52 protein-coding genes (1 of these 52 running past the window's edge) are annotated in these 57,671 nt (G+C 64.2%); 45 read left to right on the plus strand and 7 right to left on the minus strand.

Annotated features, from left to right (window positions below; translation table 11 throughout):
- Window positions 1-295: 295 nt before the first annotated feature.
- The 14 genes from flgB (at window position 296) to C6A77_RS09755 (ending at window position 18,414) form a co-directional block, all read left to right on the plus strand.
- On the plus strand, window positions 296-706 hold the full coding sequence (gene flgB / locus C6A77_RS09690) for a flagellar basal body rod protein FlgB (RefSeq protein WP_114169263.1): 411 nt from the start codon (window positions 296-298) through the stop codon (window positions 704-706).
- Window positions 707-708: 2 nt separating this feature from the next.
- Window positions 709-1,152 (plus strand): flagellar basal body rod protein FlgC, encoded by a 444-nt coding sequence (gene flgC, locus C6A77_RS09695; protein ID WP_041505704.1) that lies wholly within the window; start codon window positions 709-711, stop codon window positions 1,150-1,152.
- A gap of 15 nt (window positions 1,153-1,167) precedes the next feature.
- Window positions 1,168-1,872 carry a flagellar hook assembly protein FlgD gene (gene flgD / locus C6A77_RS09700; protein ID WP_114169264.1) on the plus strand — a complete coding sequence of 235 codons (705 nt, stop codon included), beginning with the start codon at window positions 1,168-1,170 and terminating at the stop codon, window positions 1,870-1,872.
- A gap of 31 nt (window positions 1,873-1,903) precedes the next feature.
- Window positions 1,904-3,259 (plus strand): flagellar hook protein FlgE, encoded by a 1,356-nt coding sequence (gene flgE, locus C6A77_RS09705; protein WP_114169265.1) that lies wholly within the window; start codon window positions 1,904-1,906, stop codon window positions 3,257-3,259.
- 72 nt (window positions 3,260-3,331) lie between these two features.
- A complete protein-coding gene (locus C6A77_RS09710; RefSeq protein ID WP_114169266.1) occupies window positions 3,332-3,517 on the plus strand; it encodes a hypothetical protein in 186 nt (61 codons plus the stop codon).
- Between the two features lie 231 nt (window positions 3,518-3,748).
- Entirely contained in the window at window positions 3,749-4,489 is a 741-nt protein-coding gene (locus C6A77_RS09715) for a flagellar basal body rod protein FlgF (protein ID WP_114169267.1), read from the plus strand.
- Window positions 4,490-4,536: 47 nt separating this feature from the next.
- Window positions 4,537-5,322, plus strand: coding sequence for a flagellar basal-body rod protein FlgG (flgG, locus tag C6A77_RS09720; protein WP_015271239.1), 786 nt, complete (start codon window positions 4,537-4,539; stop codon window positions 5,320-5,322).
- Window positions 5,323-5,373: 51 nt separating this feature from the next.
- Window positions 5,374-6,069, plus strand: a complete 696-nt coding sequence (flgH, locus tag C6A77_RS09725; RefSeq protein ID WP_085589051.1) for a flagellar basal body L-ring protein FlgH — start codon at window positions 5,374-5,376, stop codon at window positions 6,067-6,069.
- A gap of 6 nt (window positions 6,070-6,075) precedes the next feature.
- Window positions 6,076-7,191, plus strand: a complete 1,116-nt coding sequence (locus C6A77_RS09730; protein WP_161959659.1) for a flagellar basal body P-ring protein FlgI — start codon at window positions 6,076-6,078, stop codon at window positions 7,189-7,191.
- An 11-nt stretch (window positions 7,192-7,202) separates the two neighbouring features.
- Window positions 7,203-8,357, plus strand: coding sequence for a flagellar assembly peptidoglycan hydrolase FlgJ (flgJ, locus tag C6A77_RS09735; RefSeq protein ID WP_114169268.1), 1,155 nt, complete (start codon window positions 7,203-7,205; stop codon window positions 8,355-8,357).
- 12 nt (window positions 8,358-8,369) lie between these two features.
- Window positions 8,370-10,400: a flagellar hook-associated protein FlgK gene (flgK, locus tag C6A77_RS09740; protein ID WP_114169269.1), complete on the plus strand. Its 2,031-nt coding sequence runs from the start codon at window positions 8,370-8,372 to the stop codon at window positions 10,398-10,400.
- A 13-nt stretch (window positions 10,401-10,413) separates the two neighbouring features.
- A complete protein-coding gene (locus C6A77_RS09745; RefSeq protein ID WP_114169270.1) occupies window positions 10,414-11,997 on the plus strand; it encodes a flagellar hook-associated protein 3 in 1,584 nt (527 codons plus the stop codon).
- A gap of 76 nt (window positions 11,998-12,073) precedes the next feature.
- On the plus strand, window positions 12,074-15,643 hold the full coding sequence (locus tag C6A77_RS09750) for a glycosyltransferase (RefSeq protein ID WP_114169327.1): 3,570 nt from the start codon (window positions 12,074-12,076) through the stop codon (window positions 15,641-15,643).
- Between the two features lie 53 nt (window positions 15,644-15,696).
- Window positions 15,697-18,414 (plus strand): glycosyltransferase, encoded by a 2,718-nt coding sequence (locus tag C6A77_RS09755; protein ID WP_114169271.1) that lies wholly within the window; start codon window positions 15,697-15,699, stop codon window positions 18,412-18,414.
- Window positions 18,415-18,482: 68 nt separating this feature from the next.
- On the opposite strand, the gene C6A77_RS09760 is transcribed toward C6A77_RS09755, so the two are convergent.
- From C6A77_RS09760 to vioA, 7 genes are all read right to left on the minus strand, one after another.
- Entirely contained in the window at window positions 18,483-21,965 is a 3,483-nt protein-coding gene (locus C6A77_RS09760) for a glycosyltransferase (protein WP_114169272.1), read from the minus strand.
- A 68-nt stretch (window positions 21,966-22,033) separates the two neighbouring features.
- Window positions 22,034-23,014 carry a hypothetical protein gene (locus C6A77_RS09765; RefSeq protein WP_114169273.1) on the minus strand — a complete coding sequence of 327 codons (981 nt, stop codon included), beginning with the start codon at window positions 23,012-23,014 and terminating at the stop codon, window positions 22,034-22,036.
- A complete protein-coding gene (locus C6A77_RS09770; protein WP_178082383.1) occupies window positions 23,007-23,741 on the minus strand; it encodes a WbqC family protein in 735 nt (244 codons plus the stop codon). The genes C6A77_RS09765 and C6A77_RS09770 overlap by 8 nt, the downstream gene beginning before the upstream one ends.
- Window positions 23,741-24,445 (minus strand): class I SAM-dependent methyltransferase, encoded by a 705-nt coding sequence (locus C6A77_RS09775; protein ID WP_114169274.1) that lies wholly within the window; start codon window positions 24,443-24,445, stop codon window positions 23,741-23,743. Before C6A77_RS09775 ends, C6A77_RS09770 begins: the two co-directional genes overlap by 1 nt.
- Window positions 24,438-25,199: a TylF/MycF/NovP-related O-methyltransferase gene (locus C6A77_RS09780; RefSeq protein WP_114169275.1), complete on the minus strand. Its 762-nt coding sequence runs from the start codon at window positions 25,197-25,199 to the stop codon at window positions 24,438-24,440. The genes C6A77_RS09775 and C6A77_RS09780 overlap by 8 nt, the downstream gene beginning before the upstream one ends.
- The gene (locus C6A77_RS09785) at window positions 25,196-26,464 is read right to left on the minus strand and encodes an ATP-grasp domain-containing protein (RefSeq protein ID WP_114169276.1); all 1,269 of its coding nucleotides are present in this window, start codon (window positions 26,462-26,464) and stop codon (window positions 25,196-25,198) included. The genes C6A77_RS09780 and C6A77_RS09785 overlap by 4 nt, the downstream gene beginning before the upstream one ends.
- Window positions 26,465-26,467: 3 nt before the next feature.
- On the minus strand, window positions 26,468-27,586 hold the full coding sequence (gene vioA / locus C6A77_RS09790; RefSeq protein WP_114169277.1) for a dTDP-4-amino-4,6-dideoxy-D-glucose aminotransferase VioA: 1,119 nt from the start codon (window positions 27,584-27,586) through the stop codon (window positions 26,468-26,470).
- A gap of 307 nt (window positions 27,587-27,893) precedes the next feature.
- Here vioA and C6A77_RS09795 point away from each other — a divergent pair, with 307 nt between their 5' ends.
- From C6A77_RS09795 to fliA, 31 genes are all read left to right on the plus strand, one after another.
- On the plus strand, window positions 27,894-28,829 hold the full coding sequence (locus tag C6A77_RS09795; RefSeq protein WP_114169278.1) for a ketoacyl-ACP synthase III: 936 nt from the start codon (window positions 27,894-27,896) through the stop codon (window positions 28,827-28,829).
- A 246-nt stretch (window positions 28,830-29,075) separates the two neighbouring features.
- Window positions 29,076-29,924: a flagellin domain-containing protein gene (locus C6A77_RS09800; protein ID WP_114169279.1), complete on the plus strand. Its 849-nt coding sequence runs from the start codon at window positions 29,076-29,078 to the stop codon at window positions 29,922-29,924.
- Between the two features lie 69 nt (window positions 29,925-29,993).
- On the plus strand, window positions 29,994-30,353 hold the full coding sequence (locus C6A77_RS09805) for a flagellar protein FlaG (protein ID WP_114169280.1): 360 nt from the start codon (window positions 29,994-29,996) through the stop codon (window positions 30,351-30,353).
- A gap of 77 nt (window positions 30,354-30,430) precedes the next feature.
- A complete protein-coding gene (gene fliD / locus C6A77_RS09810; protein WP_114169281.1) occupies window positions 30,431-31,846 on the plus strand; it encodes a flagellar filament capping protein FliD in 1,416 nt (471 codons plus the stop codon).
- A gap of 135 nt (window positions 31,847-31,981) precedes the next feature.
- A complete protein-coding gene (gene fliS / locus C6A77_RS09815) occupies window positions 31,982-32,377 on the plus strand; it encodes a flagellar export chaperone FliS (protein WP_114169282.1) in 396 nt (131 codons plus the stop codon).
- Between the two features lie 14 nt (window positions 32,378-32,391).
- Window positions 32,392-32,688: a flagellar protein FliT gene (locus C6A77_RS09820; protein ID WP_114169283.1), complete on the plus strand. Its 297-nt coding sequence runs from the start codon at window positions 32,392-32,394 to the stop codon at window positions 32,686-32,688.
- A gap of 165 nt (window positions 32,689-32,853) precedes the next feature.
- Window positions 32,854-34,329, plus strand: coding sequence for a transcriptional regulator FleQ (fleQ, locus tag C6A77_RS09825; RefSeq protein ID WP_114169284.1), 1,476 nt, complete (start codon window positions 32,854-32,856; stop codon window positions 34,327-34,329).
- 374 nt (window positions 34,330-34,703) lie between these two features.
- On the plus strand, window positions 34,704-35,921 hold the full coding sequence (locus C6A77_RS09830) for an ATP-binding protein (protein WP_114169285.1): 1,218 nt from the start codon (window positions 34,704-34,706) through the stop codon (window positions 35,919-35,921).
- Window positions 35,921-37,276 carry a sigma-54 dependent transcriptional regulator gene (locus C6A77_RS09835; protein WP_114169286.1) on the plus strand — a complete coding sequence of 452 codons (1,356 nt, stop codon included), beginning with the start codon at window positions 35,921-35,923 and terminating at the stop codon, window positions 37,274-37,276. The genes C6A77_RS09830 and C6A77_RS09835 overlap by 1 nt, the downstream gene beginning before the upstream one ends.
- Window positions 37,277-37,496: 220 nt before the next feature.
- On the plus strand, window positions 37,497-37,829 hold the full coding sequence (gene fliE / locus C6A77_RS09845; RefSeq protein WP_013973606.1) for a flagellar hook-basal body complex protein FliE: 333 nt from the start codon (window positions 37,497-37,499) through the stop codon (window positions 37,827-37,829).
- 15 nt (window positions 37,830-37,844) lie between these two features.
- Window positions 37,845-39,623, plus strand: coding sequence for a flagellar basal-body MS-ring/collar protein FliF (gene fliF / locus C6A77_RS09850; protein WP_114169287.1), 1,779 nt, complete (start codon window positions 37,845-37,847; stop codon window positions 39,621-39,623).
- Window positions 39,616-40,635 carry a flagellar motor switch protein FliG gene (gene fliG / locus C6A77_RS09855; RefSeq protein WP_114169288.1) on the plus strand — a complete coding sequence of 340 codons (1,020 nt, stop codon included), beginning with the start codon at window positions 39,616-39,618 and terminating at the stop codon, window positions 40,633-40,635. Before fliF ends, fliG begins: the two co-directional genes overlap by 8 nt.
- Window positions 40,636-40,797: 162 nt before the next feature.
- Window positions 40,798-41,586 (plus strand): flagellar assembly protein FliH, encoded by a 789-nt coding sequence (gene fliH, locus C6A77_RS09860; RefSeq protein ID WP_114169289.1) that lies wholly within the window; start codon window positions 40,798-40,800, stop codon window positions 41,584-41,586.
- Entirely contained in the window at window positions 41,576-42,934 is a 1,359-nt protein-coding gene (gene fliI / locus C6A77_RS09865; RefSeq protein ID WP_114169290.1) for a flagellar protein export ATPase FliI, read from the plus strand. The genes fliH and fliI overlap by 11 nt, the downstream gene beginning before the upstream one ends.
- 6 nt (window positions 42,935-42,940) lie before the next feature.
- The gene (gene fliJ / locus C6A77_RS09870) at window positions 42,941-43,393 is read left to right on the plus strand and encodes a flagellar export protein FliJ (RefSeq protein ID WP_114169291.1); all 453 of its coding nucleotides are present in this window, start codon (window positions 42,941-42,943) and stop codon (window positions 43,391-43,393) included.
- Between the two features lie 225 nt (window positions 43,394-43,618).
- Window positions 43,619-43,924: an STAS domain-containing protein gene (locus C6A77_RS09875; protein ID WP_114169292.1), complete on the plus strand. Its 306-nt coding sequence runs from the start codon at window positions 43,619-43,621 to the stop codon at window positions 43,922-43,924.
- Window positions 43,925-43,932: 8 nt separating this feature from the next.
- Window positions 43,933-45,624: a fused response regulator/phosphatase gene (locus tag C6A77_RS09880; protein ID WP_114169293.1), complete on the plus strand. Its 1,692-nt coding sequence runs from the start codon at window positions 43,933-43,935 to the stop codon at window positions 45,622-45,624.
- A gap of 48 nt (window positions 45,625-45,672) precedes the next feature.
- Window positions 45,673-46,020, plus strand: a complete 348-nt coding sequence (locus tag C6A77_RS09885) for an Hpt domain-containing protein (protein WP_114169294.1) — start codon at window positions 45,673-45,675, stop codon at window positions 46,018-46,020.
- 71 nt (window positions 46,021-46,091) lie between these two features.
- Window positions 46,092-47,375 carry a flagellar hook-length control protein FliK gene (locus C6A77_RS09890; RefSeq protein ID WP_114169295.1) on the plus strand — a complete coding sequence of 428 codons (1,284 nt, stop codon included), beginning with the start codon at window positions 46,092-46,094 and terminating at the stop codon, window positions 47,373-47,375.
- Between the two features lie 218 nt (window positions 47,376-47,593).
- Window positions 47,594-48,091, plus strand: coding sequence for a flagellar basal body-associated protein FliL (gene fliL, locus C6A77_RS09895; RefSeq protein ID WP_114169296.1), 498 nt, complete (start codon window positions 47,594-47,596; stop codon window positions 48,089-48,091).
- A gap of 9 nt (window positions 48,092-48,100) precedes the next feature.
- Entirely contained in the window at window positions 48,101-49,069 is a 969-nt protein-coding gene (fliM, locus tag C6A77_RS09900; protein WP_114169297.1) for a flagellar motor switch protein FliM, read from the plus strand.
- Window positions 49,070-49,116: 47 nt separating this feature from the next.
- Window positions 49,117-49,587: a flagellar motor switch protein FliN gene (fliN, locus tag C6A77_RS09905; protein ID WP_114169329.1), complete on the plus strand. Its 471-nt coding sequence runs from the start codon at window positions 49,117-49,119 to the stop codon at window positions 49,585-49,587.
- A gap of 12 nt (window positions 49,588-49,599) precedes the next feature.
- On the plus strand, window positions 49,600-50,034 hold the full coding sequence (gene fliO / locus C6A77_RS09910) for a flagellar biosynthetic protein FliO (RefSeq protein WP_114169298.1): 435 nt from the start codon (window positions 49,600-49,602) through the stop codon (window positions 50,032-50,034).
- On the plus strand, window positions 50,034-50,792 hold the full coding sequence (fliP, locus tag C6A77_RS09915; protein WP_114169299.1) for a flagellar type III secretion system pore protein FliP: 759 nt from the start codon (window positions 50,034-50,036) through the stop codon (window positions 50,790-50,792). Before fliO ends, fliP begins: the two co-directional genes overlap by 1 nt.
- 21 nt (window positions 50,793-50,813) lie before the next feature.
- Complete coding sequence (fliQ, locus tag C6A77_RS09920) at window positions 50,814-51,083, plus strand: flagellar biosynthesis protein FliQ (protein WP_114169300.1); 270 nt, start codon at window positions 50,814-50,816, stop codon at window positions 51,081-51,083.
- Window positions 51,084-51,090: 7 nt separating this feature from the next.
- Window positions 51,091-51,867, plus strand: a complete 777-nt coding sequence (fliR, locus tag C6A77_RS09925) for a flagellar biosynthetic protein FliR (protein ID WP_114169301.1) — start codon at window positions 51,091-51,093, stop codon at window positions 51,865-51,867.
- A gap of 2 nt (window positions 51,868-51,869) precedes the next feature.
- The gene (flhB, locus tag C6A77_RS09930; protein ID WP_114169302.1) at window positions 51,870-53,012 is read left to right on the plus strand and encodes a flagellar biosynthesis protein FlhB; all 1,143 of its coding nucleotides are present in this window, start codon (window positions 51,870-51,872) and stop codon (window positions 53,010-53,012) included.
- A gap of 201 nt (window positions 53,013-53,213) precedes the next feature.
- Window positions 53,214-55,343, plus strand: coding sequence for a flagellar biosynthesis protein FlhA (gene flhA, locus C6A77_RS09935; protein WP_114169303.1), 2,130 nt, complete (start codon window positions 53,214-53,216; stop codon window positions 55,341-55,343).
- Between the two features lie 11 nt (window positions 55,344-55,354).
- Window positions 55,355-56,665, plus strand: coding sequence for a flagellar biosynthesis protein FlhF (gene flhF, locus C6A77_RS09940; protein ID WP_114169304.1), 1,311 nt, complete (start codon window positions 55,355-55,357; stop codon window positions 56,663-56,665).
- Window positions 56,666-56,758: 93 nt separating this feature from the next.
- Entirely contained in the window at window positions 56,759-57,592 is an 834-nt protein-coding gene (gene fleN, locus C6A77_RS09945) for a flagellar synthesis regulator FleN (protein WP_039612698.1), read from the plus strand.
- Window positions 57,589-57,671: the 5' portion of an RNA polymerase sigma factor FliA gene (gene fliA, locus C6A77_RS09950; protein ID WP_046614576.1), read on the plus strand. It continues 658 nt past the right edge of the window; the window shows 83 of its 741 coding nt (coding positions 1-83); it begins with the start codon at window positions 57,589-57,591; the stop codon falls past the right edge of the window. The genes fleN and fliA overlap by 4 nt, the downstream gene beginning before the upstream one ends.

The following is a 57,671-nucleotide window of genomic DNA, read 5'->3' on the forward strand; positions in this document are numbered from 1 at the left end:
GGGTGAACCCGCTCCCACAGTGAGGCTTGCATGGCCGCTGTGGGAGCGGGCGCGCCCGCGAAGAGGCCGGCACAGGCCAGGTAACCCTGACGTCAATTTTTTGTATTGCCGCTTTTGCCGCCTGGCAATTGCCGCTTTCGCCGCATCCGGCGGAAGGTCTTTGCCGCTTTTCTGGCATCACCCTGACAGCACCTGGCGTCGCAACCCCGTATTTCCGGGCTTGCAGTGGGTTGGCACAGCCCTTGCTATAGCTTGGCCAACGATATTCCGGTCAACCTCCGAAGGTTTCCCCGACATGAGCATCAGCTTCGACAAGGCGCTTGGTATCCACGAAAAGGCTCTGGGCTTCCGCGCCCAGCGCGCCGAAGTGCTGGCCAACAACATCGCCAACGCCGACACGCCCAACTACAAGGCGCGTGACATGGACTTCGCCTCGGTGCTCGCCGCTGAAAGCGACAAGCAGCAGAGCGGCGGCCGCTTCAGCCTCGACCGCACCAACAGCCGCCACATCGAGGCCGATGGCCTGGCCATGGCCGACGATACCCTCAAGTACCGTACGCCAGCGCAGCCGTCGATCGACCAGAACACCGTGGATGCGCAGATCGAGCAATCGAACTACACCGAAAACGCCGTCGGCTTCCAGGCCAGCTTCACCTTGCTCAACAGTAAATTCAAAGGGCTGGTTTCGGCCCTGCGGGGAGAATGACCATGTCCCTTTCCAGTGTCTTCAACATCGCCGGTAGCGGCATGAGTGCGCAGAACACGCGCCTGAACACCGTTGCTTCCAACATCGCCAACGCCGAGACCGTGTCCTCGAGCATCGACCAGACCTACCGCGCCCGCCACCCGGTGTTCGCCACCACCTTCCAGAATGCCCAGGCCGGTAGCAGCCAGTCGCTGTTCGAAGACCAGGGCGAGGCGGGGCAGGGCGTGCAGGTAAAAGGCATCGTCGAGGACCAGAGCAATCTGGAAGCCCGTTACGAGCCCAACCACCCGGCGGCGAACAAGGACGGCTACGTCTACTACCCGAACGTCAACGTGGTCGAGGAGATGGCTGACATGATCTCTGCCAGCCGTGCGTTCCAGACCAATGCCGAGCTGATGAACACGGCCAAGAGCATGATGCAGAAGGTCCTGACCCTCGGTCAGTGATAAGGAAACCAGACCATGGCAATCGATACTACCGGCGTGAACCTCAATGAAGTGCTCACGGCTTCCGGTGTGGGTACCCCCACGAAAAAGGCCGTTGACACTGCATCCAAGACCGGCAACGACTCGCTCGGCAAGGATGCCTTCCTGCAGTTGCTGGTGACCCAGATGCAGCACCAGAACCCGCTGGACCCACAGGACAACGGTGAATTCGTTGCCCAGTTGGCGCAGTTCAGCAGCCTGGAAGGCATTACCTCGCTGAACGAATCGGTCAACGCCATTACCGGCTCCATGGCCTCGTCCCAGGCCCTGCAGGCGTCGTCGCTGGTCGGCCGCTCGGTGGTGGTGCAGAACGACAAGGCGGTGGTCGACACCGCCGAAAGCTTCAACGCGCAGTTCGTGGTGCCGCAAGCCATCGGCGAAGCGAAGATCACCATCAAGGACAAGGACGGCAACACCGTCAAGACCATCGAACTGGGCGAACAGAAAGCCGGTTACGCCGATTTCATCTGGGACGGTACCAACAACAGCGGCGAGAAAGTCGACCCGGGTACCTACACCTTCACCGCCAGCACCACGGTGGATGGCAAGGCGGTGCAGATGAACACGCTGCTGCCAGCCAAGGTGACCAGCGTCAGCTTCAGCGCCGCCGGCGAAATGGTCCTCAACCTTGCCGGCGTTGGCAAAGTTTCCCTCTCCGACGTGCAAACCATCGGTATCTAAGGCCCGCTAGTGCGGCAAAAGGAGCGAATTCATGTCTTTCAACATCGGCCTTAGCGGTCTGTACGCAGCAAACAAACAGCTGGATGTCACCGGCAACAACATCGCCAACGTCAACACCAACGGCTTCAAGTCGTCGCGTGCCGAGTTCGCCGATGTCTACGCCGGCTCCAACCGCCTGGGCGTCGGCAAGAACCAGGTGGGCAACGGTGTGCGTCTGGCGGCCGTTTCCCAGCAGTTCACCCAGGGCGACGTCAATACCACCGGCAACGTGCTGGACATGGGTATCCAGGGCCAGGGCTTCTTCGTGCTGTCGGATAACGGCTCGCGTGTCTACACCCGTGCCGGTGCGTTCCAGGCCAGCAAGGACAACTTCGTGGTCACCTCGGACGGCCTGCGCCTGCAGGGCTATGCCGCTGACTCGACCGGCAAGATCCAGAAAGGCGTGCTGACCGACCTGCAGATCGACACCTCGTCGCTGCAGCCCAAGGCCACTTCGCTGATCGACCAGGGCATCAACCTGAACTCTTCGGCGGCCGACATCCCGCTGGAAGTCGACGATGGCACTGGCGCGATGGTGCCGAACCTGCCGTTCGATCCGTCCGATCAGACGACCTACACCAAGTCGTTCCCGACCAAGGTGTACGACAGCCAGGGCAACGAGCACACCATGGAGCAGTTCTATCGCAAGACTGGCACCAATGAGTGGACCATGTACACCCTGGTGGACGGGCGCAACCCGTTCGACCCGGCATCCACCGTGCCGCTGAGCGGTACCATCAGCTTCAACAGCGATGGTTCGGTGAGCAGCATGACCGCCGATAACACCGGGCACCCGGCAGGCTCTTCGTTCACCGTCACCAACAACACCTTCACCATGACTGGCTGGGTGCCGGCGGTGGAAGACTCTGCCGGTAACTGGGGTTCGAATGGCGCGGCCGGCAACGCCGATGGCATGCGCCTGGCGATGAACAGCACCACCTCCTACAACACCGAGACCGCGCGCATGTCGCAGTCCCAGGACGGTTACGCCACCGGTATCCTGTCGAGCCTGAGCATCGACTCGACCGGCGTGCTGTTCGCCAGCTTCAGCAACCAGCAGTCACGCGCCATCGGCCAGGTGGCACTGGCCAGCTTCGCCAACGAGCAGGGCCTGCAGCAGATCGGTGGTACCCGCTGGACGGAAACCTACTCCTCCGGCATTCCCGGCATCGATGAGCCGAAGACCGGCACTCTGGGCAGTGTCGAGTCCAACGCGCTGGAAGGCTCGAACGTGAACCTGACGCAGGAGCTGGTGGAGCTGATCAAGGCGCAGAGCAACTACCAGGCGAACGCCAAGACCATCTCGACCGAAAGCACCATCATGCAGACCGTCATCCAGATGACCTGATGCGCGCTGACTGAGCGTGTGTGGACGAACCCCTTTGTCGTGAAGGGGTTCGTCGTTTTTGCCGGAGTGCACATGAAAAGGCTGCTTGTCACGTTGATCGCGGCGTTGTGCCTGTACCAGGCCCAGGCCGGTACCGCGCCCTGGTGGCGCTGGGAAAGCCAGGTGGATGGGCGGCTGGTCTGTTCGCAGTGGCCGCCGGGGGAGGGCTGGAAGAAATTTGCCGGGCCCTACAGCAATGGTGCTTGTCGTGAGCCTTGATTAGGCCTGTACCGGCCCTTTCGCGGGTGAACCCGCGAAGAGGCCGGCCCAGGTTTGCCGCCATCGGCAAGCAGGCGCCGGATAACCGGCGTTCACCACCCCCGGCGGCCCCCTCGAAAGCCCGTATTCACGGGCTTTTTCACGATTTCGGAAAGTTGGTTCGGAACTTGCTTTAGAGCCAGTACAGCAACGGCGAGCGGCAAACGATCGCCAGTGCAGCGGAGGATGACTGTGGACAAGATGCTTTACGTGGCCATGACCGGCGCCAGCCAGAACGCGCTGGCGCAGAAGGCCCACGCCAACAACCTGGCGAACATTTCCACCAACGGTTTTCAGCGTGACCTGGAACAGGCGCGTTCGATGCCGGTGTTCGGCGACAGCTTTCCGGCGCGTGCCTTCGCCATGACCGAACGCCCGGCCACCGACTTCAGCGAAGGCCCGATGGTGGAAACCGGGCGCGACCTGGATGTGACGGTGACCGGCAAGGGCTTCATCGCCGTGCAGGCCCCCGATGGCAGCGAAGCCTATGTTCGCACCGGCAGCCTGAACATCGACGCCCTTGGCGTGCTGCGTGCCGGCAACGGCATGCCGGTGATGGGTAACGGTGGCCCGATCGCGATCCCGCCCGAGCAAAAAGTGGAAGTCGGTGCCGACGGCACCATCAGCATCCGCTCCATGGGCGAAGACCCGCGGGTCATGGCCGAGGTCGACCGCATCAAGCTGGTCAACCCCGATACCAAAGGCCTGACCAAGGGCCTGGATGGCCTGATCCATACCCGCGATGGCCAGCCGGCCGACGCCGACGTCAATGTGCGGGTGGTGTCGGGCTTTCTGGAAGGCAGCAATGTCAATGCCGTGGAAGAAATGACCTCGGTGCTGGCGCTGTCCCGTCAATTCGAACTGCACGTCAAGATGATGAACGCGGCCAAGGAAGGCGACGAAGCCATGGCGCGTGTTTTGCAAATCGGCTAATCACTTTTGAACGGGTGCCGTAAAACAGGCGCACGAGGAGAACTTACATGCTTCCGGCTCTTTGGGTCGCTAAAACCGGCCTGTCCGCTCAGGACACCAACCTGACGGTCATCTCCAACAACCTGGCCAACGTCTCGACCACCGGCTTCAAGCGTGATCGCGCCGAATTCCAGGACCTGCTGTACCAGATCAAGCGCCAGCCAGGCGCGCAGTCCACCCAGGACAGCGAGCTGCCGTCCGGCCTGCAGGTCGGTACCGGTGTGCGCATCGTCGGCACCCAGAAGAACTTCCAGACCGGCAGCCTGCAGACCACGGAAAACCCGCTGGACATGGCGGTCAACGGCCGTGGCTTCTTCCAGGTGCTGCAACCGGACGGCACCGTGTCGTACACCCGTGACGGCACCTTCCACCTGAACTCCGATGGCCAGATCGTCACGGCCAACGGCTTTGCCCTGGAGCCTGCCATCGTCGTGCCGAACGATGCCCAGACCTTCACCGTCGGCCAGGATGGCACCGTCTCGATCACCACCGCCGGCAACCCGGCAGCGCAGGTGATCGGCAACATCCAGACCGCCGACTTCATCAACCCGGCCGGCCTGCAGGCGATCGGCGACAACCTGTTCCTCGAAACCGCCGCCAGTGGCGCGCCGCAAGTCGGCACCCCGGGCCTGAACGGTTTCGGCACCACCCTGCAGCAGACCCTGGAAAACTCCAACGTCAGCACCGTGGAAGAGCTGGTGAACATGATCACCACCCAGCGTGCCTACGAAATGAACTCCAAGGTCATTTCCACCGCCGACCAGATGCTGTCGTTCGTTACCCAGCAGCTCTAAGGCCGATAGCACCCAGCCCAGTCACTCCGTTGCACCCGTGAGGTAAGCGTCATGAATCGTCTGTTGTCCGTTTTCGCCCTGGGGGGGGCGGTGTTGCTGGCAGGTTGCGTCGCGCCGACGCCCAAGCCCAACGACCCGTACTACGCGCCGGTACTGCCGCGCACCCCGTTGCCGGCAGCGGCCAACAACGGTTCGATCTACCAGGCCGGTTTCGAGCAGAACCTGTACAGCGACCGCAAGGCGTTCCGGGTGGGTGACATCATCACCATCACCCTCAACGAGCGCACGTCGGCGAGCAAGAACGCCGGTTCGCAGATCCAGAAGAACAGCAACGCCAACATCGGCCTGACCTCGTTGTTCGGCACCACGCCGAACACCAACAACCCGTTCGGCGGCGGTGACCTGTCGCTGGAGGCCGGCTACAGCGGCGAGCGCGCCACCAAGGGCGACAGCAAGGCCACCCAGGGCAACACCCTGACCGGTTCGATCACCGTGACCGTGGCCGAAGTGCTGCCCAACGGCATCATCGCCGTGCGCGGCGAGAAGTGGCTGACCCTGAACACCGGCGAAGAGCTGGTGCGCATTGCCGGCATGATCCGCGCCGACGACATCGCCACCGACAACACCGTGCCGTCCACCCGTGTGGCCGACGCGCGCATCACCTATTCCGGTACCGGCTCGTTCGCCGATGCCAGCCAGCCCGGGTGGCTGGACCGCTTCTTCATCAGCCCGCTTTGGCCTTTCTGAGTACGGATGACCATGTTCAACGTGAGGCAGCTGATTGCCGCAACCCTGCTCCTGTCCTGTGCCTTCGGCGCCCAGGCCGAGCGCCTGAAGGACATCGCCAGCATTTCTGGCGTGCGTTCCAACCAGCTGATCGGCTACGGCCTGGTGGTCGGCCTCAACGGCACGGGTGACCAGACCACGCAGACGCCGTTCACCCTGCAGACCTTCAACAACATGCTGTCGCAGTTCGGCATCAAGGTGCCGGCCGGCTCCGGTAACGTGCAGCTGAAGAACGTCGCGGCGGTGTCGGTGCATGCCGACCTGCCGGCTTTCGCCAAGCCGGGGCAGGTGGTGGACATTACCGTGTCGTCGATCGGTAACTCCAAGAGCCTGCGCGGCGGCAGCCTGTTGATGACCCCGCTCAAAGGTATCGACGGCAACGTCTATGCCGTGGCCCAGGGCAACCTGGTGGTGGGCGGTTTCGACGCCGAGGGCCGTGACGGCTCGAAGATCACCGTCAACGTTCCGTCGGCCGGTCGCATCCCCGGCGGTGCCAGCGTCGAGCGTGCGGTGCCGAGCGGCTTCAACCAGGGCAACAGCCTGACCCTCAACCTCAACCGCCCCGACTTCACCACCGCCAAGCGCATCGTCGACAAGGTCAACGACCTGCTCGGCCCGGGCGTGGCCCAGGCCGTGGATGGCGGCTCGGTGCGGGTCACTGCGCCGATGGACCCGAGCCAGCGCGTGGACTACCTGTCGATCCTCGAAAACCTCGAAATCGACCCGGGCCAGGCGGTGGCCAAGGTCATCATCAATTCGCGTACCGGCACCATCGTCATTGGCCAGAACGTCAAGGTGTCGCCGGCGGCGGTGACCCACGGCAGCCTGACCGTGACCATCACCGAAGACCCGATCGTCAGCCAGCCGGGGCCGTTCTCCAATGGCGAAACCGCCGTGGTCCCGCGTTCGCGGGTGAACGCCGAGCAGGAAGCCAAGCCGATGTTCAAGTTCGGCCCGGGCACCACGCTGGATGAGATCGTTCGCGCGGTCAACCAGGTGGGCGCAGCGCCCAGCGACCTGATGGCCATCCTCGAAGCCCTGAAACAGGCCGGCGCCTTGCAGGCCGACCTGATCGTGATCTGAGGACGGCGCGCATGAACAGCAAGAGCCTGGTTTCCGGCAGCGCCGACAGCGGTGCCTACACCGACCTCAACCGCCTGAGCTCGCTCAAGCACGGCGACCGCGACAGCGACGCCAATGTGCGCAAGGTGGCCCAGGAATTCGAATCGCTGTTCATCAGCGAAATGCTCAAGGCCTCGCGCAAGGCCAGCGATGTGCTGGCCGCCGACAACCCGATGAACACCGAAACGGTGAAGCAGTACCGCGACATGTACGACCAGCAGCTGGCCGTGAGCATGTCCCGCGAGGGCGGGGGTATCGGCCTGCAGGACGTGCTGGTGCGCCAGCTGTCGAAGAACAAGAGCGCGCCGGCCAACACCAGCCCGTTCCCGCGTATCGAGGGCAATGCCCCGACCCTGTGGGGCAACAAGGTGGCCGAGCCGCTGCACGCCAGCCAGGCAAATGCCACCCGCAACGACGTCGCCGCGCTCAACTCGCGGCGCCTGGCGCTGCCGAGCAAGCTCACTGATCGCCTGCTGGCCGGCATCGTGCCAGCGGCGGCCAGCAGCGACAGCGCTGCCGTGCCTGCCCGTGACGGCCAGGCGGTGGCCAAGACCTTTGCCGTGCCGGACAACGGCCTGCGCATCCTCGGGCGCGCCGTGGCGCAGCCGCCGCTGGCGCCGAAAAAGGCCTTCGCCGGCAGTGAAGAATTCGTCGCCACCATGCTGCCGATGGCCGAGCAGGCGGCCAAGCGCATCGGTATCGACCCACGCTACCTGGTGGCCCAGGCGGCGCTGGAAACCGGCTGGGGCAAGTCGGTCATGCGCAACAGCGACGGCAGCAGCAGCCACAACCTGTTCGGCATCAAGGCCAGCGGCAACTGGCAAGGCGATTCGGCGCGGGCGATCACCAGCGAATTCCGCGACGGCCAGTTCGTCAAGGAGACGGCGGCGTTCCGTTCCTACGAGTCCTACCAGGACAGCTTCCACGACCTGGTCAGCCTGTTACAGAACAATTCGCGCTATCAAGATGCGCTGAAGGCCGCCGATAAACCAGAACAGTTCGTGCAAGAGTTGCAAAAGGCCGGGTATGCCACCGACCCGAGTTACGCCAGCAAGATCTCGCAGATCGCAAGACAGATGAAGTCGTCCGAGCACTACGCGATGCTCGGTACCGCAACGAAAATTTAAGGGCATGGAACCATGGCGAGTTTGATCAACATTGGTATGTCGGGGCTTGGCGCCGCGCAATCGGGGATGTACACCCTCGGTAACAACATCGCCAACGCCGATGTCGAAAGCTACTCGCGCCAGCAGAACGTGCAGAAGACCAAGGGCGGGCAACAGGTCGGCCAGGTCTTCATCGGCAGCGGTACCACCCTGGCCGATGTGCGCCGGGTGTACAACGCGTTCCTCGAGAACCAGCTGCGCAGCACCACCTCGCTGAGCAGCGATGCCTCCTCGTACCTGGATCAGATCACGCCGCTGGACACCGCACTGTCGAGCAGCGATACCGGTATCACCGCCGCACTGAAGAGCTTCTTCACGGCCATGCAGGATGCCGCCGCCAAGCCGTCCGAGGACGCCTCGCGGCAGCTGCTGCTGACCAGCGCGCAGTCCCTGGCCAAGCGCTTCAATACGCTGTCCTCGCAGCTGAACCAGCAGAACAGCAACATCAACGCCAACATGGCGTCGATGGCCGACCAGGTGAACAACCTGACCAAGACCATCGCCGACCTCAACGACCAGATTTCCCGGGTCAGTTCGATCACCGGCCAGCCCAACGACCTGCTCGACCAGCGCGATGGCGCCGTGCGTGAGCTGAGCAAGCTGATCGGCACCGATGTCGTCGAGCGTGAAGGCAACTACGACATCTACCTGAAGAACGGCCAGGCCCTGGTGTTGGGCAAGACCACCCAGACCATCGGCGTGGAACCGAGCGCGACCGACCCGACCCGCATGAGCCTGATCCTCAACCGCGGCTCGACCAAGATGGACATCACCAGCAGCGCCAGCGGTGGCGAGCTCGGTGGCCTGATCCGCTACCGCAAGGAAACCCTCGACCCCGCGCTCAACGAGCTGGGCCGCGTGGCGCTGGTGGTGGCGGATGCGATCAACAGCCAGCTGGCCCAGGGCATCGACAAGAACGGTGACTTCGGTGCCACCCTGTTCGGTGACATCAACAGCGCCGCGGCCATCAGCCAGCGCAGTATCGCCAAGAGCGGCAACAGCGCCGGCTCCGGCAACCTCGATGTGACCATCAAGGACTCCGGCAAGCTGAGCACCAGCGACTACCAGGTGACCTTCACCAGCGCCACCGGCTACAACGTGCGCAAGCTGCCGGAAGGCACCGACATGGGCAGCTTCGACCTCAGCGACACGCCGCCACCGGTGATCGACGGCTTCAGCCTGTCGCTCAATGGCGGTGGCCTGAGCGCCGGTGACAGCTTCAAGATCACCCCGACGCGCAATGCCGCCGCCGGCATCGAGACCGTGCTGACCGACCCCAAGCGCCTGGCCCTGGCCTCGCCGCTGACCGCCAGCAGTGGCCTGGGCAACAAGGGTACCGGTGTGATCGGCCAGCCGACGCTGACCTCGCAGATGGATATCTACGATGCCGCCCAGCGTTCGCAGCTGCAGACTGGCCTCAAGTATTCGACCCCGGTCAAGCTGGTGTTCGGCGACGACACCAGTTCGCCGCAGGCCTACAAGATGTACGACGCCAAGGGCACCGAGATCGGCAGCGGCACGATTCTGCCGGGGCAGGAAAACAAGCTGCAGCTGTCGGTACCGATGGTCGATGGCAGCGGCAATCCGCTTGGTGGCAATTTCACCTTCGAGATGAGCGTTTCCGGTGCGCCGAAGAACGGCGACAGCTATACCGTCGCGCTGACCGGCGCCGGCTCGGCGGACAACCGCAACGCCCAGTCGGTGATCGACCTGCAGACCAAGTCCACGGTCGAGGTCGGCGCCAACGGCAAGGGCATCAGCTTCACCGACGCCTACGCCAAGCTGGTCTCCAACGTCGGCGGCAAGGCCGGGCAGGCACAGATGGACAGTGATGCCACCAGCGCGCTGCACACCTCGGCACTGGACAGCCGAAACGGCCTGTCGGGTGTGTCGGTCGACGAAGAGGTCGGCAACCTGGTCAAGTTCCAGCAGTACTACACCGCGTCGTCGCAGATCATCAAGGCGGCCCAGGAAACTTTCGCCACCCTGATCAACAGTCTTTAAGGAGCCGTAGATCGTGAGCGTACGCATCTCCACTTCGCAGTTCTACAACACCAACAGCGCCAATTATCAGCGCAACTTCGCCAATTCGGTGAAGACCCAGCAGGAGGCCAGCGATGGCATCCGCGTGCGTTCGGCCAAGGACGACCCGGTCGGCGCCGCGCGCCTGCTGCAGCTGGAGCAGCAGCAGAACATGCTCAAGCAGTACAGCGGCAACATCGTCAATGTGCGCAACGCCCTGGGCACTGCCGAGAGCACCCTGAACTCCATCGGCACCATTCTGCAGCGGGTCAACGAACTGGCGGTAAGCTCGGGCAACGGTACCTTCACCGACGCCGATCGCAAGGCCAATGCCGATGAACTGGCATCGCTGGAAGACCAGCTGTTCTCGTTGATGAACAGCAAGGACGAGAACGGCAAGTACATTTTCTCGGGCTCCAAGGGCGATACCCCGCCTTACGCGCGCAACGCCGATGGCACCTACAGCTACCAGGGCGACCAGAGCAAGCTCAACCTGCAGGTTGGTGACATGCTCAGCCTGGCCGCCAACGAGACCGGCTACGATGCCTTCGAGCAGGCGCTGAACACCAGCCGCAGCCAGACCAGCCTGACCGCGCCGACCACCGATGATGGCCGCGTCAGCCTGTCCAACGGCCAGGTCTCCGGTAACAGCCTGTACAACGATCGCTTCCGCAGCGGCGAGCCGTACAGCATCGAATTCCTCAGCAGCAGCGAATACAAGATCACCGATGCCGCCGGCAACGACGTCACCCTCGAGGCCAGCCAGGGCGGCAAGTTCGACCCCAACGGCGACAACACCAGCATCAGCTTCCGCGGTATCGATCTGCGCCTGGACATCACCTTCAAGGACGGTGACAAGGGCAATGAAGATGCGGCGATCGCAGGGCATACCTTCAGCCTCAGTTCCAAGGCCGACGAGGTGTCCGGCACCCGCAGCCCGGGCAACACCTCGTCCGAGCAGGTGACCGGCGCGACCATCACCGACCCGGCAGCCTACAAGGCCGCCTTCCCGGCCGGTGGTGCGGTGCTGAAGTTCACCGGCGCCAGCACCTTCGAGCTGTACGCCGCGCCGGTCACCGCCGACAGCCGCCCGGTGGCTTCGGGTGCGCTGGGCGGGCCGGGCGGTACCACCGCCACTGCGGCCGGGGTCAGTTTCGAGCTGTCCGGGGCGCCGAACGCCGGCGACACGTTCGCGGTCAAGGTCGATACCCACCAGACCCAGAACGTGCTCGACACCATCGGCAAGCTGCGCACCGCGCTGACCAGCCCGGTGGACAACGACCCGGTGGCCCGGCAGAACTTCCTCGCCGCGCTGGATTCGGCCATTGGCAACATCGCCAGCGCCACCAACCAGGTGTCGTCGTCGGTCAGCGCGATCGGCGGCCGCGGCCAGGCGCTGGATGTGCAGGCCGAAACCAACGAGGCGCTGAGCACCGAAAACACCAAGACGCAGAGTTCGATCCGCGAAAGCGACCCGGCCGAGGTGATGCTGCGCCTGCAGATGCAGACCAACATGCTGCAAGCGTCGCTGCAGGCCTATGCCAAGGTCGCCAGCTTGTCGTTGGTCAACTACATCTGATTGCACCCCGCTCGCGTCACCCTGCGTGTGCCAGCCCCTGCGCTGCTGGCCACGCACCTTCTTCAAGGTCTTCGCCGTGAATCAACAGACCCTCGTCAGCATCGCCATCCCCGCCTTCAACCCCGAGTTCTTCCGCGCCACCTTGCTCAGTGCGCTCAACCAGGATTACCCGGCGCTGGACGTGCTGGTCTGCGATGACAGCCGGGGGGCGGAGATCCAGCGCATCGTCGACGAGGTGAGCAGCGACACCGGCAAGCCGGTGCGCTATGTGCGCAACCCGCAAACCCTGGGGTTTGCCGGCAACCTGCTGGCGTGCCTGGAGCATGCCCAGGGGCCGTTGATCAAGTTTTTGTGTGACGACGACCGCCTGTTCCCCGAGTGTGTCAGCCTGCAGGCCGAGGTCATGCAGCAGCATGCCGACGTCAGCATGACCATCTGCCAGCGCATGCTGTGCGCCGCCGATGACGCCTTGTTGCCGCCGCGCATGCTCAATGCGGTGATGTGCCCGGAAGACGCGGTGGTCAAGGGCAGTGACCTGCTCGAGGCGTTGGAAACCAATGCGCCCAACCTGTTCGGCGGGCTGAGCCATGCCTTGCTGCGCCGTGAGTGGGTGGCGGAGTTTCTGCCGGCGCTGGTGCAGGAGGGCGGCTTTGTCGCGCGCCTGGACATGGCGCTGTACATCTGCCTGATGCGCCGCGGCAACCTTGGCCACCTGTCACGCTTTCTGAGCATGGAGCGCCTGCATCCCGGGCGCCTGAGCCACCAGGCGAGCATGACCATGGCGTTCCCCGTGGAAACCGACTGGATCAAGGCGATGCTCGCCGCGCGCAGCAGCGAACCGGCGCCGGCCAGTGGCTGGGTGCGCTACCTGCCGCTGGAGCGGTACCACGGCGAGCAGGATGCGCAGTGGGACGAGTATGAACTCAACCGGCTGTACGGCGCCCAGCAGGCGCGCCAGGCGCAGCAGGTCGGTACCGATTGCCTGTCGTTCGACGAGGTGTATGCCCAGTGGCTGGAGTGCCGGGACCTGTCGGCGGCGCAGCTCAAGGCATTGCCCAAGCGCTTCGAACGCTGGGGCCGGCAACCGCGCATCGTCCCGGTGATCTGGGCCGAAGCGGGGGAAGAGCTGGCCTTGCGCGCCACCCTCGACAGCCTTGCCGCGCAGTCCTATGGCGCTGCCAGCACCTGGCTGCTGGCCCCTGCGACGCTGGCGCTGGCCGACGCTGCCGGGGTCGAGCGCATGCTCGTGCAGGGCAATGGCCTGGCCCAGGTGCAGGCGCGCCTGGCGCGCGCCAGTGAGGACGACTGGGTCTTGCTGCTGCGCGCTGGCGACCGCCTGGTGCCCCATGCGCTGGCGATCATGGGCGAGCGCATGGCCCTGCGCGAACGGGCCTGTATCTATGTCGACGAAGGCAGCCATGACACCCTGCGCCCGACCACGCCGATCTTCAAGCCAGACTTCAACCTCGACCTGATGCGCAGCCTGCCCTATGTCGGGCGCGTACTGGCATTCAATTGTGCGGCGCTGCGCGAGGTCGGCGGCTTCGACCCGGACTTCGACATGCTCGCGCCCCACGACGCGCTCTGGCGCCTGGCCGAAAGCCGGGGCTTGCAGGCCATCGAACACATCGATGAACTGCTGGTGCATTGCCAGTGGGACTTCGGCCAGTGGCTGCACGACCCACGCTGTGTACAGCAGGCGCCGCGGGTGGTGCGGGCCCATCTGCAGCGCCTGGGGGTCGATGCCGAGGTGCTCGGTGCCGACAGCCTGTCGCTGTGCCGGGTGCTGTACCGGCACCCGCTGCAAGCCATGGTTTCGATCCTGGTCACGCTCGGTGACGACCTGGGCGCGGCCATGCGCTGCGTCGAGTCGCTGTTCGAACACACCCGCTACGGCCATTTCGAGGTGCTGCTGGTCGCCTCGCCAGATACCCCGAGCGACCTGCGTCAATGGCTGCAGGCCATGCAGGGCCTGGGCAGCGATCAGCTGCGCGTGGTCGAGGTTGCCAGCGGCAGCCAGGTGGCGCAGCTGAACCAGGCCAGCGAGGCGGCCCGCGGCGACTACCTGTTGCTGCTCGACAGCGCCTGCGTGGCCTTCGACAAGCCCTGGCTGGAGCAGTTGATGGCCCAGGCCCAGCGCCCCGAGGTCGGCGTGGTCGCGCCCAAGCTGTGTACCCACAGCGGCGAGATCTTTGCCGCCGGGATGGTGCTGGGGCTGCATGGCGGCGTCAACAGCCCGTTCGTCGGCATGCCGGCGGACAGCGGCGGCTACATGCTGCGGCTCAATGCTGTGCAGAACTGGAGTGCGCTGAGCCTGGATTGCCTGCTGGTGCGCCGCGATCTGTTCGCCACGCTGGGCGGTTTCGATGTGCAGGGGCTTCAAGGCGGGCTGCAGGACGCCGACCTGTGCCTGCGTATCCGCGAACAAGGCTACCTGGCGGTGTGGACACCGCATGCGGTACTGGTCCGCTTCGCCTCGACCCGCGATGTGCCGGCCGACGGCCAGCGCAAGCTGCTGGACAAGGACATCTTCCATGAACGCTGGTTGGCCAAGGTGGCCCGCGACCCGGCCTACAACCGCAACCTGAGCCTGAAAATGGCCAGTTTCAACCTCGATGCCGGGCAACGCCGTGGCTGGGACCCGTTCATCAGCCGGGTACTGCCGTCGGTGCTGGCGCTGCCGATCAACACCTCGGCGGTCGGGCACTACCGGGTGGCCCAGCCGTTTACCGAACTGGAGCGCGCTGGCTGGATCCAGGGGCGGCTGGATTTCAGCACCCCCGAGATGATCGAGATCGAGCGCGAGCAGCCCGATGTGATGATCTTGCAGTGCCGCTACACGATCAACTCGATCGAAGAAATGACGCGCTTCAAGCGCCTGTCGAACGCCCGGCGCATCTACGAGATCGACGACTACATCATCGATGTGCCGAAAAAGAACGCCCATGCGCGGAACATGCCGGCCAACATGCGCGAGCTGGTCACCCAGGGTATCGCCCTGTGTGACCGGGTGGTGGTGTCGACCCAGCCGCTGGCCGACGCCTTGTCGGGCATGCACCAGGATATCCGCGTGGTCCCCAACATGCTCGCCGCAACGCTGTGGGCCGGGCTTGCCAGCGAACGGCAGAGCAGTGCGCGGCCGCGCGTGGGCTGGGCGGGGGGCACCAGCCACCGGGGCGATCTGGAGCTGCTGCTGGAGGTCATCCGGGAACTGGCCGACGAAGTCGACTGGGTATTCTTCGGCATGTGCCCGGATGCCCTGCGGCCCTACGTGAAGGAATTCCACAAAGGCGTACCGCTGGCGTTGTACCCGCAGAAGCTGGCCAGCCTCAACCTCGACCTGGCCCTGGCACCGCTCGAACAGAACCTGTTCAACGACTGCAAGAGCAACCTGCGCCTGCTGGAGTACGGCGCCTGTGGCTTCCCGGTGATCTGCACCGATACCAAGGCCTATGACGGCTATCTGCCGTGCACGCGGGTGCGCGACAACACCGCTGAACAGTGGCTGGAGGCGATCCGCATGCACCTGGCCGACCCCGAGGCCAGCTACCGCCAGGGCGACGCCCTGCGCGAAGCGGTACTGCGTGATTACGTGCTGATGCCACACCACCTGCAACAGTGGGCCAACGCCTGGCTGGCGGACTGAAACCTGACGCCTGCCCTGGCGGGCGCCAGACCAACAACATGAACAGGTGCCCTATGGCCGAAACCGCAATCGGGTCGCACAACCCAGTGACCGTCGTCCTGCTTGGGCATGAACAGCCCGACCATCGTGCCCGTGCTGTCTATTACTACCGCGAGGCTGGCATTCCCTGCCTGGCCGTGGAACCGCTTCTGGCGGGCAGCTCGGGCGAGCAGTGCAGCGCGCGCCTGGCGGCAGCCTTGCAACAGGTTGCCACGCCGTTCGTGACCTTGGCCCTGGATGCCGATTTCGTGTTGCCCTCGGCCCTGCAGCAGGCCGCCGCCTGCCTGCATGCGCAGCCCGAGGTTCAGGGTGCCCAAGGCTATGCGCTGGCCTATGCGCCGGGTAACGCGCAGATGGCCTACCACAAGATCGGCTCGGCCTTCGAGGCCGCAGCCGATAGCAGTGCGCGGGCACGCCTGCGCCAGTACGCCATGGCCGGGCAGCCGGCCTGGCGCGCGGTGCTGCGGGTCGGGGCGCTGCAGGCGCTGCTCGACACTTTGCCGGGCGAGCTGGACTTCGCTGCCTGGCGCGTGGCCCTGTCTTATGCCCTGGTCGCCAGCGGCGACATCGCGCATTTGGCGCAGACCGATGTGGTCTGTGAATACGCGCCGAGCACGCTGAGCGCCGTGGCCCGCGATGAGCAGTTGACCCGTAGCGTGCGCTTGTTGCGTGAATGGGATGGCGAACTGGCTAATGACGATGCCGGTTTTGCCGTGCTCAACCGTTTCGTGCGCGCGACCTACGACCAGGGCGAAGCGCCGCTGCTGTTCACCTCGCCGTGGGGCACGGTGATCGGTGAGCCGGAGCGCATCTTCGAGCCGCGCCAGTATGTCGAACTACCGTACTACAACGGTGCGCTGTTCGAGTGCCTGACCGCACTGGAATTTCTTTGCCATGCCTGGCCAACCGGGCAAGCCCATCGCCAGGCGCTGGAGGGCACCTGGGTACGCCAGCGCGAGTTGCTGCAGGTGCACCCCAACGACACCGCCGCCACCTTGCAGCAGCGGTACTGGAAGGCGTTGGCATTGGGCCTGTTCAACCTGGAAGTCTGCCGGCGCCTGGTGCCGACCCTCACCGGCAAGGACGATGGCGAGCGCGCCCGCGAGCTGGGCGACTGGCTCGCGCGTCTGGAGGCGGTACCCGGTATCGATGGCGACGGCTGGTTGCGCGGCACGGTTTCCGGGCAGGTGCTCGAAGCGCTGGCCGCTGCCACACCGGACAAGGCCACGCAACAGCGCCTGCTGGCGCCGCTGAACAAGCGCCCGGGCGCGCCGGTCACCTTCGTGGTCACCGACCTGGCCGACGACGACCTGGCCTTGCAGGCGACCTTCGACAGCCTGCTGGCCAGCGGGCTGCGGCAGTTCAAGCTGGTCGTGCTCAAGGGCGGCAAGCCGCCGGCGATCACCACCGCACGCGATACCCTGCATTTCGTCCAGGTCAATGAAAGCAACTGGGTCACCCACCTCAACCAGCAAGTGCGCCAACTGAGCAGCGACTGGCTGATGTTGCTGGACGCGGGCGATACCCTGGTCAGCGGTGGCTTGCTGCGCCTGCAGCAGGAGCTGGCCGAGGCTTCCGGCTGCCAGGCGGTGTGTGCCAACGAGGTGCAGCGTGACAGCGAGGGCCGCCTGCACGGCGTGGTTCGCCCAGGCAGCAACCTCGACCTGCTGCGTGCGCAGCCAGGGCTGATGTCGCGCCACTGGTGCCTGCGCCGGCAGACCGTGGTGGAACTGGGCGGTTTCAGCGAAACCTGCCGCCATGCGCTGGAGTTCGACGTGCTGTTGCGTCTGGTGGAGCAGCATGGGCAGGGTGGCCTGGCGCACATGGACGAATACCTGGTGGTGGGCAACCAGGCGACGCCAGCGCTGCAGGCCGACGCTGTACAGACGCTCAAGCGGCACCTGACCCTGCTGGGTTACCGTGGTGAGGTGCACGATCAGGGCGAGGCTGGCCTGGTGGTGGACTTCCGCCATTCGGCCACCCCGCTGGTGAGCATCTTGGTGGCTGCCGAAGGTGACCTGCAGCGTTTGCAGGCCTGCCTGACCAGTGTCCTGCAGCGCACCCGCTACCCACGCTACGAGCTGCGGGTGGCCTGCAATGCCGAACAGGCCGAAGCCACTGCCGCCGCGTTGCAAGGGTTCGGCCAGCGGGTGGTGCTGCTGGCGGGCGCGGCGAGCGGGCGCGAGGCGCTGCTCAACCTGGCGGCGGAACAGGCCGCCGGTGAATACCTGCTGCTGCTCGCTGAGCACTGCGAAGTGATTTCACCGGCCTGGATCGAAGGCTTGCTCAACGAGGGCCTCAGGCCCGAAGTCGGGGTCGTCGGCGCCCGCCTGCTGGCGCGTGACGGCACGGTCGTGCATGCCGGCTTCGACCTGTTGCAGGGGCCGCTGCTGCACCAGCCGTGGCAGGGCCTGTCGCTGGCGGACTGCAGCAAGGCGCGCTGGCCAGCGTCGGTGCGCAACTGCGCAGCAGTCTCTGCCGATTGCATGTTGCTGCGCCGTGATCTGTTCGACCATTGCGGTGGCCTGCAGGCGTTGCCGACGTTCGACCTGGACGTCTGCCTGGCGGCAGCGGCGGCGGGGCTGTTGGTGGCCTGGACGCCCGTGGCGCAGCTGTTCGACGACGCGCCGCAGGTGGCCGACCAGGCGGCCTGCGAAGCACTGCAGGCGCGATGGCCGTCTGCTTTCAGTGGCCAGTGGGCGAGTGATGCCTTGAGCCCGTCGCGCGCTTAGGTGCGCGAGAATGGCAGCCACTCCCCGGCGTTACGCCGGGGATGGGCTGCGTTGCATGTGCACACGCCTCAAGCAGGTGTCCAGGCGGCGAGGCAAGTTTCGCGGTAGTCGGCATCGATGAAACCTGAGGCCTCTGCCTTGCTGCGCAGCGCTTGACCCTGCATGCGCACGCTATCGGCAGACGCGAGGCAGCTGTCCAGAGCCTGCAACCACTGGGCGGGCGTGTCGTCGACCAGCATCATCGGCCATTCTGCGAAGCGTGCCTGGCGGTCATTGCTGATGACGGCATAACCGCATGCGGCATAGCGCATTGGCGCAAGGCAGTCGCCGGTATTTCCCGCCATGCTTGCCGGATGCAGTGCAATGTTCAGGCCCAGGCCGGAAAGCACCTCGGGCGTTGAGCCGAGGTCACGGCAGTAGACTTCCGTGGCCAGCGCCGCAAGGTGTGCCGGCACCTCTCCCCACAACACCCAGTCAGCCTGATCGGCACGCGCGCGCAGCAGCGGATCGATGATCGGCAGGGTCTCGACACTCAGCTGGCAGCCGATGCGCGGCGTGGCGTTCGCCGTGACGGCTGGCGGCAGTGCCTGCCAGTTCGTGCCCAGTCGGGATTCCCTGACGCGGATGTCGCCATGCAGCCCGTCCAGCGCTGCGGCCAACTCTGCGCTGGCGACAACCACCCGGTCGACGCAGGCGATGGCCTCATGCAGCAGCCCCCAAGCCCGCTCGCCAACGGGCAGGCCAACCACCTCGAGTACCTTGAAGGCTTGGCTGAGCTGATAGTGCTGTGCCATGGCCTGAATGCGCAGCGGGTCGGCGATGTGCTGGAAAATGATCACATCGGGTTGCAAGCGATTGAGCTCCACCGGCGTGAGCATGGCGTTGCTCGTGTAACCATCCACCTGTGCGTGTTCCAGCAGTTGCTGGAAGGGCGCCGTGCAGCGCTCGGCGTGTTCCCGGTCAGGATGAACCAGCACCACCGGCAGCGGGCGCCAGTTCAACGGGCGCCAGGTCAGGCCATGCAGGGCTGGCAGTTCATGACCGCGGCCGCGCAGCGACAGGTTCTTGTTGTAGGCGGGGTCGCGGGTCAGGGCGTCGAGCCATTTGCTGTAGAGGTTCTGCTCATCCTGGCGGGCGCGTTGCTGCTGGGCCGCAGCACGCATTACCGTGCCCCAGCCTTTGCCTTGCTCGTTGGCCACCAGCGCGTGAGCGGCCCAGACGTTCAGCAGGCCCTCGGCAGACACCCGCAGGCACAGGTCGATGTCGGCGTGGCGCAACGCGAATGCCTCTTCGTCCAGCCCGCCCAGCCCCAGGTACAGCTCACGGCGGATCATCAGGCAGGCGCCGCTGATGGCGCTGACGTCACGGTCCACGCGCAAGCATTGCAGGTAACCGGCTTCGCTGTTTGGCAACCCGGCAGCCGGGCTCGCTGCTGTGCCACCGAGGCCCAGCACCCAGCCCGCATGGGCGATACTGCCGTTGATATCCAGTTGCTTTGCACCGACCACACCCACCTCAGGTCGCTGGGCGTGGTTGAGCAGGCGCTGGAGCCAATCCTCCTGGAAAATCACGGTGTCGTTGTCGAGCAGCACGAGGAAGTCGCCGACCGCTTGAGCGGCCGCCTGGTTATACAGGGCACTCAGGTTCAATGGGCGCTCGTCGCGCAGCACTTTGATCATGCCTTCACCGGCGACTACCAGTTGTTCCAGCCACTCCAGCAAGGCCGGGTCGCTGCTGGCGTGATCGACCAGCAGCAGCTCGAAGAACGTATAGCTGGTTTTGGCCAACACGCTTTCGACACAGCGCTGCACCAGTTCCAACTGATCGTGCACCGGGATCACGATGGATACCGAAGGCTGCTGCTGATGGCCGTAGTCGATCTGGTAATGCCGGGCCGGCTCCTCGCGTACCTGTGCGTGGGTATAGCCACGCACCGACAGGTGGCGTTCGATGACCGCCAGTTCGTCGGGGTTGCTGGCCATGTCCGGGCTGTTGCAGATCACCAGCGGTTCGTCCAGATGGCCGATGCCGTCCAGGCCATCGGCTTCGATCAGGCGCAGGATCATGCCCAGCTCGAGTGCCCCTTGGCATTGCGGGTCGAAACCGCCGGCAGCCAGCACCAGCTCGCGACGCAGCAACCAGTGACGCGCCATTATCACCGGCAGCGACAACAGGTAATCGAGGTTCATGTCGGGGCGGAAGATCGGGCTCGAGCCTTGTGTGGCGCGGTAATACTCGTCGCAATAGAGCATTCGGCAGGCGTTGGCGCCCGGGAGTTCGAGGTCGACCATCAGGCTGCCGCTGGGCAGGATTTCGTCACCGGCAGCAAGCAGCAGCAACCAGTCGCCGTCGTCCTGCTGGGTGATCTGGTTCAGTATCGCTGCGCCAGGCGTGGCGTTCAGCCAGTGCACGTTGTGCGGCAGATTGGCCTGCGGCGGCTGTTGGCTGACGACGTAGGTACGCAGCCCGAGCGGGCTGTTCGCCGCCCACAGCTGCAGGCTTTCAAGGGTGAAGGCCAAGGCCTGCGCATCGCCTTCGTGGTCGTTGACCACGATGCTCAGGCGGGTCTGGTTGCGCAGTGCCATGCGCCGCTCATCGGCCAAGGCCTGCTGCACCGGGGTCAACATGCGGTTCAACAGCCAGTCGCGCACACCGGGATGTCGATTGGCATCGGCATGGTCGGCGGCGCTGCGCTGAGTGCGTTCGATGAAATGCGCCAGCTGCGGCCAGAACTCATCTTCCATGTGCAGGATGCGTTGACGGGCCAGCCCTACCGATTGCCGCGCCCGTTCGAGGCCGCCCGGCTCTTCGAACATGGCGGAACCGGCATCGCCGATGTGCTCGGTAAACGGCAGGGTCTTCACGTGCCCGCCACTCAGGTAGACCACCGGGCAGCCGCACAGCATCGCCATGGTGCAGGTTGCCGAAATCTCGTAGGAGTACAGCGCTTCTGCGGTCTGGAACAGCTCGGCCAGTTGCGGCAGCGTGCGTGGATTGCTCAGGCTCAGTACCTGGATATCGGGCGGCAGCAGGCTGTAGTCCACCTGGTTGGCGTCGAAGCGATGGAGGTAAAGGTAATTGCCGCGTCGAACCACTGGCTCCGGGCGCGGGGCAAACAGCCTGGAATCGATCATTGGCAGCGTGAGCATGTCTTTCTGGCGCTTGCCTTCGCCGAAGTCGTGGGCGTAGTAGAAGAACAGGTCACTTGCTTGCGCTGCCAGCTGCAGGCCGCTGATGAAGCCGTCGCGGTTGAGCATGTAGCGGACCACGACCGGGCAGTTCAACGGGTTGCCGCTGAGCACTTCCGGGTACACCGCGATCGGCGCTGCCCCCGTGGTCTTGTGCAACTGGATGACGGCATCCGTCAGCACCGGGGTGCGCAGGTTCGGGTTGGTTACCTTGCAGCCGATGACATAGGCTTCCTGGCCGCTGATGTTGAGGGCGTGGCAGAGGTAGTGCATGACGCAGACACCTGACGAGGTGTCGCGGTAATCGGGCGCATAGAGGTAGTAAGGGTTGCTGGTCTTTCCATGCAGCGATGACATCTTCATGTGTATTTCCCGGGTGCGGCCCGCCTGCGTGTGGTGCTCGGCGCCGTGCAAGGTGGATGGTCAGGCCTTCAGGTTGTGGCCAGGAAAGTGCTCACCCGATCGGCGAGCCGTTCCATGTGCGTTGCGTCGTAGCGTTGGTCGATCGGCAGTGGCAGCAGGCAGCTCGCCAGGTGTCTTTCTACGTTCGGGCTGCGCGGCTCGCCGATCACTTCCTGCCAGTAGCAGGGGATGAAAATTCTCTCGGCCAGCAGGCGTTGGCGGATGGCCTGGGCCTGCTCGGGGGTACCCAGGAGCAAGGGGTAGCAGAGCGCTGCGGTCGGCGTGTCGGGCAGGATATGCAGCAGGTTGCGCGCGCCCAGCAACTTCCCCAGCACGCCCAGGTTGGCCATGCGGCGGGCGCTGATCGAGCGGTAATCCAGGCTGTCGAGCAGCCGCCGTGTGCTGTTCGACATGGCGGCGGCAGGGGCGCGATCCAGCTCAGTTTCAACCTTCTGGAACGCCGCGTAATGCTGTTCAGGCGCACCTTCGAGCCGCCCCAGCAGGGCAGCGAAATGCGTCATCGACTGGCTCTGCGGTAACTGCCAGTCGCCGGGCGGGGCGTTGGCCAGCCAACCGCCGTCGGGTACACCGACGAACTTGCGCGGTGAGTAAAGAGTCTTGATGCCGGGTAGCGGCGTGCTGAACAGCCCTTGCGAGTTGTCGACCACCAGCCGCTCACGGTAGTGCGGTGCCAGCACATCGCTGATGTAGCGGTCCTTCAGGCCGAAGTAGTTCACGTACAGCAACAGCTCGCCAGGTTGCAGTGTCGGCAGGTGTTCCAGTTCCAGCTGCAGGTCGATTGCATAGCGAGCCACGTCCACACCAACGGCGTGGGCGGCGTCAGGTACTGCATGGCAAACGTAATGAGGCAGGTGCAGGCGCCGCGTACCGATGTTGCCCAGCAGGGCCTTGAGCGCGGAACGTGCGGAGTTGAAGGCCAATGCCTGCGGATACAGGCTGCAGCCCTGGCGCAATTCCAGCTCGAAGTAGCCGCCAATAGCGTCAGGCATGTATCACCCTCCCGTGTCTGGCCCACTCGCCGACCACTTCGGGCGGGTTGAACATCAGCGCGTCGAGCAGTGACAGACCTGGTACGAAATCATGGCCTTGCTGAGGGTAGGGCGAGAGCTCGGCGTGCAGCAGTTCCAGCTCGATACCGGCCTTGGCGAATTCCCCGGCCTCGTACAGAAAAGCGCCTGCGGCCGGGTTCAGGTAGTGGGTCGCGCCGGTGGCAGCCATCAGCTCGAGCACTCTTGCCTGGCCACTGACGCCTGCCCCAGGGGCAAGGGCGCTGGCAGCGATGATCGGGGTGTCGAGGCCGATCAAGGCACAGCTTGCCCGCAGAACCCTGAGGTTGAGGTCGGCGATGCTGGAGGCCGGCTGCTCCAGCAATTGCGCCAGCCACGGCAGCACCTGCTGCACATACGGGGCTTTGCGGTAGGCGTGCTTGAGCTTTTCAAGCACCTGCGGGTAGTGAAAGCCCTGGCTGATCCGTTTGTCATGAATGGGCAGCGTGTGGCTGCTTTTCTCCAGGGCGATGCCGAACCACTTCGGCTCGCCATCGAGCAGGTAGCGGTTGCGCTCGATCCAGCCGTTCTTGATGAACTGGGCGGTGTCGTAGCTGATGAACAGGTCCGCCGCACCCAGCAGCTGGTAGTAGCCCAGATAAGGCAGGAAGTAGGGCTGCATGAGCACGACCCGCTTGCCTTGCGGCTGGCCCGTGCGAGAGGCGGTCATCAGCACGTGTGGTAAACCCCCAGCCAGGAACTGGTAGCCCCCAGTTGGCCATCGGAAAGCCGCCAGGCGAGGTCGAAGCCTTTGTTCAGCGCACGGGTGAACGGTGAGAGCGGGGTGTCCTGGATATAGAAGGAACGCCACAACCGTGTGCGCCAAGGGTCGCGGAAGAAGTGGATATCCTTGAGCACGATGCGCTCATGTGCGCCGAACGACAGCGGCGAACTGGACTGGCCGAACGCATGCCGGATGCTTTGCGGGTAATAGGGGCGCACGTGAGAAAAATCGTGGAAGAAGCGCTCGCCCAGGACCGGGCTGATCATCACCAGCCGGCCTTGCGGCGCGAGCAGGGCGATCAGGCGGTCGAGCAGGTGCAGCAGTTGGTTGGGGTCCAGGTGTTCGATCAGGTGGCTGAGGAAAATGACGTCGAAACGCTTGCCCAGCGCTTCCAGTTCGGCCTCGTGCAAGGCTTCGAAGCCGGCGGCTTTGGCTTGTTCGATGTACTGCGGGTTGATATCCACGCCGGTGGTTTGTAACCCCAGCTCACGGAACATGCGCAAGTACTTGCCATGGCCCATGCCGTAGTCCAGCACCGAAACAGGTGCTGCGCTGCCAGCTTTCCAGTGCTCGAACAGTTGTTTCACTTTGCGGGTTTCGAGGGTCTGGTAATGGGCCGGGAAGCGTTCGGCATCCAGCAACTCAAACATGGCTCGCCTCGGTCAGCTTGAGCATGACGGCGTGGCCATTGAGGTTGCGCAGCAGGAAGTACTCCGGGTGGTCAGCCAGGTCTTCCACCAGCCTGGCCACGCCTTCGCAGCCCCAGAACCCGTAGTCGTCGAAGACGATGACGCCGTGCCGGTTCAGGCGCGGTGTGACCCATTCGACGATGTCCTTGGCCGATTGGTAGGTGTCCACGTCGATATGGCAGAACGAGAAGCGACGCCCCTCGGCTTCGCGGCCGGTCTGCTCCGGGAAGATCCCTTGCAGCAGGGTAACGCGGTCCTTCAGCTGTTCACCTTCGAGCACCGCGGCCACGCCCTCGAGGCTGGTGTCGGCGTGCTCGCCGCCCTGGTAAAGCGTGTCATTGGCGCCGGCTTTCACTACGCCGCAGAAGGTGTCGCAGAGCAGCAGATGCTTGTTGCTGGCAAGTTGTTCCAGGCGCTTGGCGGCGAGCAGCCCGGTGCCGCCTTTCCATACACCGACTTCGATGACGTCGCCGGCAACGTTGGCGGTTTGCCGAAGCAGGTCCCACAGCTCGTGGCAACGGTAGATGTCGACCAAGGTCATGCCCTGGATGCGTTCGAACACCTGCATGAACGCGGCATCGGCATACCAGGGCGAATAGGTGGCCCGGGAAATGAGTGCCGAATGCGGGAAATCCTTGTCCAGCGGCTCGATCCAGGTGTCTCGCAGGTGGCGCATGACCAGGCGGCGGTTATGGTCGGACTTGACGGTTTTCACGAAAGAAACTCCAGAGCATCAACATCGAAGACGGGTATGGCGCAATGGGTGGCGACATCCAGGCGCTCGGGGAAATGGTTGTCAATGAAGATCGAATGGCCGCGAACGAATTCGGATTTCGCTCGACCGTCAGTGATATGAATGATCTCGTCGAACAGTTCGGCGGCGATGCGCGCCTTGCGCAGGGTGTCGCGTGGGTCGCTCGCGTGGCGGGTGAGCAGGACCAGGCGCTTGCCCTTGCCCTGCATGCGATAGAGGAAGTGCAGTGTCGAAGGTATGGCGCGGCCGTCGCGGATGACGGTTTCGTCGAAGTCGATGTAGACCGTGTCGAAGGCCCAGTCCAGTTGTGCGACGGTGAGGATGCGCCGTTCGATCAGGTTGACCGCAGTTTGCGGCAAGGGGGTGACGCGGCGTTGCAGGTGGTCATGGATAGCCATCAGTGGCAGGTTCACGCCAAGGGCACGCTGGGCCACCATCGACCCGGCCACCCGGCAACTGATTTCCAGTAGCTTCCAGCGTTGCTGGCGGTCGCGCTTGAGCTGGAAAAACCACGGCCCGCGAAGGCGCAGGCGCTTGTTCAGCGTTGCCGCGATGGCCGCTATGGCCGGGTCCGGGGCAGGGAAGGTGCTGCGCATGGAAATACCGGCACGCACCCGTTCGCGGTTGCGCGGCCCCACCCAGCGCAGTTCGTGCTGGAAGTCGCTGAAGCAGTCAACCGTGACTTCTTCGCCGGGAAGGTATTCGACCAGCAGCGGCAGGTGAGTTCGCTCGAGTGCCGCGCGTGCTTCTTGCGCGTCGGCTACCCGCTCGAAACCCTGGCCGCCCTGGCCGAGGTCCGGCTTTACCACTGCAGGCCACTGCTCGACGTCTTCCGGGCTTGCATAGACCGCAGGTACCCAAGGCTGGTCGGCGAACGCTGCGTAGGTCGCTGACTTGCGCCGGGCGAGCGCGCAGGTTTGCGGGTCGCCGTTGACCAGTGCCACGCCGAAGCGCTCGATGCGTTCACTGAGGTAGGCCTGGACGGTGTCATGCGTGGCAAACACCAGGTCGATCTGCCAGTCATCCAGCAGGGCGGCAAATGCCTGATCGAAGCGCTCGTCATCGATGCGCGGCAGGTTGCCGTTGTAGCTGTCGAAAAGCTGGCGGCCATGGTCGTCGACGCTGGAGGCGCCGAACAACCTGACATGGATGGAGTGCATCAGTGCCTGGTGTATCTCTGAAGCATTTTCCGAACCGCAGGGAAATACCAATACATTGACGGCCATTGCTCAGGCACCTTGTCCTTCGATGATGATGGACAGGATGCGATCCTGGGTCGCGACGTCGAGGTCGGGGTAGATCGGCAGGCACAGCACCTGACGCGAGACTTGCTGGGCAATGCGCAGCTTGTCCAGGTTGGCGCTTTCCAGCCCGCGGTACATGGGGAACTCGCAGATCAGCGGGTAGAAATAGCGACGGACCAGAATGTCGACGGCGCGGAAGCGCTCGTACAGTTCGTCGCGGCTGATACCGAAGCGCTCGCCATCGACCATGATCGGGCAGTAGGCGTAGTTCCATTCGACATTGGCCGGCGGGCTCATCAGGCTGATGCCCGGCACCGCTGCCAGGCGATCGCAGTAGCGTTCGTAGATCGTGCGGCGCCGGGCCAGCGCATCATCTATATGGCGCAGCTGCAGCAGGCCGAAGGCTGCCTGCAGTTCATTCATCTTGCCGTTGATGCCCGGTGCTATGACCGTGACCTCGTCGGCGAAACCGAAGTTCTTCAGGTAATCGATGCGCCGCTTGGTCTTCTCGTCCTGGCAGACGATCGCGCCGCCCTCGAACGTGTTGAAGACCTTGGTGGCGTGGAAACTGAGGACCGACACATCGCCATGGTTGAGCAGGCTCTGCCCGCCGAGGCGCACGCCAAACGAATGGGCCGCGTCGTAGATGACCTTCAGGCCATAAGTGTCGGCCACCGCCTGGATGCCCTCCACATCGCAGGGGATGCCATAGCAATGCACCGGCATGATTGCGGTGGTCGCCGGCGTGATGGCCTCTACGATGCGTTGCGGGTCGAGGTTGTTGCTGTGCGGGTCGATATCGACGAACACCGGTTTCAGGCTGTTCCACAGCAGCGAATGGGCGGTGGCGACGAACGAGTACGGCGTGGTGATCACTTCGCCGGTTATGCGCAATGCCTGCAGCGCAGTGACCAGCGCCAGCGTGCCGTTGGAAAACAGCGAGATGTACTTGACCCCAAGGTGCTCAGCCAGCGCTTGCTCCAGTTGCTGGTGAAACTGACCGCAGTTGGTCAGAAACCGGCTTTCCCAGATCTGCTCCAGATAAGGCAGAAAGGACTCCAGGGGCGGCATCAGGGGGCTGGTGACGGTGATAGGCTTGGCCATATGAGACGGTGCTCGCGCTGACTATGGGGCTGCCCCGCTTGACGGCGGATATCCGATAGCGTCGATCGAACCGCTGCCGCGTCAGTTAAACGACAGCGAAGGCATTGATACAGGTCGATTAGCAAGAAACTGGCCAACAGTTCGCCATCAGCATTTGGCGGATTGTCGGTATAGTCGTGACTTGGCAGTCGAAACGTGCATCTTTAATCTATTGAGTCTGTGGGTAGTCCCGTCGGCGCGGAGTGCAGGTTTTGCATTCACGGGCGCGGCACCTGCGAATTTTTGCCATTTCCATCGGGAAGCCACAATGATTGGCATCAAAAGCATCGCCAGTTACGTACCTGTAGAAGGCGTGGATAACTACGCGCAGGGTGCGAAATTCGGCAAGGATCAGGATTTCATCTTCGGCAAGATCGGTTCGACCTTCTTGCCGCGCAAGGATGCGGCCCAGGAAACCTCCGACCTGTGCGTCGAGGCGGCCAGGACGCTGTTCGCTGCCAATCCCTCGCTTGACCCTGCAGCCATCGATGCGCTGATCGTGGTCACACAGAATGGCGATGCCGAAGGCCTGCCGCACACGGCAGCGATCGTCCAGCACAAGCTGGGGCTGTCGACCCAGGTTGCGGCGTTCGATGTTTCCCTGGGCTGCTCCGGCTATGTCTATGGGCTGTATGCCATGAAAGGCTTCATGGAAGCGGCGGGCCTGAAGAACGGCCTGCTGATCACCGCCGACCCGTATTCGAAGATCGTCGACCCCGAGGATCGCAACACCACCATGCTGTTCGGCGACGCCGCCACCGCCACCTGGATGGGCGAGGATGCTGCCTGGCAGCTGGGCAAGTCGCTGTTCGGCAGCGATGGGGCAGGCGCCGAGCACCTGCGCACGACCGACGGCAAGTTCATCATGAATGGCCGCCAGGTCTATAACTTCGCCCTGGTCAAAGTGCCTGCGCACCTGCAGCAGTTGCTCGAGGCCAGCCAGCTGCGCGCCGAAGACATCGACCTGTACTGCCTGCATCAAGGCAGCGCGGCGATCGTCGATGCCGTGTCCGCGCGGTTCGACGAGGGCACGCATAAACAGAAGTTCGTCAAGGACATGGTCGAGACCGGCAATACCGTGTCGTCGAGCATCCCGTTGCTGCTGGAAAAGCACGTGCTCAACTCGTCGCACAAGCGCGTCGCGCTCAGTGGCTTCGGCGTGGGCCTGTCGTGGGGTTCGGCGATCATCGAGCGCAACGGCTGACCGAGCGCCGTGTTGTAAAAAGAAGCGCAGCCCGTCCCCGGCTGCGCTTCTTTCGTTTCCAATGCTGGATTTCTGGCGTCAAACCCTTGATTTCATTGGGGTGGCAGGATGCCAGCAAAAAAAGTGAGAAATCGCCCTAAAGCAAACTGCCCTGACGACGATAAACATTACGAAGGTTCTCTGTGCCACACCCGGCGAATTGCCAAGGCCGGAAGCCGTAGTACCCAATCCAACGAGGAATTCGTCATGGCTTTGACTGTTAACACCAACACCACCTCTCTGGGCGTTCAGAAAAACCTGAACCGTGCTTCCGATGCTCTGAGCACCTCGATGACCCGTCTGTCCTCCGGCCTGAAAATCAACAGCGCCAAAGACGACGCCGCCGGCCTGCAGATCGCTACCCGCATGACCTCGCAGATCCGCGGTCAGACCATGGCTATCAAAAACGCCAACGACGGTATCTCGATCGCCCAGACCGCTGAAGGCGCGATGCAAGAGCAGACCAACATTCTGCAACGTATGCGTGAACTGGCCGTTCAGTCCCGAAACGACTCGAACAGCACCAACGACCGCGTCGCTCTGGACAAAGAGTTCCAGTCGATGGCTTCGGAACTGACCCGTATCGCCAACAGCACCCAGCTGAACGGCAAGAACCTGCTGGACGGTTCGGCTTCGGTCATGACTTTCCAGGTCGGCTCCAACACCGGTGCTTCCAACCAGATCACCATCGACCTGAGCGCCAAGTTCACCGCTTCGGACCTGGGCGTTACTTCCTCGATCAACATCCAGGGTTCCGACACCACCGCCGCCGAAGCCAACTTCAGCGCTGCTGTATCGGCCATCGACGCCGCTCTGCAAACCATCAACAGCAACCGTGCTGACCTGGGTGCCGCGCAGAACCGTCTGACCAGCACCATCAACAACCTGCAAAACATCAACGAAAACGCCGAAGCTGCTCGTGGCCGTGTACAGGACACCGACTTCGCTGCTGAAACTGCCCAGCTGACCAAGCAGCAGACTCTGCAGCAAGCTTCCACCTCGGTTCTGGCCCAGGCCAACCAGCTGCCATCGGCAGTACTGAAGCTGCTGGGCTAATCTGCCTGGTTGCTGGCGGGGAAGTGCTGTTAAGGCACTTCCCCGCCTTTTCATTGCGAGGTGGTGGACATGGACATGAGCGTCAAGCTGAACCTGTCTTATCCGGCCGCACGTCCGGCCGAGCAGGTTGCCGAAAAGCCGGTCGCCCGGTCGACGGAAAGCGTAAAGCCCGAAGACGACAAGAAAGCCCCCGAGGCGCAGCAGGATGCCGACAAGGTCAAGCATGCGGTTTCGGAAATCGAGAAATTCCTCAAGGCGTCGCAACGCAATCTGGAATTTTCAACGGACGAAGAGTCCGGCAAGATCGTAGTCAAAGTCATCGCTACCGACAGTGGTGAACTGATTCGCCAGTTGCCCTCGGAAGAGGCCCTGCGAATCGCTCACAGCCTGAGCGATGTCAAAAGTGTTCTGTTCGACGCCAAGGTATGATGGGCGGCGAACACCAATGAAGTGAAGCATGTCGCCCCGCAGGAGCGGGATGACGCGTTGACGAGAGGGACTACAGCATGGCAAGCCCGATTACTTCCAGTACAGGTCTGGGTTCCGGTCTCAACATTACCGAGATCGTGACTGCGTTGGTCAAGGCCGATACCTCCGCCAAGCAGGCGCAGATCACCCGGCAGACCAGCAACAACACTGCGATGATTTCCGGCATTGGCTCGCTGCGCAGTGCCCTTACCGCGTTCCAGGACGCCATGAAAGCGCTCAACAACAAGGACGCGCCTTCGTTCAACGCCTATGCCGCGACCTCGGCCAACGAGTCGGTGGTCAAGATCAAGTCCAGCAACACCGCCGTGGCGGGCAGCTACGACATCGTGGTCGACAAGCTCGCCACCGGCTCGAAAGTCGCCAGCCAGCAGTTCGCCGGCGGCGCCAGCAGTGCGATCACGGCTGGCAAGCTGACCATCAGCCAGGGCGGCAAGACCTATGATCTGGACGTCGCCAGCGGCGCCACGCTGCAGAGCGTGCGCGACCAGATCAACAAGGAAATGAGCGCCAACGGTATTTCCGCCAACATCATCAACGAAGAAGGCGGCTCGCGCCTGGTGCTCAGCTCGACCACCACCGGTGCCGGCAGCGACATTTCCCTGAGCGGTATCCCCGAGCTGACCATCGATGGCACCACGCAGATGTCCGGCACCGGCGCCGGCTACATCACCGCCAAGGCGCAGGACGCCGAGCTGACCATCGACGGGCTGAAGGTCAAGAGCGCTTCCAACACCCTCGACAGCGCCATCAGCGGCATGACCCTCGAGCTGACCGGGGTCAGCGCCAAGGCCGGCGGGGCCACCGGTACGCCGACCGCGGTCACCGTGGCAGCGGACAACGAAGGCCTGAAGAAGTCGGTGCAGAGCTTTGTCGATGCCTACAACACGCTGCAGAAGGCCATCACCTCGCTGACCTCGACCAGCCGTACCGACGACGACAAGCTGGTGCTCGGCCCGCTCACCAACGACCCGACCACCCGCTCGCTGCTGGGTGACGTGCGCAAGGTGTTGAGCGAGGTCGGTGCCGGCGACCAGTTGACCACCCTGAGCCAGCTGGGCATCAATACCCAGAAAGACGGCACGCTGGAGTTCAACAGCAGCAAGTTCACCTCGGCGATGAACGACAAGAAGCTCGGCCCCGAAGTGCAGGAGCTGTTCACTGGCACCGACGGCATCTTCGAGCGCATGAACAAGGCCATCGACCCGTACAACAAGACCGATGGCAGCTTGGCCACGCGCAAGTCGAACCTCGACAAGGCGGTCTCGGAACTGGCCAGCCAGCAGGCTGCGCTGGACCGCCGCACCGAGTCGCTGACCGAGTCGCTGACCAAGAAGTACGTGGCCCTGGACACCGCCCTGGGCAAGATGAAAGCCCAGGCCGACCAGATCACCTCGATCTTCGAAGCGATCAACGCCCAGGCCAAGAAATCCTGATTGCCTGAGCTTGCCAAAAGCCCGGCGGCGTCCGCGAGACGCCCCGGGCTTTTGGCTTTTCCACCTAAAGTTTTTTGACGTACCGGCGATACAGCGGGTACAAGCAACTTTTTACCGCAGCAACGAGGCAGATCCATGAACCCGATGTTGGCCCTTCGGCAGTATCAGAAAGTCAACGGCGCAGCGCAGACCTCCGAAGCCAGCCCGCACCGCCTGGTGCAGATGCTCATGCAGGGCGGGCTTGATCGCATGGCGCAGGCCAAGGGCGCGATTGCGCGCAACGACATCGCGCAACGGGGCGTTCTCATCGGCAAGGCCATCGACATCATCGGTGGCCTGCGGGAAGGCCTGGACCTGGAAAACCATGCCGACAGCCTGGCCGAGCTGGACAGCCTGTACGTGTACATGAGCCGCCGTCTGATCGAGGCCAACGTCAAGGGTGACCCGGCCATCATCGACGAGGTCGCGCGCCTGTTGATCACCGTGAAGGAAGGTTGGGACGCAATCGGCGATCCGTCGTCGGCTTCCTGATCCAGGAGGATGACATGAACGAAGTAATCACCCGGATCGAGCAGACGCGCGAGCTGCTGCTGACGGCGCTGGCCAACCGCGACTGGGAGGCGGTGGGCGAGCTGGACCTGGAATGCCGCTTGCGGATCGGTGACATGGTGACCGAGGCGAAAGGCAACGAGGCCGATGTGAGTGCCAGCCTGGAGCAGTTGATGGTCGTTTACCGCCAACTAATCGAGGTTGCAAGTGGTGAGCGTCAATCCCTGGTCGACGAAATGACGAAAATCCGACAGGCGAAGAACGCGGCAAAGGTATACCATCTGTTCACCTGACCACAGATCTGCAAAAAGCCAAGCGCCATTAATTTGACTGGCTGGAGTTTTTTGACTTTACTAGTGGCTGTTTTCGAATTTCAGACGTCCGAACACTGACCATTCAGTCGGAATGATGTCGAGCACGCCCTCGGGCGCCGATATGACTAGGGAAGTTGCTATTGCATGTGGCGTGAAACCAAGATTCTGCTGATTGACGACGACAGCGCACGCCGCCGCGACCTGGCGGTGGTGCTCAACTTTCTCGGCGAAGAAAACCTCGCTTGCTCCAGCCAGGACTGGCAGCAAATGGTCGAGCCTTTGTCTTCGAGTCGTGAGGTGCTGTGCGTACTCATCGGCACTGTAAACGCCCCGGGCGGTCTCCTTGGGCTCGTTAAGACAGTGGCTGGGTGGGATGAGTTCCTTCCGGTTCTGCTTTTAGGTGAAAATTCTTCTGCGGAGTTCCCGGAAGACCTTCGCCGCCGAGTGCTTTCCAGCCTGGAAATGCCGCCCAGCTATAGCCAGCTGCTGGATTCCCTGCACCGTGCCCAGGTCTATCGCGAGATGTACGACCAGGCGCGCGAGCGCGGTCGCCAGCGCGAACCCAACCTGTTCCGCAGCCTGGTCGGCACCAGCCGTGCCATCCAGCACGTGCGGCAGATGATGCAGCAGGTCGCCGATACCGACGCCAGCGTGCTGATCCTGGGCGAGTCCGGCACCGGCAAGGAAGTGGTGGCGCGCAACCTGCACTACCATTCCAAGCGCCGCGAAGCGCCGTTCGTGCCGGTCAACTGTGGCGCGATCCCGGCCGAGCTGCTGGAAAGCGAGCTGTTCGGCCACGAGAAGGGTGCCTTCACCGGGGCGATCACCAGCCGTGCCGGGCGTTTCGAGCTGGCCAACGGCGGTACCCTGTTCCTCGACGAAATCGGCGACATGCCGTTGCCGATGCAGGTCAAGCTGCTGCGCGTGCTGCAGGAGCGTACCTTCGAGCGCGTGGGCAGCAACAAGACCCAGAGCATCGATGTACGCATCATCGCCGCGACCCACAAGAACCTCGAGACCATGATCGAGGACGGGACCTTCCGCGAAGACCTGTACTACCGCCTGAACGTGTTCCCGATCGAGATGGCGCCGCTGCGTGAGCGGGTGGAAGACATTCCGCTGCTGATGAACGAGCTGATCTCGCGCATGGAGCACGAGAAGCGCGGCTCGATCCGCTTCAACTCCGCCTCGATCATGTCGCTGTGCCGCCACGGCTGGCCGGGCAACGTGCGCGAATTGGCCAACCTGGTCGAGCGCATGGCGATCATGCACCCGTACGGGGTGATCGGCGTGTCCGAACTGCCGAAGAAATTCCGCTACGTCGATGACGAAGACGAGCAGATGGTCGACAGCCTGCGCAGCGACCTGGAAGAGCGCGTGGCGATCAACGGCCATACGCCGAGTTTCAACAACCACGCCATGCTGCCGCCTGAAGGGCTGGACCTGAAGGATTACCTGGGCAGCCTGGAGCAGGGCCTGATCCAGCAGGCGCTGGACGATGCCAACGGTATCGTGGCGCGCGCGGCTGAACGTTTGCGCATTCGCCGTACCACGCTGGTGGAGAAGATGCGCAAGTACGGCATGAGCCGCCAGGGCGGCGAGGACCAGCCCGAGGACTGAGGCCTGGCGGTCGCCTGCAGCGGCCCTTTCGCGGGTAAACCCGCTCCCACAGGGGGTGGTGCAGCCCTGGCGTACGCGGTGCCTGTGGGGGCAACTGTGTTGCTCAATTTCTAAAAGCCGGCGCGATCCCTGTGGGGGCGGCCATGGCCGCGAACACCGGCGCAGCCGGTGCCATCCTCCGCGTCGCCTGCTTCGCGGGCTTGCCCGCTCCCACAGAGAGCGGTACAGCCCTGGGCCTGCGCGGTACCTGTGGGAGCGGGTTTACCCGCGAAGAGGCCGGCCAGGGCGGCACAAATCCCCATCTCCGGCACGGCTATTGCTACACCGCTGGCAACATACCGTTTTTATGACGGTCAGCCACGCGAGAGAGCACGATGCCCCAGGCCGCCCACCTATCCCGAGCCCCCGATCCGCAGGGGCAAACCCTGGTCGAGCAGGAAAGCCGCCAGGGTGTCGAGCAAGCCTTCGCCCTGTTCAATCAGGTGTCCAGTCAACTGAGCCAGTCCTACAGCCTGCTCGAAGCCCGGGTCAGCGAGCTCAAGGGCGAGCTGGCGGTGGTCAGCGCCCAGCGCATCGATGAACTGAGCGAAAAGGAACGCCTGGCCAACCGCCTGCAGAACCTGCTGGACCTGCTGCCCGGTGGGGTCATCGTCATCGATGGTCAGGGCCTGGTGCATGAAGCCAACCCGGCCGCCTGCGAGTTGCTCGGCGAGCCGTTGATCGGCCAGCTGTGGCGCCAAGTGATCGCCCGCAGCTTCGCCCCGCGCAAGGACGACGGCCACGAAGTCTCGCTGCGTGACGGGCGCCGCCTGTCCATCGCCACCCGCTCGCTGGATGCCGAACCCGGCCAGTTGGTATTGCTCAACGACCTGACCGAAACCCGTCGCCTGCAAGACCAACTGGCGCGCCACGAGCGCCTGTCGTCGCTGGGGCGCATGGTGGCCTCGCTGGCTCATCAGATCCGCACGCCATTGTCGGCGGCCATGCTCTACGCCGGGCACCTGGCCGACCCCGAGCAGGACCTGGGCGCGGAAACCCGCCAGCGCTTTGCCGGCACCCTGAAGGAACGCCTGCACGAGCTGGAGCACCAGGTGCGCGACATGCTGGTGTTCGCCCGTGGCGAGCTGCCGCTGGGCGATCGGGTCACCCCGAAAGCCTTGTTCCAGGCCTTGCAGCAGGCGGCCCAGGCGCATGTGCAAGGGCACGCCGTGCGCTGGCAGTGCGACAGCCACCTGGGTGAGCTGCTGTGCAACCGCGACACCCTGGTCGGCGCCTTGCTCAACCTGATCGAGAACGCCCTGCAGGCCAGCGACGGCCCGGCACGGCTGAAGGTGCACCTGTTCCGCCGCGAGCGCACCCTGCAGCTGTGCGTGAGCGATGCCGGTAGCGGCATCGACGCCGACCTGCTTGGCCGCCTGGGCGAACCGTTCCTGACTACAAAGGCCACCGGCACCGGCCTGGGCCTGGCCGTGGTCAAGGCGGTGGTGCGCGCACACCAGGGCACGCTCAGCCTGCGCTCGAAGCGCGGCCGGGGCACCTGCGTGCGGGTCGAGCTGCCGTTGATCGACGGGCAACTGGCGGAGGGCGCGTGATGGCGATCAAGGTGTTGCTGGTCGAGGATGATCGGGTATTGCGCCAGGCGCTGGGCGACACCCTGGCAATCGGCGGTTTCGCCTACCAGGCGGTGGGCAGTGCCGAAGAGGCGCTGGCAGCGGTAGTGGAAGACGCCTTCAGCCTGGTGGTCAGCGATGTGAACATGCCCGGCATGGACGGGCACCAGCTGCTGGCCCGGCTGCGCCGCCAGCAGCCGCAGTTGCCGGTGTTGCTGATGACCGCGCATGCGGCCGTGGAGCGCGCCGTCGAGGCGATGCGCCAGGGCGCCGTCGATTACCTGGTCAAGCCGTTCGAGCCCAAGGCGCTGCTCGATCTGGTCCAGCGGCATGCCGCCGGGCGGGTGACCGAAGAGCCGGGCCCGGTAGCCTGCGAAGCGGCCAGCCGGCAGTTGCTGGAGTTGGCCGCGCGGGTGGCGCGCAGTGACTCGACCGTGCTGATTTCCGGCGAGTCCGGTACCGGCAAGGAAGTGCTGGCGCGCTACATCCACCAGCAATCGTCACGGGCGGCGCAGCCCTTCGTCGCGATCAACTGCGCGGCCATCCCCGACAACATGCTCGAAGCCACGCTGTTCGGTCACGAGAAAGGCGCCTTCACCGGCGCCATTGCCGCCCAGGCGGGCAAGTTCGAACAGGCCGACGGCGGCACCTTGCTGCTCGACGAGATTTCGGAAATGCCGCTGGCCCTGCAGGCCAAGCTGTTGCGCGTGCTGCAGGAGCGCGAGGTCGAGCGGGTGGGTGGGCGCAAGCCGATCTGCCTGGATATTCGCGTGCTGGCCACCACCAACCGCGACCTGGCCGGCGAAGTGGCGGCCGGGCGCTTCCGTGAAGACCTGTACTATCGCCTGTCGGTGTTCCCCCTGGCCTGGCGCCCGCTGCGCGAACGCCCGGGGGATATCCTGGAGCTGGCCGAGCGCCTGCTGGCGCGCCATGTGGCCAAGATGAAACATGCCCCGGTGCGCCTGTCGCCCGACGCCCGGGCGTGCCTGCTGGGGCATGCCTGGCCGGGCAACGTGCGCGAGCTGGACAACGCCCTGCAGCGGGCGCTGATCCTGCAGCAAGGCGGGGTGATCGAGGCGGCGGATTTTTGTCTGGTCGGCGCCATTCCATTGTCGGCTGGCGCAGAGCCAGCATCGCAGCTGGCTGCTGAAGCCGGCGGGCTGGGTGACGACATGCGTCGCCACGAGTACCAGATGATCATCGACACCCTGCGCGCCGAGCGCGGCCGCCGCAAGGAGGCGGCCGAACGCCTGGGCATCAGCCCGCGCACCCTGCGCTACAAGCTGGCGCAGATGCGTGATGCCGGGTTCGACGTCGAGGCCAGCCTGTTCGGCTGATTGACACTGCATCTGCTTGCGCATGCGGCCCCTGTGGGAGCGGGTTTACCCGCGAACACCGGCGAAGCCGGTGCCATGCACCGTGTCGAATTCTTCGCGGGTAAACCCGCTCCCACAAGGGATGTTGCCAGAACTCTGCAGGCTGGCACCTTTGTTGCTTTAGGTAGGCTATCCGCCGCATCACTGTCAAAAAAATGCGGCCGCAGGAGAGAGAAGGGTCATGAGCCAAGGTGTTGAATTCAATCGTCTGATGTTGGACATGCGGGCCATGCAGGCCGACGCCATGTCGCTGCCCAAGGTGGCTGCTGCTCCCGAGCTTGCGCCAGGGCAGAGTACCTTTGCCGACATGCTCGGCCAGGCCATCGGCAAGGTGCATGAGACGCAGCAGGCTTCGACCCAGCTGGCCAACGCTTTCGAGATTGGCAAGAGCGGTGTCGACCTGACCGACGTGATGATCGCTTCGCAAAAGGCCAGCGTCTCGATGCAGGCCCTGACCCAGGTACGCAACAAGCTGGTCCAGGCGTACCAGGACATCATGCAGATGCCGGTTTGAGGACGGACGTAGACCATGGCTGAAGCAGTCGTCGACAACGCCCCTGTGAAGAGTGGCCCGCCAGCGGCCAAGCCGCCGCTGTTCGGCATGGCGTTTCTGGAAAACATCGCGCAGATGCCCATACTGCGTCAGGTCGGCCTGCTGGTCGGCCTGGCCGCCAGCGTGGCGATCGGCTTTGCCGTGGTCCTGTGGTCGCAACAACCCGACTACCGTCCGCTGTACGGCAGCCTGGCGGGCATGGACACCAAGCAGGTCATGGATACCCTGGCTGCGGCCGACATCCCTTACAACGTCGAGCCCAACTCCGGTGCTCTGCTGGTCAAGGCCGACGACCTCTCCCGTGCGCGCCTGAAGCTGGCCGCTGCCGGCGTGGCGCCAAGCGACGGTAACGTCGGCTTCGAACTGCTCGACAAGGAGCAGGGCCTGGGCACCAGCCAGTTCATGGAAGCCACCCGCTATCGGCGCAGCCTGGAAGGCGAACTGGCACGTACCGTTTCCAGCCTGAACAACGTCAAGGGTGCACGCGTGCACCTGGCCATTCCGAAAAGCTCGGTGTTCGTCCGTGACGAACGCAAGCCCAGCGCCTCGGTGCTGGTCGAGCTGTACCCTGGCCGTGCGCTGGAAGCCGGGCAGGTGATGGCCATCGTCAACCTGGTCGCCACCAGCGTGCCGGAACTGGACAAGTCCCAGGTCACCGTGGTCGACCAGAAGGGCAACCTGCTGTCCGAGCAGATCCAGGACACCGCCCTGAGCCAGGCAGGCAAGCAGTTCGACTACAGCCGCCGGGTGGAAAGCATGCTCACCCAGCGCGTGCACAACATTCTGCAGCCGGTGCTGGGCAATGACCGCTACAAGGCCGAGGTCTCCGCCGACCTCGACTTCAGCGCGGTCGAGTCCACCTCCGAGCAGTTCAACCCTGACCAGCCGGCGCTGCGCAGCGAGCAGTCGGTCGACGAACAACGCGCCAGCAGCCAAGGCCCGCAAGGCGTGCCCGGGGCGCTGAGCAACCAGCCGCCAGGCCCTGCCTCGGCGCCGCAGACCACCGGTGGTGCGGCCACCCCGGCGTCGGCCATTCAGCCGGGCCAGCCGCTGGTGGATGCCAACGGTCAGCAGATCATGGACCCGGCCACCGGCCAGCCCATGCTCGCGCCGTACCCGTCGGACAAGCGCCAGCAAAGCACCAAGAACTTCGAGCTGGACCGTTCCATCAGCCACACCCGCCAGCAGCAGGGGCGCATGACCCGCCTGTCGGTGGCGGTAGTGGTGGATGACCAGGTCAAGATCGACCCGGCCAGCGGCGACGCCACCCGTACCCCGTGGGGCGCCGAAGACCTGGCACGCTTCACCCGCCTGGTGCAGGACGCGGTCGGTTTCGATGCCAGCCGTGGCGACAGCGTGACGGTGATCAACGTGCCATTCGCTGCCGACCGCGGCGAAGAAATCAGCGACATCGCGTTCTATCAGCAGCCGTGGTTCTGGGACATCGTCAAGCAGGTGCTGGGCGTGGTGTTCATCCTGGTGCTGGTGTTCGGTGTGCTGCGGCCGGTGCTGAACAACATTACAGGGGGCGGCAAGCAGGCTGCTTCGGATAGCGACATGGAGCTGGGCGGCATGATCGGTCTGGATGGCGAACTGGCCAACGACCGCGTCAGCCTGGGTGGCCCGACAAGCATTCTGCTGCCTAGCCCGACCGAGGGTTACGAGGCACAGCTCAACGCAATCAAAGGCCTGGTGGCCGAAGACCCGGGCCGGGTTGCCCAGGTCGTGAAAGAGTGGATCAACGCCGATGAGTGATAACCGAGCCGTTACCGCCAAGCTGAGCCGCGTCGACAAGGCGGCGATCCTCCTGCTCTCGCTGGGCGAGACCGATGCGGCCCAGGTGCTGCGGCACATGGGGCCCAAGGAAGTGCAGCGGGTGGGTGTGGCCATGGCGCAGATGGGTAATGTGCACCGTGACCAGGTCGAGCAGGTGATGAGCGAGTTCGTCGAGATCGTCGGCGACCAGACCAGCCTGGGCGTGGGGTCCGATGCCTACATCCGCAAGATGCTCAACCAGGCCCTGGGCGAGGACAAGGCCAACGGCCTGGTCGACCGCATCCTGCTTGGCGGCAACACCAGCGGCCTGGACAGCCTCAAGTGGATGGAGCCGCGTGCCGTGGCCGATGTGATCCGCTACGAACACCCGCAGATCCAGGCGATCGTGGTCGCTTACCTCGACCCCGACCAGGCCGGCGAAGTGCTGAGCAACTTCGACCACAAGGTGCGCCTGGACATCGTCCTGCGCGTGTCGTCGCTCAACACCGTGCAACCGGCGGCGCTGAAGGAGCTGAACCAGATCCTCGAGAAGCAGTTCTCGGGCAACTCCAACGCCGCGCGTACCACCCTGGGTGGTATCAAGCGTGCCGCCGACATCATGAACTTCCTCGACAGCTCGGTGGAAGGCGCACTGATGGACTCTATCCGCGAGATCGACAGCGAACTGTCGGAGCAGATCGAAGACCTGATGTTCGTCTTCAACAACCTGGCCGACGTCGACGACCGTGGTATCCAGGCGCTGCTGCGCGAAGTCTCGTCCGATGTGCTGGTGGTGTCGCTCAAGGGTGCCGACGAGCGGGTCAAGGACAAGGTCTTCAAGAACATGTCCAAGCGCGCTTCGGAACTGCTGCGCGACGACCTGGAAGCCAAGGGGCCGGTACGGGTCAGCGACGTGGAAACGGCGCAGAAGGAAATCCTCACCATCGCCCGGCGCATGGCCGAGGCCGGCGAAATCGTGCTTGGCGGCAAGGGCGCCGAGGAAATGATTTAAGGTACTCGCAATCTGAAGGCCGACGCCGGCCCCTTGTGGGAGCGGGTTTACCCGCGAAGGCGTCGGGCCTTGCGATAGAGGTTGTCGCTGCCGACGCATTCGCGGGTAAACCCGCTCCCACAGGGACCGTGTCGGCTGAACATGGTTTGAGAACATGACAGCATGCCCACCAAAGAACATCACCCCAGCGACCTGATTCGCGCCCACGACCTCGAGGGCGTGGATGTGTGGGCGCTGCCCAGCTTCGACCCTGCGCCTGAACCGGAGCCAGAGCCGGAACCGGAGGTGATCGAGGAAGAAATCGAGGAAGTGCCGCTGGAAGAAGTCCAGCCGCTGACCCTGGAAGAGCTCGAGGCCATCCGCCAGGAGGCCTACAACGAGGGCTTCGCCACCGGTGAGCGCGAGGGCTTCCACAGCACCCAGCTAAAAGTCCGTCAGGAAGCCGAAGAAGCCCTGAAAACCAAGCTGGAAAGCCTCGAGCGGCTGATGGTCAACCTCATGCAGCCCATCGCCGAACAGGACACGCAGATCGAGAAGACCCTGGTTCATCTGGTGGCGCACATGACGCGCCAGGTGATCGGTCGCGAACTGCGCAGTGATTCCAGCCAGATCAGCCAGGTACTGCGCGAAGCGCTCAAGCTGTTGCCCATGGGCGCGGAGAACATCCGCATCCACCTCAACCCGCAGGATTTCGAGCTGGCCAAGGCCCTGCGCGAACGCCATGAGGAAAACTGGCGGCTGCTCGAAGACAGCGCGCTGCTGCCAGGCGGCTGCCGCATCGAGACCGCGCACAGCCGCATCGACGCGAGCATGGAAACCCGCATCGAGAAAGTCGTGGCGCAACTGTTCGACCAGTTGCACGACCACTCGCTGCACCCGGCAGCGCCAGACCTGTCGCTAGACCTGGCCAGCCCGCCAGCGCGCGCCGTGGATAGCCAAGATGCACCTTGAACGCACCAGTTTCGGCAAGCGCCTGGGCAGTTATGCCGAGGCCATCGAGCTGCCGGCGCAACCCGTCGTCGAAGGCCGCCTGCTGCGCATGGTCGGCCTCACCCTGGAGGCCGAAGGCCTGCGCGCGGCAGTCGGCAGCCGCTGCCTGGTGATCAACGACGACAGCTACCACCCGGTGCAGGTCGAAGCCGAAGTCATGGGTTTTGCCGGGCCCAAGGTGTTTCTCATGCCGGTCGGCAGCCTGGTCGGCATCGCCCCCGGCGCGCGGGTGGTGCCGCTGGATGACGGTGGCCGCCTGCCGATGGGCATGAGCATGCTCGGCCGGGTGCTCGACGGCGCCGGCCGCGCGCTGGATGGCAAGGGCGGGATGAAGGCCGAGGACTGGGTGCCGATGGACGGCCCGGTGATCAACCCGCTCAACCGCGACCCGATCAGCAAGCCGCTGGATGTGGGCATCCGCAGCATCAATGGCCTGCTCACCGTCGGCCGTGGCCAGCGCCTGGGGCTGTTCGCCGGTACCGGCGTGGGCAAATCGGTGTTGCTGGGCATGATGACCCGCTTCACCGAAGCCGAGATCATCGTGGTCGGCCTGATCGGTGAGCGGGGCCGCGAGGTGAAGGAATTCATCGAGCACATTCTCGGTGAAGAGGGCCTCAAACGCTCGGTGGTGGTCGCTTCGCCCGCCGACGATGCGCCGCTGATGCGCTTGCGCGCCGCGATGTACTGCACGCGAATTGCCGAGTACTTCCGCGACAAGGGCAAGAACGTGCTGTTGCTGATGGACTCGCTGACCCGTTTCGCCCAGGCCCAGCGGGAAATCGCCCTGGCCATCGGCGAGCCGCCGGCCACCCGCGGTTACCCGCCGTCGGTGTTCGCCAAGCTGCCCAAGCTGGTGGAGCGGGCCGGTAACGGTGAGCCGGGTGGTGGCTCGATCACCGCGTTCTATACCGTGTTGTCCGAAGGTGACGACCAGCAGGACCCGATTGCCGACTCGGCGCGTGGCGTGCTCGACGGCCACTTCGTGCTGTCGCGACGGCTGGCCGAAGAAGGCCATTACCCGGCCATCGACATCGAGGCGTCGATCAGCCGGGTGATGCCGCAAGTGGTCGATGCCGATCACCTGCGCCAGGCGCAGAAGTTCAAGCAGCTATGGTCGCGCCTGTCGCAAAGCCGCGACCTGATCAGCGTGGGCGCCTACGTGGCGGGGGGCGACCCGGAAACCGACCTGGCCATCGCCCTGCAATCGAAGCTGGTGGATTTTTTGCGCCAGGGCCTGAGCGAGAAGGTCGGCATGGCGCAGAGCCGCGAACAGCTGGGGTCGATCTTCGCGCCCCCGGCGGGCGGTTGATAGGCCATGGCGCAGCCCGGACGCGCCGCGCGCCTGGCGCCGGTGGTGGACATGGCCGAGCAGGCCGAGCGCAAGGCCGCCGAACGCCTGGGGCATTTCCAGCAGCAGGTGGCCATGGCCCAGGCCAAGCTGGCCGAGCTGGAGCGCTTTCGTGAGGATTACCAGCTGCAGTGGATCAACCGTGGCGGGCAGGGCGTCAATGGCAGCTGGCTGGTCAATTACCAACGCTTTCTCGGCCAGCTGGAAACAGCCATGACCCAGCAGCGCCAGAGCCTGGTCTGGCACCAGAACAACCTCAACAACGCCCGTGGTATCTGGCAGCAGGCCTATGCCCGGGTGGAAGGCTTGCGCAAGCTGGTGCAGCGCTACCTGGACGAAGCCCGGCGCGCCGAGGACAAGCGCGAACAGCGTTTGCTCGACGAACTGTCGCAGCGCCTGCCGCGGCAGAATCACCTATAACCTGCACTGGCCTCTTCGCGGGTAAACCCGCTCCCACAGGTACTGCACAGGGCCCAAGCCTTATGCGGTACCTGTGGGAGCTGGCTTGCCGGCGATAGGTCCAGGACAGGCAGCACAAGACAGTTGCTCCAACATGCAACGCGGGAGCCGTGTGCTTGCCACCAATGGCATCGCCTGCTAAACCTTTAAGGAGTTGCATTCGCCATCATCGAAGGAATCGCTAGCATGGCAGTCGAGACTGATTTTTCACAGGATGGAAAAAAGCTGACGATCAAGATCAAGGGGCGCTTCGATTTCGGCAAGCATCAGGAATTTCGTGACGCCTACGAACGCCAGCCGTGTCGGCCTGATTCGGTGGTCGTCGACCTGAAGGACACCACCTACCTCGACAGTTCCGCACTCGGCATGCTGCTGATGTTGCGCGATCACGCCGGCGGCGACGAGTCGGACGTGCGGGTGGTGCATACCAGCTCCGATGTGCGCAAGATCCTCGCCATTTCCAATTTCGAAAAACTCTTCGATATCAGTTGAGCGCCGACATGCCGGCCGAACAGGCGTTGACCGTGCTGGTCGCCGAAGACGGTGCCGCTGACCGCATGCTGCTGGCGCAGATCGTCCGCCGTCAGGGCCACCAGGTATTCACCGCGGAAAACGGCGCGCAGGCGGTGGCGCTGTTCGTCGAGCGGCGCCCGCAACTGGTGTTGCTGGACGCGCTGATGCCGGTGATGGACGGCTTCGAGGCGGCGCGGCAGATCAAGGCCTTGGCCGGCGAGGCGCTGGTGCCGATCATCTTCCTCACCTCGCTGAACGAGGAAGAGGCCCTGGTGCGCTGCCTGGAGGCCGGTGGCGATGACTTCATGGCCAAGCCCTACAGTGCGGTGATCCTCGGCGCCAAGATTCGCGCGATGGACCGCCTGCGCCGGTTGCAGGCCACCGTGCTGGCGCAGCGCGACCAGATTACCCGGCACCACCACCATTTGCTCAACGAGCAGCGGGTGGCCAAGGCGGTGTTCGACAAGGTGGCCCACTCCGGCTGCCTGGCTGCGCCCAACATCCGCTACCTGCAATCGCCGTATGCGCTGTTCAACGGCGACCTGATGCTGGCCGCGTTCACCCCCTCCGGCGAAATGCGCTTGCTGCTCGGCGATTTTACCGGCCACGGCCTGCCGGCGGCGGTAGGCGCAATGCCGCTGGCGGAAGTGTTCTACGGCATGACCGCCAAGGGCTACGGCATGGCGCAGATCCTGCGCGAAATGAACGCCAAGCTCAAACGCATCCTGCCGGTGGACATGTTCTGCTGTGCGCTGCTGCTCAACCTCAGCATGCAGCGCGGTTCGGTCGAGGTCTGGAACGGCGGCATGCCGGATGGCTACCGGCTGTCGGTGGATGGCCAGGTGCTCTCGGCATTGGGGTCGCGGCACCTGCCGCTGGGCATTCTCGACGCCGAGCGTTTCGATGACAGCACCGAGGTGCTGCCGCTGGCGGCGGGTGAGCGCTTGCTGCTGTTGTCGGATGGCGTGATCGACACCGCCGACGATCAGGAGCGCCTGTTCGGCGTGCAGCGCCTGCACCAGGTGCTGGCCGACAACCGTGACCCGGCACGCCTGTTCGACGAAGTGATGCAGGCCCTGGAGCGCTTTGGCGGCAGCCCGCGCGACGACATCAGCCTGTGCGACATCCGCATGTTCAGCGCCGAAGAGCGGGTGCCGGCACCGATGATCTACTCTGACAGTGGCCGCTCCAGCCCGCTGGACTGGTCGCTGGGGTTCGAGGTGCGCGGCGAGAGCCTGAAGCGTTTCAACCCGGTGCCGTATCTGGTGCAGTTGTTGCAGGAGATTCACGGCCTGCGCGCGCGCACCGGCAGCCTGCACAGTGTGCTCAGCGAGCTGTATTCCAACGCCCTCGAGCATGGCGTGCTGGGCCTGGATTCGCAGCTCAAATGCGATGTCCAGGGCTTTGCCGACTATTATCAGCAACGCGCGCGGCGCCTGGGCGCGCTGACTGACGGTTACGTGCGTATCGATCTGCGGGTTGAACCGCATGCCGATGGCGGGCGTCTGATGATCGAAGTGCGTGACAGCGGCGCCGGCTTCGACGTACAGCGCGTGCTGTCGCGGCCTGCGCTGGAGCAGGGCCTGAGCGGCCGGGGCGTGAACCTGGTGCAGCGGCTGGCCGACAGCGCCTGCTGGCGTGAAGGTGGGCGCTGCGCGCAGGTGGCGTTCGTCTGGTGAGCCACGGGCTGGCTCGGGCATAATCTGGCTTGATCAAGGAGCGAACAAGTGACTGACATGCATATTGACCAAAAGGTACTCAGTGACCTGCGAGAGGTCATGGAAGATGACTACCTGCAGTTGGTGAAGACCTTTCTCGACGACTCGGAACGGCGCCTGGGCCAGTTGCACGCGGCCAGAAGTGCCGAAGAGCTCGGCGCAGCCGCGCACAGTTTCAAGGGCAGCAGCAGCAACATGGGCGCTGTGGCCCTGGCCAACCTGTGCCAGCAACTGGAAGAGCGCGCACGACGGCCGCCGCTGTTTGGCATCGAAGACCTGATCAACCGTATCGACCAGGAGTTCGTCGAGGTCAAGAACTTCTATCGCGGCGAGCAACAGCGTATTTCGGCAGGGTGATGCGCAAGTTGGCGCGACTCTTGCCTGTCTCTGTCTGACCGATTTTTTGTTTCTGGCGCGGAGACCGCTCGATGCCTGTCGCACCCAACCCACTGCTGCAAGCCAACGCCATTGCCAAGACCCCGCGTGCGGCCATCGCGCAGGCGGACAAACCGCTGCAGGCGCCGGGCGACAAGGGCGATGCCTTTGGCCAGGTGATGGCCAGGCAGGGCCGCGACAAGGCGCTCGGGCAGGACGACAAGGTTGCCCAGGCCAAGCCCAAGGACAAGCCGGAAGCGGCTGCCAGCGGCAAGAAGGAACCGGCCGAGAAAACCGAGGTTGCCGATGACGGCAAGCCATTGCCAGCGGACGATGCCGGCCAGGCCGACAGCGGGCTGCGCGATGCCAGCCTGGTGGCTGGCCAGGTTACCGACGCCCAGCCCGGCGCACAGCTGATCCAGGCCCAGGCCGAGGCGGTCGCCCCGGTGCTGCAGGCCGCCACGGCGCAAGCCCAGGTCAGCGCGCCGCTGGCCGAGCCGCTGAGCGAAGAGCCGCCTGCCGAAGCGGCCTTCGACCCGGATGCCGACCCCCTGGCCAACCTGCCGACCCTGCGCCTGGCGCTGGAGCACAGCGCCCAGGCCAAGGGCGCTACCTCGGCGCATGCCATCGACCCGGCGCAGGCCCAGGGCGAGGAGGGGCAGGCCGCCGTCAATACCTTGGCGAACCTGCTGGAGAGTGCCGACAGCGAGAGCGGCGAGGCGGGTGAGCGTGCCTTCGGCGCGCTGCTCGACGAGGGCCTGAAGGACACCAAGAGTGCCAGCAGCGACACCCGTGTCGATGATTTCGCCAACCGCCTGGCCAGCCTGACCCAGGCTGCCACGGCCAAGACCGCCAACGCCGTGCCGGCCAATGCCGGCCCGCTGCACCAGCCGCTGCCGATGAACCAGAACGCCTGGACCGAGGGCCTGGTCAACCGGGTCATGTACCTGTCCAGCCAGAACCTCAAGTCGGCGGATATCCAGCTGGAACCGGCAGAGCTGGGCCGCCTGGACATTCGCGTCAATGTTGCGACGGACCAGTCGACCCAGATCACGTTCATCAGCGGCCACGCCGGCGTGCGGGATGCCCTCGACAGCCAGGTGCATCGCCTGCGCGAGCTGTTCGCCCAGCAGGGGCTGGCGCAGCCGGATGTCAACGTCGCCGACCAGTCGCGCGGGCAGCAACAGCAACAGCAGCAGGCGCAGACCCAGGGCAGCCAATTGTCCGGCGTCGCCGCGCGCCAGGCGGAGCAGGGCGGTGGCGAGGTGGCCGACAGCGGCCGGCCTGTGGAGCAGCAGGTGGTTATCGGTGACAGTGCGGTCGATTACTACGCCTGAATTTCTGGTGCTTGTACTGGCCTCTTCGCGGGTAAACCCGCTCCCACAGGTTCTGCACAGATTTTGGAATGACTGGAAACCCTGTGGGAGCGGGTTTACCCGCGAAGAAGCCAGAGCCTTTGTACCTGCTGAAACCGACACCCTGCAAAATCTGGCATAACACTTGCTCAAGCCAAGCCATTCTCCCTTGAACTCCCGACGGACGACGGATTATTGGCATGGCGAAGAGCGAAGCAGTCAAAGACCCCGCCACTAAAGGCAAACTCAAGCTGATCCTGCTGGCCGTAGTGGGCCTGTTGCTGGCGATCGGCCTTTCGGTGGGCGCTACCTGGTTCATCATGCACAAGAGCGAGCCGGCGCCTGCCGCCGAGGCGGCAACCAGCAACGTCAAGCCGGCGGCCATCTACGAGCCGCTGGCGCCGGCCTTCGTGGTCAACTTCAACCAGAACGGTCGCCAGCGCTACATGCAGGTGAGCATCACCCTGCAAGGGCGCAACCAGGCCGACCTGGATGCGCTCAAGGTGCACATGCCGGTAATTCGCAACAACCTGGTGATGATGTTCTCCGGGCAAGGCTTCGACACCCTGGCCGGCAGCCCCGTGGGCCAGGAAATGCTGCGCCAGAAGGCCACTGCGGTGGTTCAGGAAGTGGCGCAGAAGGAAGTCGGCAAACCGGTCGTCGACCAGTTGCTGTTCACCAATTTCGTATTGCAGTAGGAGTCCGCAATGGCCGTACAGGACCTGCTGTCCCAGGATGAAATCGACGCCCTGTTGCATGGCGTCGACGACGGGCTGGTGCAGACCGAGAGTGCTGCCGAGCCTGGCAGCATCAAAAGCTACGACCTGACCAGTCAGGACCGTATCGTGCGGGGTCGCATGCCGACCCTGGAAATGATCAACGAGCGTTTCGCCCGCTACACCCGCATCAGCATGTTCAACCTGCTGCGTCGCTCCGCCGACGTGGCGGTGGGCGGCGTGCAGGTGATGAAGTTCGGCGAGTACGTGCACTCGCTGTACGTGCCGACCAGCCTCAACCTGGTCAAGATCAAGCCGCTGCGCGGGACCTCGCTGTTCATCCTCGACGCCAAGCTGGTGTTCAAGCTGGTGGACAACTTCTTCGGTGGCGACGGTCGCCACGCCAAGATCGAAGGCCGCGAGTTCACCCCCACCGAGCTGCGCGTGGTGCGCATGGTGCTGGACCAGTGTTTCGTCGACCTCAAGGAAGCCTGGCAGGCGATCATGCCGGTCACCTTCGAGTACATGAACTCCGAGGTCAACCCGGCCATGGCCAACATCGTCGGCCCCAGCGAGGCGGTGGTGGTGTCCACCTTCCACATCGAACTGGACGGCGGTGGCGGCGACCTGCACGTGACCATGCCGTACTCGATGATCGAGCCGGTGCGGGAAATGCTCGATGCCGGCTTCCAGTCCGACCTGGACGACCAGGACGAGCGCTGGGTCAAGGCGCTGCGCGAGGACGTGCTGGATGTGGCAGTGCCGGTGACCGCCACGGTCGCCCGGCGCCAGCTGAAGCTGCGCGACATCCTGCACATGCAGCCCGGTGACGTGATCCCGGTGGAGCTGCCCGAGCACCTGGTGCTGCGCGCCAACGGCGTGCCGTCGTTCAAGGCGCGCCTGGGTTCGCACAAGGGCAACCTGGCGCTGCAGATCATCGACCCGATCGAACGCCGCTGACGGCGTGCCGGTCACCCTTAACGAATTGAATGCCTGTCGAGGAAATCATGGCTAACGAAAACGAGATCACCTCCGCCGAGGACCAGGCACTGGCCGATGAATGGGCTGCGGCACTGGAAGAAACCGGTGCGGCCGGCCAGGACGACATCGATGCACTGCTCGGTGGCGACACCGGCAGCAGCACCGGCGGCGCCGGCCGCCTGCCGATGGAAGAGTTCGCCAGCTCGCCGAAGCCGAACGAAAACGTCAGCCTCGAAGGCCCGAACCTGGATGTGATCCTGGACATCCCGGTGAGCATTTCCATGGAAGTGGGCAGCACCGAGATCAACATCCGCAACCTGCTGCAGCTCAACCAGGGCTCGGTGATCGAGCTCGACCGCCTGGCCGGCGAGCCGCTCGACGTGCTGGTCAACGGCACGCTGATCGCCCATGGCGAAGTGGTGGTGGTCAACGAGAAGTTCGGCATCCGCCTGACCGACGTGATCAGCCCCAGCGAACGTATCAAGAAGCTGCGCTGAGTGAGGGGCACGATGCGCGCCATCGCCGCATTCGCCGCGCTGCTCGCCAGCCAGGCCTGCCTGGCCGCGGCCACGCCAGCGGCGACCCCGACGGCTGCGCCGGGCAGCCTGGGCGGGCAGCTGGCGCAGATGGTCTTCGGCCTGTTGCTGGTGGTTGGCCTGATCTTCTTCCTCGCCTGGCTGCTGCGCCGCCTGCAGAGCACGGCGGTGAAGGGCGGGCAGGTGATCGAGATCGTCGGCAGCCGGGCCATCGGCCCGCGTGACCGCCTGCTGCTGGTGCAGGTGGGCAAGGCGCAGATCCTGATCGGCCATACCCCCGGCAGCATCGAGGCCCTGCATGTGCTGGCCGAACCCGTGGACGTGCCGGAAAGCGCCCGCCAGGCGACCCCAGAGTTTGCCCAGCGGCTGATGGAGCTGATGGGCAAGGACCCTAAGGACAAGAAGTGATGAGCGGCGCGCTGCGTATTTTGTTGACTTTGGCGCTGCTGTTGCTGGTTGCGCCGCAGGCCCTGGCGGCCGACCCGCTGTCGATCCCGGCCATTACCCTGTCCAATACCGCGGACGGGCAGCAGGAATATTCGGTCAGCCTGCAGATCCTGATGATCATGACGGCGCTGAGCTTCATTCCAGCGTTCGTCATCCTGATGACCAGCTTCACCCGCATCATCATCGTCTTCTCGATCCTGCGCCAGGCCCTGGGCCTGCAGCAGACGCCGTCGAACCAGATCCTCACCGGCATGGCGCTGTTCCTGACCATGTTCATCATGGCCCCGGTGTTCGACCGGGTGAACCAGAACGCGCTGCAGCCGTACCTGAACGAGCAGCTGACTGCCCAGCAGGCCATCGACAAGGCCCAGGGGCCGCTCAAGGACTTCATGCTGGCGCAAACCCGGCAAAGCGACCTCGACCTGTTCATGCGCCTTTCCAAACGCACCGACATCGCCGGCCCCGACCAGGTGCCGCTGACGATTCTGGTGCCGGCGTTCGTCACGTCCGAGCTGAAAACCGCGTTCCAGATCGGCTTCATGATCTTCATTCCGTTCCTGATCATCGACATGGTGGTGGCCAGTGTGCTGATGGCCATGGGCATGATGATGCTGTCGCCGCTGATCATCTCGCTGCCGTTCAAGATCATGCTGTTCGTGCTGGTCGATGGCTGGGCGCTGATCATGGGCACCCTGGCCAGCAGTTTCGGCGGCGTCTGACGCCGTCAAGGAGAGCCGCCGATGACACCTGAAGTCGCTGTCGACCTGTTTCGCGATGCCCTGTGGCTGACCACCCTGATGGTCGCCATCCTGGTGATTCCGAGCCTGCTGGTGGGCCTGGTGGTGGCGATGTTCCAGGCCGCCACGCAAATCAACGAACAAACCCTGAGCTTCCTGCCGCGCCTGCTGGTGATGCTGGTCACGCTGATCGTCGCCGGGCCGTGGCTGGTGCAGAAGTTCATGGAATACATCACCAGCCTGTACACCAGCATTCCGCAGCTGATCGGTTGACGCCGCGATGCTCGAACTGACCGACACGCAGATCGGCACCTGGGTCGCCACCTTCATCCTGCCGTTGTTCAGGGTGACCGCGGTGCTGATGACCATGCCGATCTTCGGCACGCGCATGCTGCCGGCGCGGGTGCGCCTGTATGCGGCGCTGGCGATTACCGTGGTGATCGTGCCGGCCCTGCCGCCGCTGCCCGAGTTCGACCCGCTGAGCCTGCGCGGCCTGTTGCTGTGTGCCGAACAGATCATCGTCGGCGCGTTGTTCGGCCTGGCCTTGCAGTTGTTGTTCCAGGCGTTCGTGATCGCCGGGCAGGTGGTCGCGGTGCAGATGGGCATGGCCTTCGCCTCGATGGTCGACCCGGCCAACGGCGTCAACGTGGCGGTGATCAGCCAGTTCATGACCATGCTGGTGAGCGTGCTGTTCCTGCTGATGAACGGCCACCTGGTGGTGTTCGAAGTGGTGACCGAAAGCTTCACCACCTTGCCGGTGGGCAATGCCCTGGTGGTCAACCATTTCTGGGAGCTGGCGGGGCGCCTGGGCTGGGTGTTCGGCGCCGGCCTGCTGCTGGTTCTGCCGGCCATCGCCGCGCTGCTGGTGGTCAACATCGCCTTTGGCGTCATGACCCGCGCCGCGCCGCAGCTGAACATCTTCTCCATCGGTTTTCCGCTGACCCTGGTCATGGGCATGTTCATTTTCTGGGTCGGCCTTGCCGACATACTGTCCCATTACCAGGCATTGGCCAGCGAAGCGCTGCAATGGCTGCGTGAGCTGGCGAGGGCGCGCTGAGCATGGCAGAAAGCGAAAGCGGTCAGGACAAGACAGAGGAACCCACCGACAAACGCAAGCGCGATGCCCGCGAGAAAGGCGAGATCGCGCGCTCCAAGGAGCTGAACACGGTGGCGGTGACCCTGGCTGGCGCCGGTGGCCTGCTGGCGTTCGGCGGCCACTTGGCCGAGACGCTGCTGGCGTTGATGCACATGAACTTCAGCCTGACCCGCGAGATCATCGTCGACGAGCGCTCCATGGGCGCCTTTCTGCTGGCCTCGGGCAAGATGGCCATCTGGGCGGTGCAGCCGATACTGATCCTGTTGTTCGTGATTTCCTTCGTCGCGCCGATTGCCCTCGGCGGTATGGTGTTTTCCGGCAGCCTGCTGCAGCCCAAGTTCAGACGCATGAACCCGTTGTCCGGGATCAAGCGCATGTTCTCGATGAATGCGCTGACCGAGCTGGTGAAGGCGCTCGCCAAGTTTTTCGTGATTCTGGTGGTGGCGGTGGTGGTGCTGGTCAATGACCGTCAGGCGCTGCTGTCGATCGCCAACGAGCCACTGGAGCAGGCGATCATCCACAGCCTGCAAGTGGTGGGCTGGAGCGCCTTGTGGATGGCCGCCGGGCTGCTGCTGATTGCCGCCGCGGACGTGCCGTTCCAGCTGTGGCAGACGCACAAGAAGCTGAAGATGACCAAGCAGGAGATCAAGGACGAATACAAGGACAGCGAGGGCAAGCCCGAGGTCAAGCAACGTATTCGCCAGCTGCAGCGCGAGGCTTCGCAGCGGCGCATGATGGCGGCGGTGCCGCAGGCTGATGTGATCATCACCAACCCGACCCACTATGCCGTGGCCCTGCAGTACGACCCGGAGAAGGGCGGGGCGGCACCGTTGCTGCTGGCCAAGGGCACCGATTTCATCGCCTTGAAGATTCGCGAGATCGGCGTGGAGCACAAGGTGCAGATTCTCGAATCGCCGGCGCTGGCGCGGGCGATCTACTACTCCACCGAGCTGGAGCAGGAAATCCCGGCCGGTTTGTACCTGGCGGTGGCGCAAGTGCTGGCCTATGTGTTCCAGATCCGCCAGTACCGCGCGGGCAGGGGCAAACGCCCGGAGCCGCTCAAGGACGACCTGCCGATTCCGCCGGACCTGCGCCGCGACAGTTGATCTTGGGGCAGGGCTGCCGGCCTCTTCGCGGGCATGCCCGCTCCCACAGGTACGGCGTGAGGCTCCTGTGGGAGCGGGCGCGCCCGCGAAGAGGCCGGTACAGGCAACATAAATCCCCCGCCGAGCAAAGTTGGAAGGCTTCTTGCAAAGCCAGCGCCAGGCGTCACCTGGCGTCAAAGTTTTGCATCAAGAGGACTCGCGGTGGATCGCACTCAGTTAATCAGCAACGCCCGTAACAACCTGGCCGGGCTCGGCCGGGGCAACCTGGGTGTGCCGCTGTTGCTGCTGGTGATGTTGGCAATGATGATGTTGCCGATACCGCCGTTCCTGCTCGACGTGTTCTTCACCTTCAACATCGCCCTGTCGATCGTGGTTTTGCTGGTCTGCGTGTATGCCCTGCGCCCGCTCGACTTCGCCGCGTTCCCGACCATCCTGCTGGTCGCCACGCTGCTGCGCCTGGCGCTGAACGTGGCCTCCACCCGCGTGGTCATGCTTCACGGCCAGGAAGGCCACGGCGCCGCGGGCAAGGTGATCCAGGCCTTCGGCGAAGTGGTGATCGGCGGTAACTATGTGGTCGGCGCCGTGGTGTTCGCCATCCTCATGATCATCAACTTCGTGGTGGTGACCAAGGGCGCCGGGCGGATCTCGGAAGTCAGCGCGCGTTTCACCCTTGACGCCATGCCCGGCAAGCAAATGGCCATCGACGCCGACCTCAACGCCGGCCTGATCGACCAGGCCCAGGCCAAGCACCGGCGTGCCGAAGTGGCGCAGGAAGCCGAGTTCTACGGCTCGATGGACGGTGCCAGCAAGTTTGTCCGCGGTGACGCCGTCGCCGGCTTGCTGATCCTGTTCATCAACCTGATCGGCGGCATGCTGATCGGTATGCTGCAGCACGGCATGACCTTCGCCGATGCCGGCAAGGTCTACGCCTTGCTGACCATCGGTGACGGTTTGGTGGCGCAATTGCCATCACTGCTGTTGTCCACCGCTGCCGCGATCATGGTTACCCGGGCCTCCGGCTCCGAGGACATGGGCAAGCTGATCAACCGGCAGATGTTCGATTCGCCCAAGGCGCTGGCGGTGTCCGGCGCGCTGATGATCGTCATGGGCCTGGTGCCGGGCATGCCGCACGTGGCCTTCCTCAGCCTCGGCCTGCTGGCCGGCGGCGGCGCCTACCTGGTGTGGAAGAAGCAGCAGAAGGCCAAGCTGGAAGCAGTGAAAGAGGCGCAGCGCCAGCAGGACCTGCTGCCCTCGCCACAGCGCGCGCTGGAAACCAAGGAGCTGGGCTGGGACGACGTCACGCCGATCGACATGATCGGCCTGGAAGTCGGTTACCGGCTGATCCCGCTGGTCGACCGCAACCAGGGCGGCCAGTTGCTGGCGCGGATCAAGGGCGTGCGCAAGAAACTGTCGCAGGACCTGGGCTTCCTCATGCCCACCGTGCACATCCGCGATAACCTCGACCTGCAGCCGAGCGCCTACCGCCTGACCCTGATGGGGGTGATCCTGGCGGAGGCGGAGATCTACCCGGACCGCGAACTGGCGATCAACCCCGGGCAGGTGTTCGGTACCCTCAACGGCATCGCCGCGCGCGACCCGGCGTTTGGCCTGGAGGCGGTGTGGATCGACATCGGCCAACGCGCCCAGGCGCAGTCGCTGGGCTACACCGTGGTCGACGCCAGTACCGTGGTGGCCACCCACCTCAACCAGATCCTGCAGAAGCATTGCCACGAGCTGATCGGCCATGAAGAGGTGCAGCAGCTGTTGCAGGTGTTGTCCAAGGCTTCGCCTAAACTTGCAGAAGAGCTGGTACCGGGTGTCATTTCCTTGTCGGGCCTGCTCAAGGTGCTGCAAGCGCTGTTGTCGGAACAGGTACCGGTGCGCGATATTCGTAGTATCGCCGAGGCGATCGCGAACAACGCCGGCAAGAGTCAAGATACCGCCGCCCTGGTCGCGGCAGTGCGCGTCGGATTGTGTCGCGCCATCGTGCAAAGCATTGTCGGCATTGAGTCGGAGCTGCCAGTGATTACCTTGGAGCCAAGGTTGGAACAGATCTTGCTCAATAGTCTGCAACGGGCCGGGCAAGGTCAGGAAGACGGTGTTCTTCTGGAGCCGAGCATGGCCGAAAAGCTGCAGCGTTCGTTGATCGAGGCAGCTCAGCGTCAGGAAATGCAGGGCCAGCCGGCCATCCTGCTGGTCGCCGGCCCGATTCGCGCCATGTTGTCGCGTTTCGGTCGCCTGGCTGTACCGAATCTGCATGTGCTGGCGTATCAGGAAATTCCTGATAACAAGCAAGTCACCATCGTTGCCACCGTGGGCCCTAACGGCTGAGGTAGGGGATAATGCAAGTTAAGCGATTTTTCGCCGCCGATATGCGTCAGGCCATGAAGCTGGTCCGCGATGAGCTGGGCTCCGATGCCGCCATCATCGGCAACCGCCGCATCGCTGGCGGTGTCGAACTGACGGCTGCGCTGGACTACAAACTGTCCGCCCTGGCCCCGCGTGTGCCCAACGCCGAGCTCGAAGAAGAGCTGCGCAAGACCCATACGCGCATCGCCACGGCCCGGGCCGAGCTGGACCCGCGCCCGGACAGCAGCGACAGCAACCGCCAATTGTTCGCCGGGCAGTCGCTGACCGCTGCCGAGCCGTTGATCGAGCCGCACATCGATGCCCCCGAGGCGGCTGCCGCAGCCCCGGCTTCGGCGCCGGTCGACCCGCGCCTGTTCGATGCCATGCGCTCCGAGCTGTCGGGCCTGCGCGAGCTGCTGGAAGTGCAGCTCGGCTCGCTGGCCTGGAACCAGCTGCAGGGTAGCAAGCCACAGCAGGCCAACATCTGGCGTCGCCTGCAGCGCATCGGCCTGTCCGGGCCGATCGCCCGCGAACTGCTGGAGCTGACTGCCGAGATCGAAGAACCTCGCCAGGCCTGGCGCATGTTGCTGGCGCACCTGGCGCGGATGATCGAAATCCCCGAGGTCGAGCCGATCGAAGAGGGTGGGGTAATCGCCGTGGTCGGCCCGGCCGGCATGGGCAAGACCACCACCCTGGCCAAGCTGGCCGCCCGCTACGTGCTCAAGTACGGCGCGAACAACCTGGCGCTGGTGAGCATGGACAGCTTCCGCATTGGCGCCCAGGAGCAGCTCAAGACCCTGGGCCGCATCCTCAACGTGCCGGTGACCTACGTCGACCCGGGCCAGTCGTTGGCGGCGGCGCTGGAGCCACTGCTGCGCAAGCGCGTGGTGCTGATCGACACCGCCGGCCTGCAGGCCAGCGACCCGGCCCTGCGCATGCAGCTGGAAACCCTCGCCGGGCGCGGCATTGCCGCGAAGAACTACCTGGTGCTGGCCACTACCAGCCAGAAGCAGGTGCTGACCGCTGCCTACCACAGCTACAAACGCTGCGGGCTGGCCGGCTGCATCCTGACCAAACTCGATGAAACGGCGAGCCTTGGCGATGTGCTGAGCCTTGCAATCAGTCATGAACTGCCAGTGGCCTACCTGACCGATGGGCCGCGCATTCCTGACGACCTGCACCTGCCACGCGGGCACCAGTTGGTCTCCCGCGCGGTCAATGTGCAGCTGCAGGAGGAGCCCAGCGAGGAGGCCATGGCCGACATGTTCGCTGATCTCTATCACAACCCACGGCGAGCGGGTTGATGATGAAGCGTATGCAAGGTAGCTATGCCAAGGGGTACGCAGAATTGCCCTACGTGTGGCCTGAGTCCCCGCGAGACAAGGTAATGAACAGACATGGGTAGCATGCATCCCGTACAGGTGATCGCCGTGACCGGTGGCAAAGGTGGCGTCGGCAAGACTAACGTTTCAGTGAATCTTTCCCTGGCGCTGGCCGAGCTTGGCCGCAGGGTCATGCTGCTCGACGCCGACCTCGGTCTGGCCAATGTCGATGTATTGCTGGGCCTGACGCCCAAGCGCACCCTGGCCGATGTCATCGAAGGGCGCTGCGAGCTGCGCGATGTGATGCTGCAAGGGCCTGGCGGGGTGCGTATCGTGCCGGCGGCGTCGGGCACGCAAAGCATGGTGCACCTGGCCCCGGCCCAGCATGCCGGGCTGATCCAGGCGTTCAGCGAAGTTGGCGACAACCTCGATGTGCTGGTGATCGACACCGCTGCGGGTATCGGTGACTCGGTGGTCAGCTTCGTCCGCGCCGCCCAGGAAGTGCTGCTGGTGGTGTGCGACGAACCCACCTCGATCACCGACGCCTACGCCCTGATCAAGCTGCTCAACCGCGATTACGGCATGAACCGCTTCCGCGTGCTGGCGAACATGGCGCAGAGCCCGCAGGAAGGGCGCAACCTGTTCGCCAAGCTGACCAAGGTCACCGACCGCTTCCTTGACGTTGCCCTGCAGTACGTGGGCGCCGTGCCGTACGACGAATGCGTGCGCAAGGCGGTGCAGAAGCAGCGCGCGGTGTACGAAGCCTTCCCACGCTCCAAGTGCGCGCTGGCCTTCAAGGCGATTGCCCAGAAGGTTGACAGCTGGCCGCTGCCGGCCAACCCGCGCGGCCACCTCGAATTCTTTGTCGAGCGCCTGGTGCAACCCACCAGCGCGGGACCTGTGTTATGAACGCCAGTGGTTTCAAGATGTACAGCCGAGCCTCTAAAGACGCCCAGTATGAACTGATCGAGCGCTATGCCCCGTTGGT

The organism is Pseudomonas sp. AFG_SD02_1510_Pfu_092 (genome assembly GCF_003331055.1).
GTDB lineage: Bacteria > Pseudomonadota > Gammaproteobacteria > Pseudomonadales > Pseudomonadaceae > Aquipseudomonas.

Bases quoted from the DNA above. Each gene is read 5' to 3' on its own strand.
- flgB (WP_114169263.1), top strand. From the start codon at position 296: ATGAGCATCAGCTTCGACAAGGCGCTTGGTATCCACGAAAAGGCTCTG.
- flgC (WP_041505704.1), top strand. From the start codon at position 709: ATGTCCCTTTCCAGTGTCTTCAACATCGCCGGTAGCGGCATGAGTGCG.
- flgD (WP_114169264.1), top strand. From the start codon at position 1,168: ATGGCAATCGATACTACCGGCGTGAACCTCAATGAAGTGCTCACGGCT.
- flgE (WP_114169265.1), top strand. From the start codon at position 1,904: ATGTCTTTCAACATCGGCCTTAGCGGTCTGTACGCAGCAAACAAACAG.
- C6A77_RS09710 (WP_114169266.1), top strand. From the start codon at position 3,332: ATGAAAAGGCTGCTTGTCACGTTGATCGCGGCGTTGTGCCTGTACCAG.
- flgG (WP_015271239.1), top strand. From the start codon at position 4,537: ATGCTTCCGGCTCTTTGGGTCGCTAAAACCGGCCTGTCCGCTCAGGAC.
- flgH (WP_085589051.1), top strand. From the start codon at position 5,374: ATGAATCGTCTGTTGTCCGTTTTCGCCCTGGGGGGGGCGGTGTTGCTG.
- C6A77_RS09730 (WP_161959659.1), top strand. From the start codon at position 6,076: ATGACCATGTTCAACGTGAGGCAGCTGATTGCCGCAACCCTGCTCCTG.
- flgJ (WP_114169268.1), top strand. From the start codon at position 7,203: ATGAACAGCAAGAGCCTGGTTTCCGGCAGCGCCGACAGCGGTGCCTAC.
- flgK (WP_114169269.1), top strand. From the start codon at position 8,370: ATGGCGAGTTTGATCAACATTGGTATGTCGGGGCTTGGCGCCGCGCAA.
- C6A77_RS09755 (WP_114169271.1), top strand. From the start codon at position 15,697: ATGGCCGAAACCGCAATCGGGTCGCACAACCCAGTGACCGTCGTCCTG.
- C6A77_RS09760 (WP_114169272.1), bottom strand. From the start codon at position 21,965: ATGAAGATGTCATCGCTGCATGGAAAGACCAGCAACCCTTACTACCTC.
- C6A77_RS09765 (WP_114169273.1), bottom strand. From the start codon at position 23,014: ATGCCTGACGCTATTGGCGGCTACTTCGAGCTGGAATTGCGCCAGGGC.
- C6A77_RS09770 (WP_178082383.1), bottom strand. From the start codon at position 23,741: ATGACCGCCTCTCGCACGGGCCAGCCGCAAGGCAAGCGGGTCGTGCTC.
- C6A77_RS09775 (WP_114169274.1), bottom strand. From the start codon at position 24,445: ATGTTTGAGTTGCTGGATGCCGAACGCTTCCCGGCCCATTACCAGACC.
- C6A77_RS09785 (WP_114169276.1), bottom strand. From the start codon at position 26,464: ATGGCCGTCAATGTATTGGTATTTCCCTGCGGTTCGGAAAATGCTTCA.
- vioA (WP_114169277.1), bottom strand. From the start codon at position 27,586: ATGGCCAAGCCTATCACCGTCACCAGCCCCCTGATGCCGCCCCTGGAG.
- C6A77_RS09795 (WP_114169278.1), top strand. From the start codon at position 27,894: ATGATTGGCATCAAAAGCATCGCCAGTTACGTACCTGTAGAAGGCGTG.
- C6A77_RS09800 (WP_114169279.1), top strand. From the start codon at position 29,076: ATGGCTTTGACTGTTAACACCAACACCACCTCTCTGGGCGTTCAGAAA.
- C6A77_RS09805 (WP_114169280.1), top strand. From the start codon at position 29,994: ATGGACATGAGCGTCAAGCTGAACCTGTCTTATCCGGCCGCACGTCCG.
- fliD (WP_114169281.1), top strand. From the start codon at position 30,431: ATGGCAAGCCCGATTACTTCCAGTACAGGTCTGGGTTCCGGTCTCAAC.
- fliS (WP_114169282.1), top strand. From the start codon at position 31,982: ATGAACCCGATGTTGGCCCTTCGGCAGTATCAGAAAGTCAACGGCGCA.
- C6A77_RS09820 (WP_114169283.1), top strand. From the start codon at position 32,392: ATGAACGAAGTAATCACCCGGATCGAGCAGACGCGCGAGCTGCTGCTG.
- fleQ (WP_114169284.1), top strand. From the start codon at position 32,854: ATGTGGCGTGAAACCAAGATTCTGCTGATTGACGACGACAGCGCACGC.
- C6A77_RS09830 (WP_114169285.1), top strand. From the start codon at position 34,704: ATGCCCCAGGCCGCCCACCTATCCCGAGCCCCCGATCCGCAGGGGCAA.
- C6A77_RS09835 (WP_114169286.1), top strand. From the start codon at position 35,921: ATGGCGATCAAGGTGTTGCTGGTCGAGGATGATCGGGTATTGCGCCAG.
- fliE (WP_013973606.1), top strand. From the start codon at position 37,497: ATGAGCCAAGGTGTTGAATTCAATCGTCTGATGTTGGACATGCGGGCC.
- fliF (WP_114169287.1), top strand. From the start codon at position 37,845: ATGGCTGAAGCAGTCGTCGACAACGCCCCTGTGAAGAGTGGCCCGCCA.
- fliG (WP_114169288.1), top strand. From the start codon at position 39,616: ATGAGTGATAACCGAGCCGTTACCGCCAAGCTGAGCCGCGTCGACAAG.
- fliH (WP_114169289.1), top strand. From the start codon at position 40,798: ATGCCCACCAAAGAACATCACCCCAGCGACCTGATTCGCGCCCACGAC.
- fliI (WP_114169290.1), top strand. From the start codon at position 41,576: ATGCACCTTGAACGCACCAGTTTCGGCAAGCGCCTGGGCAGTTATGCC.
- fliJ (WP_114169291.1), top strand. From the start codon at position 42,941: ATGGCGCAGCCCGGACGCGCCGCGCGCCTGGCGCCGGTGGTGGACATG.
- C6A77_RS09875 (WP_114169292.1), top strand. From the start codon at position 43,619: ATGGCAGTCGAGACTGATTTTTCACAGGATGGAAAAAAGCTGACGATC.
- C6A77_RS09880 (WP_114169293.1), top strand. From the start codon at position 43,933: ATGCCGGCCGAACAGGCGTTGACCGTGCTGGTCGCCGAAGACGGTGCC.
- C6A77_RS09890 (WP_114169295.1), top strand. From the start codon at position 46,092: ATGCCTGTCGCACCCAACCCACTGCTGCAAGCCAACGCCATTGCCAAG.
- fliL (WP_114169296.1), top strand. From the start codon at position 47,594: ATGGCGAAGAGCGAAGCAGTCAAAGACCCCGCCACTAAAGGCAAACTC.
- fliM (WP_114169297.1), top strand. From the start codon at position 48,101: ATGGCCGTACAGGACCTGCTGTCCCAGGATGAAATCGACGCCCTGTTG.
- fliN (WP_114169329.1), top strand. From the start codon at position 49,117: ATGGCTAACGAAAACGAGATCACCTCCGCCGAGGACCAGGCACTGGCC.
- fliO (WP_114169298.1), top strand. From the start codon at position 49,600: ATGCGCGCCATCGCCGCATTCGCCGCGCTGCTCGCCAGCCAGGCCTGC.
- fliP (WP_114169299.1), top strand. From the start codon at position 50,034: ATGAGCGGCGCGCTGCGTATTTTGTTGACTTTGGCGCTGCTGTTGCTG.
- fliQ (WP_114169300.1), top strand. From the start codon at position 50,814: ATGACACCTGAAGTCGCTGTCGACCTGTTTCGCGATGCCCTGTGGCTG.
- fliR (WP_114169301.1), top strand. From the start codon at position 51,091: ATGCTCGAACTGACCGACACGCAGATCGGCACCTGGGTCGCCACCTTC.
- flhB (WP_114169302.1), top strand. From the start codon at position 51,870: ATGGCAGAAAGCGAAAGCGGTCAGGACAAGACAGAGGAACCCACCGAC.
- flhF (WP_114169304.1), top strand. From the start codon at position 55,355: ATGCAAGTTAAGCGATTTTTCGCCGCCGATATGCGTCAGGCCATGAAG.
- fleN (WP_039612698.1), top strand. From the start codon at position 56,759: ATGGGTAGCATGCATCCCGTACAGGTGATCGCCGTGACCGGTGGCAAA.